Origin of the sequence: Paenibacillus sp. GM2, from assembly GCF_900069005.2 — a bacterium.
In the GTDB taxonomy this organism is placed as follows: domain Bacteria; phylum Bacillota; class Bacilli; order Paenibacillales; family Paenibacillaceae; genus Fontibacillus.
The window spans coordinates 18,940-76,610 of sequence record NZ_LN831276.1 but is presented as its reverse complement, the minus strand read 5'-3'; the positions used below and the strand labels follow the sequence as shown (position 1 = coordinate 76,610).

Below are 57,671 nucleotides of genomic sequence, written 5' to 3'. Positions count from 1 at the left end.
ATCAATTAAATTATGATAGTTATGTTTTTAAATAAATGCTGAAAAGGGGAGCTTCGATGTCAGTCATTCATATCCGTGATCTTCATGAAGTGATGGAGATTCATTTTTCGGAAGTGCGCAAATATCATGGCAGCGCTGCTTTGATGGCTTTGGCTGTAGGTTTTAGAGTTCTGCAGGCAGCATTTGCTGAATTATATCGGGACAAAGTTCCGGATCGTGAGGATATATCGATCTTATCGGGGCATGGCGGACCAGGCTTTCGCGATGTATATGAATTTGTCACCCGGGCGGTGACGCGTCAAGCCTACAGGGTGGACACGAACTATCCGCGTGGGCAGTACGATCCCTATCGTTCCCAATCATACTCTTTTGTGATATCGAGTCATAAAGGGGCTGCGGTAGAAGTAACGCTTAAGGAAGATTTTCTTCCGCCTGTTTTTTATGAGTACCTGAAAAAAGGGCGCGAAGGGACGATGACTGAATCCGACGCTGAGGCAAACCGACAATTAAAAGAGCAATGTTGTGAGCGTGCGTTGGCGTTACCGCAGCATGAGCTGCTGTACATAAGGAGGCTCCAATGAACGCTGGTGATTTGAAGAATCCGACTGATCTACTGCTGCTGAATTCCGGGACGTATTTTAGTACTCAGACTGCGACCGCGCTTCGGCAGGACCTGGGGATCTCGGTGCTGGATATGTACAGTTTGCCGGACTATGATTTATCCGCTCACAAGTTCCTGGTTATCGATAACTATGTGGATCAGGAGCTGATGAACCAGCATAGCGGGCTAATTGGGGAATTTCTGGATCAAGGTAATATATTGGTGTTCAGCGGGAATTTGTTTCTTCCCTGGCTTCCTGGAGGCTCGTTATTTGTGCCCAAGACGATCCGGGATCATCGAGACTATACCGTTACTCTGACCGGGCTGCATTCTATTTTTGAAGGGGTGAATCCCGATGATCTGACCTATAACAAAGGGGTATCCGGATTTTTTGCCCGCGGACATCATCCGATTCCACCTCATGCGGAAGTGCTGCTGACCTTGCCCGGCGGCGAACCTATCACCTATATTGACCGGCATAGTACGAAGGGAACGATCCTAGTCCATTCCGGCAATAATTTGCTTGGCTATACGCATTCGAGGAATACGTCCGGCCGGATCGGTGCTCAACTTATTAAATGGCTATATGAAGAGTATGAGCAAATGACAACAAGGAGTTCAGAGATATGAGGAAAATAGCGGTGCTGTACAGCGGGAGTTCTCACCAATACCGCACGTTCAAATCATCTGCGTTTAGTCGTTATATACATCAAGTCATTTATTTGCCCGAACTGCCGCAAACCTCTTTGCAGGGAATCGATGTGTTGATCGTTCCTTCGCAGCTCAATCAGCCCCAGGTTACGAGTTTTCTGGAATACATCATAAAATTTGTGGAGGGCGGAGGCACGGTTGTTGCTTTAGGAGCCCAGTCGCAGGAATGGTTCCCCAATCATAACTGGGAGTTCAGACCAACCAACTTCTGGTGGTGGCTGGAGCCGGGCGCGAAGAGCGGGCTTGTTGTGACGAAGCCGGAGCATGATCTGTTCCGGTATATCAGCTTGGAGGACGCCACCTGGCATTATCATGGCGTGTTTTTTCCACCGCAAGGTGTTCAGACGCTAATTGCTGTTGAGAATGACGGGGCTATTCTATATATCGATAAAGAAAGCACGGCGGGGACGCTCATCATGACCACATTAGATCCGGAGTATCACTATGGATCATATTTCATGCCGGCAACAGAGCGGTTTTTGAGCGGATTTTTGCCCTGGCTGACGGAAGGGAAAATCTAATGAAATCATTTGGGGGAAATCATAGAATGTTATCTCGAATCAAGACTTCGGTCCTCTTAAGTATAGTATGTTTTGCTTTGGTATTATCTGCTTGCGGTAATAGTAACGACAGTACTGCGTCACCTTCAGGAAATAAGGGAGACTCAGCGTCTCAGACAGCGGCTTCCAAGCCGGAAGCCGAGGCGGGTCAGACGGAGCTTGTTCGCATCGCCTGGAGCGATAGCGGTTATCCGTCCCCGTTTGCCTTTTCTCCAACCGGCCCTGGCGGTTTTCTTCACAACTCTTTTCTGTTTGATACGCTAACCTGGAAGGATGCATCCGGAATTATTCCGTGGCTGGCCAAATCCTGGAGCATTTCCGAAGACGGATTATCCTATACCTTCAAGCTGGAGTCGGGTGTGAAATGGCATGATGGACAATCGTTCACCGCAGAAGATGTAGTATTCAGCTTCAATTATTACAAGACGCATCCGTTTAACTGGACGGGAGACATTGAACAAATCGAATCCGTTACAAAAATGGGAGAGGACAGCGTCGTCTTTAAACTGAAAAATAAGTATGCGCCATTCTTGAGCGATCTGGTAGGGATTGTCCCGATTATTCCAAAACATGTATGGGAGCATGTGGACAAGCCTGTTGAATATCGTGCTTCGGATGCGTTAGTAGGTACAGGACCTTATACTTTGAAGGAATATGACGAGAAATCCGGGCAATATTTGTTTGAGGCTAATCCGGATTATTTCAAGGGGAAAGTGAAAGTAAAGGAAATTCAGTATTTGAACGCGGCTAACAAAGCGCTTGCTTTGCAAAACGATGAAATCGACGGCGGTCTTACGATGAGTTATCCGGAAGTAGAAGATTTGCAGAAGCAAGGCTTCGAGTCGATCAAGAGTGAGCCAACAGGTAGCGCGCTGCGCATTACCTTTAACTTGGAGCATCCGCAGCTGGGCGATAAGCGTCTGCGTCAAGCGATCACCTACGCCCTGGATCGCTCAGAGATGGCCAGTAAACTAACCGGCGGCGAACCTATGGTGGGAAATGCGGGGATTATTCCACCTGACTCGCCTTGGTATAACCCGTCTGTGAAGCAATATGAATACAATCCGGACAAGGCCAATCAGATGCTTGATGAACTGGGCTATGCTAAAAATGCCGCAGGGATCCGAGAGACACTGAAGCTGAATGTCATGGTATCTTCTACTTCTCAAGAGGCGTTGATTATGCAAGAAATGCTTAAAAAGGTTGGAGTTCAACTTAATATTCAGCAGGTCGATCCAGCTGCCTTTACCGCGGCTATGGGTGAGAATAAATACGATATGGCGATTACCGGGCATATTGGACTGAGTGGAGATCCCGATTATTTGCGGCTGTGGTTCCTTGGAGAAGCCAGCAATGCCTATGCGGCACGGGGGAAAACCTGGAACAATAGCGATTTCCAAAAGCTGGCCATCGAGCAAATGCAGGAGCTGGATCCAGATAAACGGAAAGAACTGGTTGGGAAAATGCAGGATATCCTGGCGGATGAATTGCCGACTTTAGTGTTGTATCATCGACCGTTCTACTACATGTATAACCCTAAAGTATATAATGGCTGGTCGAACACGTACGGAGGCATCGCTGATGGAATCCCGCTATGGGACAATAAGGTGTTCTTGATCGATGCCAAGAAGTAAACATCTCTATACCTACCTGGGAGTGCTTTTATTTGTCCTTTTGCTTAATTTCTGGCTTCCCCGACTGCTGCCAGGGGGGCCGGCGGATTTCCTGACCGGAGGCTCCGAGGACGGCGCAATTTTCGTCTCGGAAGCGCAAAGAGCAGCAATGCTTGAATATTACCATCTTAACGATTCATTAGGGGAACAATTTCTCTCCTATATGAAAGGTATGGTTACGCTGGATTTTGGATTGTCTATCACGTATAAGGCACCCGTATTTGACGTGATTCTTGTCCGTTTGCCATGGACACTGACGATTGTTGGGGCGGCCACGATCCTGTCGATTTTGATTGGGATGCTCTCCGGGTTGATATCGGCGTGGCGGTATCCTGGGAAAATAGACCGGGGTTTATTTTTATCCATGCTGGGTTTTAGTGCTATTCCGGAATTTATTATTGGGATGGTATTGCTGATTTTGTTTGCAGTGAACTTGAAATGGCTTCCTCTAGGCGGGGCGGAGACGGCCTTCTTAAGATCGGACCAGTGGCTTGATCACGCATTGGATCTGGTCAAGCATATGATCTTGCCGGTCATTACGCTTACGATAAGCAGTCTGGCCAGTATGTACCTGCTTATGCGCAATGAAGCCATACGGATTCGTAATGAGCCGTTCATCGAGTTTGCCGCGGCCAAAGGAATCGGCGGACGAGCGGTGCTGATGCGTCACATTGCTCGTAATAGCGCGCTACCACTGTTGACCATGATTGCCATCCGCATCGGTGGTTTGCTTGCCGGGTCGGTGCTCGTTGAGACGGTATTTTCCTATCCGGGCATAGGCAAGCTGCTTCAGGAGGCTATATTAGCGAGGGATTACCCATTACTTCACGGATTGTTCTTAATGCTAACCGTGGTTGTGCTGTTACTGAATATGCTTGCCGAGCTGATCTACCCATATCTTGATCCTCGTATTCGTGTGGAACAGAGGGGGGAGCATTCATGAGATTAGCGCAAAAAATGGCCCTATGTGGTCTAGGCCTGTTTATTATGGCTGCGGTATTTGGTCCGTTAATCGCCCATGATTCGCCCTTCTCTATTGATGGGGAGAGATTGATGGCTCCTTCGGCCTCACACTGGCTTGGGACCAATACCATCGGACAGGATTTGTTTACCCAATTTGTATATGGAGCACGGACGACCTTGTTGATCGGTGCGATGGTCACTTTGATAAGCACATTCCTGAGTACCAGTTTGGGGCTGATTGCGGGTTATTCTTCGCGGATGGATACCGTTTTGAATGCTGCTGCCAATATGCTGATGGTGCTTCCTTCCTTGCTGCTGATTCTGATTGTGGCTTCCTTTACGGGCGGAGGAACCTGGCAGTTGATTCTCACCCTGGGCCTGCTGACCTGGCCGGGATATATGAAGCTTATACGAGCTTCAGTTCTGTCGCTTAAGGAACGGGAGTTCGTAAAGGCGGCACAGCTGTATCAAGGAGGAAGCTTGTATATAATACGCAAGCATCTGCTTCCTTTTATCTGGCCGCTTATTCGAACCAAGTTTATCGTGTCTTTCAAAACGGCGGTGGCGATGGAGGCCAGCTTGTCTTTTCTGGGAATCGGCAATCCGAATGTTCCCTCATGGGGGAAGATGCTGCAGCATGCTTTTTCACAAAGCGAGACATTCATGACGGCTTCATGGCAGTGGACGGTGCTCCCTCCGGCACTGGCAATTTTAGTCGTGACGATTGCGCTGGCCTTGCTTGGGGAATCTGGCCAAGTTAAGTCTGGGGCAGCTGAAGTATCGTTGCGCAAGAAAAAGAGCATCGTGTTGGCAAGCGTGGAAACTGACGGCGAGGTTGAAAGGACTGCGGCTATTGATGTTCAGAATTTGAGCGTCTGTTATGGCAAGCGTACCGTGATTCATTCGCTCTCCTTTGAGGTGGCGTCAGGGGAAGTCACGGCTTTGATCGGCGAATCCGGATCAGGAAAAACCACATTGGCCCGCACCTTATATGGGTTAATGCCCCCGGAAGCTGTAACAGGAGAAATTGCCATTGCCGGCAAACCTGTGTATCAGGAACAAGGGACAGCCTTGCAGCGTTGGCTGGATGCCGCTTTTATATTTCAAGACCCGAGATCCAGCTTCGATCCGCTATTAACCATAGGTGCTCAGTTTTACGAAACGATGCTGCTTCACAAGACGATGGAAGAAAAACGATGCGCAGCGGCCAGCGTTCTGCGTGAAGTTCATCTGGATGAGCAGGTCCTGAAGCAATATCCGCATGAATTGAGCGGCGGTATGCTAAGCCGCGCATTGATCGCGCTCGCTCTGGTGAATCACCCGAAGGTGTTAATCGCCGATGAACCCACAGGGGCGCTTGATCCGATTACGAAGCGTGAAGTGCTGGAACTGTTGTCCCGGAAAGTACGGGAACACCAGATGACCCTATTGTTCATTACGCATGATATCTCCGCAGCTCTTCATATGGCGGATGAGATTATACTGCTGCGAGAGGGGCGGATTGCGGATGAAAGGGAGAAGCTTCAATATACGGAGCGGTATGGACAATCCGGCAAACCATCCGGGCAGGAGCGGACTGTATGGGTAGAGGAGTGGTGAGATGCTGAATATTGTGCAGATCAGCAAAGAGTTTGGTCGAGGGGATCAAGCCCAGACAGCAGTGCAAAATGTCTCACTGACATTGCAAAAGAATGAGATTTTTGCTCTGGTCGGAGAGAGTGGGTCGGGGAAATCAACATTGGCTGAAATCGTGATCGGCCTGCACCAGCCCACTAGCGGTTCGATTGTCTGGCAGGAGGAAGCTTGTCTTAATTGGGGGAAGGGGCGGAGCAGGACGAGGAAAAGGATGTCCCCTTGGAAAGTACAGATGATCTTCCAAAACCCCGATCGCTCGTTAAATCCTTATTGGAAGGTTAAAGATATCGTCAGTGAACCGCTCGTACTTCAGCAAGTCTCGCGTGCAGAGGCAGGAATAATGGCTGCGGAACTATTGGAACGGGTTAAGCTTCCACTTTCTCTGATGGAGAAAAGCCCTTCTGAATGCTCCGGCGGTCAGAAACAGCGGATTGCGATTGCCAGGGCCTTAATGATGGCGCCAAGTTTGCTTATTGCCGATGAGATTACCTCCGCGCTCGATCCTTCTACCGAAGAGGAAATACTCAATCTGCTCCGGTCTCTGAAAGATGAACACCAGATGGCGATACTGTATATTACGCATCGGTTGGAGAGTATAAGCGGCTTTGCCGACCGGATGGCCGTGATGAAGGCGGGGACAATCGTTGAGGAGGGGACTGTTGAGCGGGTTCTCAGCAACTCGCAAAACACCTATACCCGGGATTTGATTAAGGCATGCTTTTATGTATAGCGTATGGAAAACCGGCCTTTTATGGGCCGGTTTTTTTGCGTCGGGTACAGGTTTCATCGTACCAAACGTATCCATACTTCACAGAAACAACGCAAAGTGCCATGGAAAATATTTCAACCCGTATTTACAAATGTTTAATAATGGTTTAAAATTAAAGAAAAGTTTCGTCAAGGAAAAATAATTGTACAACTGCAAAAATGATTATCATTCTCAATTACATGCTGCTCCGGGATCTTCCCGGAGCAGCATGTGCCATTTTAAGGGCATTAACAATAGTATTCATTCTCAATTAGCTTTTGATTTAAGGAGGAGAAAAACATGCAAGCCATACAAAAATCTAACTCTGCGGTTAGTTCTGCTAATCAGCCGACCCCGCACCAAAAGCCGCGCATGAATTTGATACATCTGCTTAAACACAAGGAAATGGTGTTTGCCATCAGCAGCGGGGCGCTGATGTTGCTGGCCTGGGGAATTGGAAACTGGTCACATGTGCTGTCGATCATTCTGTACATTGCTGCTTATGCCGTTGGAGGCTATATTAAGGCGCGGGAGGGAATAGAGACGCTTGTTAAGGAGCGCGACCTTGATGTGAATCTGCTGATGATCGCGGCTGCGCTTGGAGCGGCTTCCATCGGCTATTGGAACGAAGGGGCGATGCTCATCTTCATCTTTGCGCTTAGCGGTGCATTAGAGTCATTCGCAAGCGAGCGGAGCATGAAGGATATCTCGGCCTTGATCGCCTTAAGACCGGAGACCGCGCTAAAGGTGGATGGAGATGGCATCTCCATAGTAGCGGTTGGGGAACTGGTTGTGGGTGATCTGTTGCTAGTGAAGCCGGGGGAGGTAATTCCTGCGGATGGGGTCGTACAGAGCGGCGGCTCCTCCGTGAACCAATCAACGATCACAGGAGAATCGATTCCAGTGGATAAGGGGATGGGCGATGAGGTGTATGCGGGTACTCTAAACGGTCAGGGCGCATTGTATGTTGAAGTGACTAGCCCGGCAGAAGGCACTTTATTCTCGAAGATTATTGCGATGGTGGAGCAGGCCCAGCATGAAACTCCCGCTTCCCAGCGCTTTATCAAGAAGCTGGAAGGGATATACGCCAAATCGGTTGTAGCTATTACGATATTGCTGATTGTGTTCACTCCAATGATATTGGGGTGGACCTGGTCCCAGGCCTTCTATAAGGCGATGGTATTCCTTGTTGTCGCTTCCCCATGTGCGGTCGTCGCTTCTGTGATGCCCGCCACATTATCGGCGATGTCCAAGAGCGCCAGGAAGGGCGTTCTGTTCAAGGGGGCCGCGCATATGGATTTGCTTAGCGAAGCGAAGGTCGTTGCTTTTGATAAGACAGGAACATTAACCTCAGGCTCGCCAGAGGTCACGGACCTGGTCGTCTTGGAGGGCTATGACCGCTTGACCGTGCTGGCGGCATGTGCGGCGGCAGAGAGTCTGTCCCAGCATCCGCTTGCCCGTGCTATCGTACGCAAGGCCATGGATGAGGGGGTTGCGCTTAGAGCTGCAGACGAGCTTCAGGACTTGCCCGGCTGGGGGATCGAGGCTCTGGTTGAAGGCCATAAATGGAGGATCGGCAAGGCCGAAGCGGATGCGGAGGGGTTGCCAGCTGAGCTTCGTTATCAGATGCAAGCTTTAACGGAAACGGGGAATACGGTATCGATGGTTCAATGCGACGGGGAATATATTGCACTGATTGCCTTGCGCGATAATATCCGTCCGCAGGCGAAGGAGACAATCCGCAAGCTGCGGGAGCTGGGTATTGCCACCGCAATGTTAACCGGGGACCGGAGTGCAACCGCCCAAGCCATTGCCAATGAAGCCGGCGTTGATTATATCTCCGGTGATCTTTTGCCTCAAGATAAGGTATCTCATGTCTCCGAGCTTAGAAAAAAATATGGCCATGTCGTTATGGTTGGCGATGGAGTCAACGATGCCCCTGCGCTGGCTGCAGCTACAGTCGGGATCGCGATGGGGGGAGGAGGCAGCGGCGCAGCGCTGGAAATCGCAGACGTTGTGCTGATGAATGATAATCTTGAGCGCATTGCCGATACGTTCTCCCTGGCACGCCGCACCAAGCGGATTGTCAGACAAAATCTGGTGTTTGCGGCCTGTGTGATTCTTACCTTGGTCGTGAGCAATTTTGTGCAAGGTATCGCTCTTCCACTTGGCGTCGTGGGTCATGAGGGAAGTACGATTCTGGTTATTCTGAATGGGTTGCGTCTGCTGCGATAACAGGAGGGAGGACACAGGAAATGAACGCCATTCATCATTTCTTCATTTGAACTTCACTGAACCTGGCTGTTACGAACATTGACTTTCCCTAACCTTTAATAAGATAATGATGAATATATAGTAGTTTTGATGAGTTGTGTGTATCTTGCGTTTAAGGAGGAATTATTTATGTATAAGACGATTATAATCGGTACAGGTCCTGCAGGACTGACGGCAGCGATTTATTTAGCAAGAGCCAATATGAAGCCATTGGTTATAGAGGGACCGCAACCTGGTGGTCAATTGACGACAACAACGGATGTTGAGAACTTCCCGGGATTTCCGGATGGAATTATGGGGCCGGAATTGATGGATAATATGCGTAAGCAAGCGGAGCGCTTCGGTGCAGAATTCCGCACAGGCTGGGTGAACAGCGTTGATATGAGCCGCCGTCCATTCAAGCTGGATGTCGATGGATTGGGTGAATTGGAGGCCGAGACATTGGTGCTGTCCACAGGCGCATCGGCAAAATATCTCGGAATTCCGGGCGAACAGGATAATGTGGGCCGCGGCGTCAGCACCTGCGCTACCTGCGACGGATTCTTCTTCCGCAACAGAGAGATTATCGTTATCGGTGGCGGGGACTCCGCGCTTGAAGAGGCTGGCTTCCTCACCCGCTTTGCCTCCAAAGTAACGGTCGTTCATCGCCGCGACGAACTGCGCGCCTCGAAAATTATGCAGGATCGCGTTCGGTCTAATGAGAAAGTGGAATGGGCACTGGATCGTACACCGCTTGAAGTTCTTACGAATGATATGGGCGTAACCGGGCTGAAGGTTCGCAACAATGCCACCGGGGAGGAAGAAGTCATCAACGCGACCGGCGTGTTCGTTGCAATTGGACATACGCCGAATACCGGCTTCTTAGGCGGTCAGATCGATACCGATGTGAACGGATATATCATCGTCAAACCAGGCACCTCGGAGACAAATGTGCCCGGCGTGTTCGCCTGTGGCGATGTTCAGGATACGCGTTATCGTCAAGCGATTACCGCAGCTGGCAGCGGCTGTATGGCAGCGCTCGATTGCGAGAAGTATATCGAAGCTCTGGAGCATGAACAGAAAGAGCTTGCCGCGAAGTAACGGGGATGATCCGGTCATGAAGCGGTGAAAATAGAGAGGACGGATCGTTATTGATCCGTCCTCTTTTTCATACACAAAAATCGAGCCCATTTATATAATTGTGTTTTCACACAAATTTTGCTATTTTCTGAGCAGAACCCTCTTTTATTACGTATATCCTGAAATCAAAGAAGATGCCGTTCAGCATAGTTATGAACTGACATCCTCTATATGGGTATCAATTAAGCAATATCATGATGAGCTGAAATACTAAATAGACAACAACTCCGCCACCGATCAGACTAAGTCCGACCTTTTTCTTGCCCTGAAACAGACGTAATATGCCGAGACTGACAAGTGGAGCAATGAAAAGCAGAAAGAGCATGACGGTGACGAACATTTCGACGGATATATCCGAAAGGTCCACGATGGTCATAGTTAGAGTGTCTCCCCATTCTACTACGCGTATGATTTGCAGTGATATATATCACAGTTATAAGCTTTTTTATTATATCAAAACTTCAGGTAGATGAGGTAGAAAAATCCGTGAAATTCATGTCATATTATTGAAATTATTGCCATGTTCCTCTTTTAATTCATTCGTTATTGCTCGACAAAACTAGAAAACCTTTGCAGTACAGGCTATGTTACAATGGGCTTACATAGGGGTTGGCCAACACTTGTGTCATAAACTTTTTGTGAAGGGGGCATGAAGAGGCATGAGACGAAGCATGGTTAGACGCTGGCTGGCGGCAGGATTGTTGGGTGCAGTGATGCTGGGAGTGATTCCGCCCCATTGGGGAGTTCCCCATGTGCACGCTGCGTCGGATTCGGTCTATGTTACATCGTCTACGGACTTGCAGTTGAAGCTTGCTGAAGGATTAGGAGCAAGAGAAGCCTCTATCACCTTAAAGTACAAAGGGCCGACCAAGGAACTGGAGCAATTGCTCAAACAGGCGATCAATGAGGCGCTGGACAGCGACCCATACACTAAATATATTGTGGACCGGTACACATATTCCTGGAAAGGAACATCCGGCTACGCAAAAATAAATTTGCAAGTAAGCTACCGAGAGACAGCGGAACAATCCGCTTATGTTAAGCGGCGCGTACAGGAGATTTTGCGGGAGATTCTAACCCCCGAGATGAATGTCCACCAGAAGGTTAAGGCGATCCACGATTATGTCGTGCTGCATCTTAAATATGACCGCGATTTGCAGAAATATACGGCCTACGAAGGTCTGCTTACAGGTAAGGCGGTATGTCAGGGGTATTCACTGCTGACCTACCAATTATTAAAAGAGGCTGGATTCAACAATCTGATCGTAGAAGGTACTGCGGGGGGGCAGCTTCATGCGTGGAACCTCGTTAGTCTGGGCAACTTGTGGTATCACCTGGATACGACCTGGGATGATCCTTCGCCGGATAATCCGGAGCGGGTCAGGTACAACTATTATTTGCTTACCGATGAACAAATGAGGCAGGACCACCAGTGGACCAAACTTTATCCTGCAGCGTCTACGCTGTACCGTGACAGCCTGCGTTCTTTAGCTGTACTGAGCGAGGACAAGAGGGATATGTATCATGCGCTTGAGGAGCAGCTTGGCTATAACCTGTATTACCCGAACGCCGCGATAACCGATTCAGCCGCCATGCAAAAAAAAGTGAAGCAAAGTCTCAAAACCGGGAGAACGACCATTACGGTACGTTATGGCGGCTCTGAGAGACAATTGCTTCAGGATCTGGTTAGTTTATATGATCTGTCGATCGATAATATTAGCTATCTATCGTCTCCGCTCTACGGAACCGATGATCTCCAGGTGGAGATTCATTGGGAATAGACCGCCTATTGCTTGCCGCGAGTAGGGGAGGAGAGATCACATTCCTTGAGAGGGACAAGCTTAATATGATGTTTCCATTTATACCCGAGCCAGACGATCAGGAAGACCGGGATCGTAATATAGGCGGCGATTAAGCCTTGCCAATCGAAGCCATGCTCCGTAATCAGGGACATGCTCTGTCCGATAATAACGATCATACACAGAAGGAACGCAAAGATAGGACCGAATGGGAACCATTTGGCTCTATACGGCAGTTCATTCAAATCATGGCCTTGAGCCATAAAGGCACGGCGGAACCGATAATGACTGATGGCGATGCCAAGCCAAGTGATGAAGCCGCACATTCCGGATGCGTTCAGCAGCCAGGTATAGACGACGCCATCGCCAAACAGCGAAGCCAAGAAGGCGATCATGCCAACCGCTGTCGTCAGCAGCAGAGCATTCATCGGGATGCCGTGACGGTTCAGCCTGCCCAGGGACCGAGGGGCCTTGCCGCGTTTGGCCAGGGAGTAAAGAACGCGTGAAGAGGCGTACATTCCCGAGTTGCCAGCGGAGAGCACCGAAGTTAAGATGACCGCATTCATTGCTGAAGCAGCGAAGGCCAGACCCGCTCGCTCAAATACGAGGGTGAACGGACTGACGCCGATACTATCGATTCCGCTCTTGAGCAGGTTTGGATTCGTGTATGGAATTAGCAGTCCGATCACTAGGATCGCGAAAATATAGAACAGCAGGATACGCCAGAATACTTGTCGGATCGCCCGTGGGACATGCTCCCGCGGGTTATTGCTTTCTCCGGCAGCAACCCCGATCATCTCGGTGCCCTGGAAGGAGAAGCCGGCGGCCATAAATACGCCAAGGAAGGTGAAGAACCCGCCGTGAAACGGCGCATCCCCGATCGTGAAGTTCTTGAAGCCGACAGCTTCGCCGCCTAATATGCCCAAGATCATGGCAACGCCGACGATCAGGAACACGATAACAACCACAATCTTAATAATAGCGAACCAATACTCAGATTCTCCATAGCCTTTAACAGACAATACGTTCAGCCCGAAGATCAGAGCCAGGAACAGGAAGCTCCAGACAAACGAGGAGCTGTTCGGGAACCAGTATTTCATAATAAGCGTGGCAGCTGATAGCTCGGCTGCAATCGTGATGGCCCAGTTGTACCAGAAGTTCCAGCCCATGGCGAAGCCCAGGGAAGGGTCAACGAAGCGGGAGGCATAGGTCTCGAAGGACCCGGAGTCCGGTATATAAGTGGCCAGTTCTCCCAGACTGGTCATGAGGAAGTAGACCATGATGCCGACCGCGGCATAAGCCAGCAGGGCACCGCCCGGACCTGCGGAGGCAATGGCTCCGCCGCTGGCGAGGAACAGGCCCGTTCCGATCGAACCGCCGAGGGCGATCATCGTCATATGTCTCGCTTTGAGTCCCGGTTTAAGAGACGACGAATTCGACTTGCTAGGTTGTTTGCTCATTGAACAGCACTCCTTAAGATGAATGTTCCATAAAAGATTGAATTACATTCGGGTGCAAAGAATTTTGTACCCACTCTCAGAGGCCGCAGCTGTTGGAAAAATAAAAAAGGACCACGGAAGAATATCCGCGGTCCTGTTATGGACATGTAATATATACACGAAATCTCCGCACCATTCCTTCATGAAGATAGCTCAACACAATTCCCCATATGGCATAAAGAAATTGTGACAGTTCTGTCTCTTTCGACGACAGCCCCAGCGGCTCAATCGGATTGAAGCTGATTGAACGCTTCGGCAACGGTGCCTTTCCTCCGGATTCATAGGCGGCTTCATACGCCTCCTCCGGTATACTCTTCACAGTTGCGACCTCTACCTCACCCGCAATGATGAGGCTCAAATATTCAGTTACCTTACAACATTAGCAAGTATAGCCTATGCCATCTGGTAGGGCAACCACTAAAAATTAACTGCCGTTATCTTTCGCGCTGCGCCATTTGCTGCCAGACGGTACCCGCGGCCTGTTCTCCGGATTCGATTCGCTCTACGGCCATTCTGGCTTGCAGGCTAACCTCGAATTCCGCATCGTCCGCTGCGGCACGCAATGCTTCAAGCGCATCGTCGGTGCCCGCCTCGTAGAGGAAGCGCGCCGCGCGCCAGCGAACCAGCTTGCTCTTGTCCTGCAGCGCCTCGATCATCGGTCCCGTCGCAGCCGGGTCGCCGATATCGGACAACGTATCGCCAGCGGTGCGGCGAACGGCTGCGGAAGCGTCACGCAGCGCCTCATAGAGAAGCTCCATTGCTTCTGGCGTACGGATGTCGCCAAGGTAGACGACAACCAGACGACGGATCTGCATCTGTTTGTCACGCAGCGCCTCAATAAGCAGAGGCATCGCCTCTGGTCCAGGCTGCTGCAGCGCTTCAAGCCCGGCATATCGCACATGCCAGTCGCTATCTTGCATCTGTTGCTCAACGTCAGCTAAGCTGAGCACGCGGCGATGCTCGACGAATTCGGCCTGGTTATGGCCATGGGCAATCGCCTGGCTTACGATTTCCTGCAGCCGTTCAGCCGGATAAGCAGCTTCAAGCTCCTGTTCTACTTCGCGGGCGATATCCGCCAGCTCACCATAACGCACACCGTAGTCAACAAGTTTACGCTCCTTAATTAACGTGGCGCTGGCGACCTCAGTGACGGCATCAACAAAACGGGAGGACAGACCAATGCGCTCCTCCTGATTGCCGGATTTAACACGGATCTGCATCGGGATACCGCGGAAGAACTGTACGAATACTTGCGCTTCGCCGAAGCCATGGGCTTCTCCATCCTCCGGATTCCAGGCGGATTCCACATGGTCCTGGCCGAATTGTTCCTGGACGGCGGCCAGAATAGCAGCCCAGTCTGCTCCACCCTTACGATCCAATGCTACGAAATCCGCGGTGTGGAAGACGCTTTTTACCCCCGGGATGTTCAGCATCTGTCTGATCCAGGCCGGAGCGGAGCGTTCATTGTCCAAGGTGTATGTTCTGCGAATTCCCGGCTCCAGGCTTTCGTCCAGATGCAGCTTCATAGAGTTGGGGCTAGGAGTAGGTTCTATAAAAATAATTTTCATAATTTGTTCACATTTCTCCCTTCACAAAGAAAATTAAAAAATTTGAATTTTTGAATTCGTGCTATTATTTTTATTTTACCTTAAGCAACCGCTAATCCCAAGCCTGTTAAAGGAATTAGCAATTTTAACTGCAAAAATACGTGAGCATCCGTTCAATGGTATTTTTACATAATTTCTACATATTGCATTTTTAACAGCTTGATTGATTTACCGCGGTGCTGAGGTAGTTTAATATAATCCAAAGAAATCATGTTGAAATGTGTAAAATTTATTAATATATTGTAGGTAGCACGAATCTAGCATTTCATTTGTGCATACATTTATAGGAGGGTTGTCCTTAATGAAAAAAGGGGTCATAGCTTTATTAAGTGTGGTGTTATCGGTCGCCATGTTGGCAGGATGCGGAGATAAATCGGCATCGGAATCCAGCGGCAACGATGGAGGAAACGCGCCTAAAGCGAACTTCAAGGTTGGGATGGTTACGGACTCAGGCACTATCGATGACAAGTCTTTTAACCAAGGTACCTATGAAGGTATTGTAAAGGCGAACAAGGATTTCAAGATGGATTACAAATACTTGAAACCAGCCGGAACAACGGAAGCGGATTACACAAAAGAGGTAGGTAATCTGTTCGACGCTGGCTACAAATTCATCGTAACGCCAGGCTTCAAATTTGAAACCGCTATTTTTAAAGCTCAAGACAAATATACCGATGCTAAATTCGTCCTGATTGACGGAGCACCAAACTCAGGGGAGCCAGATGCTCAGCCGGTTGTAAAAGAAAATACCGTCTCCATCTTCTTCGCAGAGCATGAAGCAGGATTTTTGGCTGGTATAGCGGCGGCCCTGCACGTGAAGGACGGGCAAGCCGGATTCATCGGCGGCATGGAAATTCCTCCTGTACAGAAGTTCAACTGGGGCTTCCAACAAGGTGTTAAATATGCAAATGAGAACCTCGGAACGAATCTTGTAATTAACAAAGAGAACGTAGTATACCAAGGTTCTTTTGATGATTCTGCGGCAGGCAGCCAGTTGGCTGCACAAATGTATGACCGCGGCGTTAACGTTATTTTTGCAGCTGCAGGCGGCGTAGGCGTAGGTGCGATCAACGAAGCGAAGACTCGCGTTAAGAACGGGGCCGATGTATGGGTCGTTGGCGTTGACTCCGACCAATACCAAGACGGCGTGTATGAAGGAGATAAGTCGGTTATTCTGACTTCCGCAATCAAGAGAGTTGACCAAGCCGCTTACGATATGATCAAAGCGGAATTGGACGGCAAATTCCCAGGCGGACAAACACTTACACTGGATGCAAAAAGCGATGGCGTAGGTCTTCCGGATGAGAACCCTAACCTTAGCGATGACATTATTAAACAAGTAGGCGAAGTGTTTGACAAGATTAAATCCGGAGAAATTACTGTAGCTGGTGAGCAAGGCGACCTGATCAAGTAATCCCTAATACGGATCTATATGAATCGACGTAATCATAGTAGCAAGCGACATCGAGTTTAATAAAAAAGACGGAGTCTCCTCCGTCTTTTTTTAAGGTAACGAAGAGCATGAGCAGCAGGAGCTATACATCCTGATATCGCAAGCAAATTGACCATTTGCCGAGGTCTTTCTCGTTGAGGTGCGTCGATTGGCGTTTTTCTGGTTAACTTCCAAACCACACAAAACTTACTATTGAAGAAGGAGAGATACCTAAACCATGGACTATGTTGTCGAGATGGTGGGCATCCGCAAGGAATTTCCGGGTATCGTAGCCAATGATGACATTACGATCAGACTGGAGAAGGGCGAGATTCATGCCCTGCTGGGGGAGAACGGGGCAGGCAAATCAACGTTGATGAGCATCCTGTTTGGCATGTACCAGCCTGACCGCGGAATCATTAAGGTGAAAGGCCAGGAAGTGCGGATTTCGAATCCGAATGTGGCTAACAAGCTTGGCATCGGGATGGTGCACCAGCATTTCAAGCTGGTTGAACCGTTTACCGTTACCGAGAATATTATTCTGGGCAGTGAGACTCGCAAATTTTTCTTCGGCCTGGACGTGAGAACCGCTGCCAAGCGGGTTGAGGAACTGTCCAAGAAATACGGCCTCAATGTAGACCCCTATGCCAAAATCGAGGATATTTCGGTGGGCATGCAGCAGAGGGTTGAGATTCTTAAGATGTTATACCGCGATGCGGAAGTACTCATCTTTGATGAGCCAACCGCTGTGTTGACCCCACAGGAGATCACGGATCTGCAGGATATCATGAGAAATCTGGTTAAAGAAGGCAAGTCTATTATTTTGATTACCCACAAGCTGAAGGAGATCAAAGCAGTAGCAGACCGATGTACCGTTATTCGCCGCGGCAAGACGATCGGAACTGTGAATGTTGCCGACACAAGCCGTGAAGAAATGGCTGAAATGATGGTAGGCCGCAGCGTCTCCTTCAAGGTAGACAAGGAGGAGAGCAAGCCGGGCAGAACCGTGCTTGAAGTCCAGTCGCTCACAGTGAAGAACAGCAAGAAGGTCGAAGCGCTTAAATCCTTCAGTCTTAGTCTGCAAGCTGGCGAGATACTAGGGATCGCCGGGGTAGACGGCAACGGGCAGTCCGAGCTGATCGAAGCCATTACGGGGCTGCGTTCGATAGAGAGCGGTACTGTAACCTTGAACGGGCAGGCACTTAATGATTTGTCTATTCGCCAGCGTAATGACAGCGGGATTGGACATATTCCCGAGGACCGTCAGAAACGGGGACTGGTGCTGGATTACACCCTTGAGGAGAATCTAATTCTTGAAGTGTATAATCGGCAGCCATACTCCAAGTCAGGGCTGCTTCAGCCGGCGGCGATCAGCAAGCATGCGGAGCATATTATTCAAAGCTTTGATGTGCGGTCAGGAACTGGCGGAAGTTCAATCGTTCGCTCGATGTCCGGCGGCAACCAGCAGAAGGCGATTATCGGTCGCGAGATAGAACGCGATCCTGATCTTCTGATTGCGGTTCAACCGACCCGGGGGCTTGATGTGGGCTCAATCGAATATATTCACAAACGTCTTGTAGAGCAGCGAGACAAAGGCAAAGCCGTTCTGCTCGTCTCGTTGGAGCTGGACGAAGTAATGAATTTGGCAGATCGTATTGCAGTTATTAATAATGGCGAACTGGTAGGGATCGTCAATGCCTCCGAAACGAACGAAAGAGAACTCGGGCTGATGATGGCCGGGTATCATAAGGAGGAGGGCACCGCATGAATAACAGCGTTAAATCGTTGCTTGCCGTTGTATTCGGACTTATCGCAGGGGCATTGCTTATGGTGCTGACCGGTCATAATCCGGTAGAAGGATATATGTATCTCATCCAGGGCGGACTGAAAAACCCGGAAAGAATCGGAAATACGCTGGCTACAGCAACTCCGCTTATTCTGACCGGACTTTCGGTTGCGTTTGCATTCCGTACCGGATTGTTTAATATCGGAGCGGCTGGACAGATGCTTATCGGCGGCTTCGCTGCAACAGCTATAGGTCTCTCGCTGAATCTGCCTAGCCTGATTCTCCTGCCGTTAATGGTAATTATCGGATTTATCGGCGGTGCTCTGTGGGCTGTGATCCCGGGCTTCTTGAAGGCCAGATATAATGTGCATGAAGTTGTATCCACGATCATGATGAACTGGACCGCTTATTGGACGGTATATTATGTTATTCCGGCTTATTTCAAAGGGACTAGCCTGGAGACAGAATCGCGCCAGCTTCCGCCGGAAGCGATGCTGCATCAGCAGTGGCTCAGTGACTTATTCCAAGGCTCCTACATCAATTTGGGCTTTTTTATCGCGGTAATCACCGTACTGTTGGTTGCATTCCTGATTAACAAGACGACGCTTGGTTATGAGCTGAAGGCGGTCGGATTCAACCGTCACGCAGCTGAATACGCAGGTATTGCCGTTAAACGGAGCATTGTACTATCCATGTTCATTTCCGGCGGTATCGCCGGCCTGGCAGGGGTGGCCCAATACACAGGGAATGCCTCCAGCATCCAGATCGGTATTTTGCCGACCCAAGGCTTTGATGGCATTGCCGTTGCTCTGCTTGGCAGCAATACACCATTGGGCGTATTAATGTCAGCCCTGTTCTTCGGCCTGTTATATTCGGGTAGAGGTTTCATGAATGCCATGACCGAAATCCCGCCAGAGATAGCAGATACCATCATCGCCATCATTATCTATTTCGCCGCGACAAGCATTCTTATCGAACGATTGCTTCACAAGCTGAAGGTGCGTCGTGCAGCAAATAAAAAGCAGGGGGAACAAGACCATGTGGACAACGCTTGAACAGATTTTTCCGTATGCTATCGTGTTCACCATCCCGCTTTTGATTACCGCCTTGGGCGCACTGTTTAGTGAGCGAAGCGGGGTCGTGAATATCGGTCTCGACGGATTGATGATTGTCGGCTCCTTTACAGGCGCTTTTGTCGTATCGAAGCTGCAGGAATATTATTTGGGCTCATGGTGGGTTCTGTGGGTAGGACTGCTGGCTGCTGCTGTGGTTAGCGCATTGTTCTCCATGTTGCACGCCTTCGCGAGCATCAATCTGAGCGCCAACCAGATCATTAGCGGCACGGCGATCAATATGATTGCCGGTGCTTTGACCATCTTCCTGGCGCGCAATATTACCGGTAGCGGGAATATTCGAATCAAACAAGGATTTATGCCCTTTAATTTCCCTGGGTTATCGAAGATTCCGATCATCGGGGACTTATTCTTTACCAAAATGTATGCTTCGACCCTGTTTATCATAATCATCCTGTTGCTTAGTGCATTTCTGTTGTACAAGACGCCTTTTGGCCTCCGTCTTCGTTCCTGCGGTGAGCATCCGCATGCTGCCGAAGCAGCTGGGATCCACGTGAGATCAATGCGTTATATCGGTGTTATGGTCTCCGGGGCATTTGCCGGTCTGGGCGGCGCGATCATTCTGTTAACCTATTCCGGTGAATTTACCGGAAATGTGGCAGGACTCGGCTTCCTTGCCTTGGCTTCGCTTATCTTCGGCCAATGGAGGCCGCTGGGCATCTTGCTGGCAACGTTCTTCTTTGGATTTGCTAGCACTATTGCTAACGTATCGCAGGTTATTCCGTCGCTGGCGGTATTCCCGCCGGTGATTCTGAAGATTTTCCCGTATGTGGTGACCCTGATCGCCCTGGTTATTTTCTCGAAATCGTCCAATGCACCGAAAGCCGTCGGAGAGCCTTTTGATTCCGGAAAACGGTAAAATCGGCATAGGAATGTGGATAGTAGCATTTTAGACATCCAAGACGATCATACAATAGCATGAAGACCCTCTTACACTAGTTCAGTCTCTAGAAGGCAAGAACCCGGTAAGAGGGTCTTTTTACGCTATAAGGTTGTTCAAAAAGGAGAGGACGAGTACCAAGGTTCACGGATCTTGCTATCGTTATTCAAACGTCCTAGATCGATCTCAGTGGCGGACCCTTTTGAACGACCACAACTCACTTTGAAAGGGGGACAATTTATATAACGACAATAACATTGCAATGATACGATTGCGCGGTCAATCTGGCGGTCTTTTTACACAAAACATACTATCAGTTACTTCTGCTATAACAATGCTGGCATATATTGAAAGTGAGTCTATAAAATTTTGATAGAGGAGTGAATCATGAGAATGGGCTTGCGATTTAAAAGCTTCTGTAAGCAGATGAGCTTAGCGTTGGCTGTTGTTATGTTCCTGAGTACGATCGTTCCTTTTGGTTCTGAGCAAAGGGTACAAGCTTCACCGCAAAATGATCAAATTGTAGTCAGCCAGGTTTATGGGGGCGGCGGGAATAGTGGAGCTGAGTATAGCAACGACTTCATCGAATTGTTTAACCCTACAAGTCAAGCAGTCGATCTTACAGGCTGGAAAGTTCGTTATGCCAGTGCAACAGGTAATTTTAGTGATAGTAATAATATAACTTCCTTGAACGGTATTATCGAACCTTATTCCTATTTATTGATTCAGGAGAAGAAGGGGGCTGGTGGTGCACTAGCTCTGCCAACGCCTGATATTCAAGGGCAAATAGATTTAAGCGGTACAAATGGTAAAGTTGATCTGGTAGATGCCAACGGTGATCGCATTGATCTAATCGGGTATGGCAATGCCTCATTATCAGAGGGCAAACCTACGCAAGCGTTATCAAATTCAACGGCTGCGATTCGCAAACAATTAACCAATGGTCAATCAGATGATCGCGGTCTGGATACGGATCATAACGACAGTGATTTTCGAATCGATACACCCGATCCGCGCAACAGTTCATCTCCTCGCACGCCAGTAGATCCGAACAGCGGGCTGGGACGTGTAACGGCGAATCCAGAGGCTAATGCTTGGCCGCAAGGGACGGAAATTACGTTAAGCCCTCCTTCAGTCACGGCCTCGGTCTATGCCGATATTTATCGGTCAGGCGGAAACGGAACAGGATTCCAGCCTGTAAATGGCCCCATTGTGCTTGATAAGCCGATGCGCATAGAGGCTTATGCGGCCATGGATGGAGTTGCAGATGGCCCAATCGCCTCCTACGAATACGATATTCTAACGGAGACATCTGTTGCTGAAGCGCGCCTCAAGGCAAAGGGCGAGCATGTCTGGACATCAGGTATCATCACGCATATCGAAGGTAATGAGATTTATATGCAGGATGATACGGCTGGCATTGTACTCTACGATTATCCGCAAACCGCGGGTGTCGGAGATCGGATCAGTGTGGCCGGGGTTATGGAGATTTATAACAATCTTCAGGAGCTTAAACCGCATCCTCTGCTGCCGTATCAAGTAACCGACAAAGATATCGGATCGCCGCAAGCTATTCAAATCCAAGGAGCAGATCTCTCTGCCAACCAAGGGGAAGCCTATGAAGCCAGGCTCGTCTACCTGGAGGATATCTCTATTAAGTCCGAGAATCGACCGAACGAGTACACGGCTGTACAAGGCGGAGCCGAATTTACAATCTATTCCGGCCTCTCCAAGCTGAAGGCGGGTAAGACCTTTAGTCGTATAACGGGCGTGGTGAAGCAGTATGGCAGTATATATGAGCTGATCCCGCTGAATGATGCGGCCCTGATTGAAGATATGTTCTCTGTCATTGCAAGTCCGGGGGCAGGTCTAATTATTACCGGGAGTACGGTTGCACTATCCAGTCCGACCCCGAATGCAAATATTTATTATACCGTCGATGGAAGTGAGCCAACAACGGCAAGCCTGCCTTACAGCACGCCGATTCAAGTCGACCATGATATGACCATCAAGGCGATCGTTGAGTCCGGCGGGAGTGTAAGTAAAGTGTTCGAATTCGCCTATGTGGCGACAGAGCAGCCGCGCATCGCGAATATTCAGGGAGAGGACCATTCCTCGCCATATAATGGACAGACGGTCAAAAACGTCGAGGGAATCGTTACGCAATATGGATATACCTTCTCTAACGGAAATATCAAAGGTTTCTATATTCAAGATGCCGCACCGGATTCCAATCCGAACACCTCGGATGCCATTTTTGTATACACTACAAGCATAAATCGGCCTAAAGTAGGCGATCTGGTATCCGTTAGCGGCAAAGTTGCTGAATATAACGAAGGAAGCTCCAGCAATTTGACGACAACCCAGATCGAGCTTCAGTCTTACCAGACGATCAAGGAGAATCAGCCGCTGCCGGAGGCGGTTACCTTAGGCAAAGGCGGGCGTCCGATCCCTGCATCGATTATTGATAATGACGGATTGCAGAGCTTCGATCCGGATGAAGATGCGATTGACTTCTATGAATCATTGGAAGGGATGCGAATCAGACTCGCCGAACCGACGATCATCAGCCCATACTGGACAAGCAGTGGGACATACAATATTGCCACTCGCGTTGAGAATGATGAGCCGGACGTAATTACGCCGGCTGGAGGGCTGGTGCTGAAGGAGCAAGGCAACTTCAATCCGCAGCGCCTCATTATTGCTTACGGTAATCCTGGTCAGGAAGTAAGCACGGGCGATACATTCGCAGGCGATGTCATCGGGGTAATCGGCTATAACAACGGTAATTTTAAAGTGATTCCGGAGCTGGGAGGGCTGCCAGCCATCAACAGCAGTCCTTTCCAACAAGAGGTATCCACTATTGACGTTAAGGACGACCAGTTAACAGTAGCGACCTATAATATTGAGAACTATTATCCTGGCGTGGGCTCCGCCAAAATGAACAAGCTGGCAGAGTCGATCGTCATGAATATGAAATCGCCGGATATTATCAGTCTGGTTGAGGTTCAGGACAACAATGGGGAGAAGAACGATGGAACAACAGCGGCGGATCAGAGCTATCAAGCCTTGGTCGATGCAATTCGGGCTGCTGGTGGACCAGCTTACAGCTATACGGACATTGAGCCGGTCAATAACAACGATGGCGGGGCGCCTGGGGCAAATATCCGGGTAGGCTTCCTCTACAATCCAGGCCGCGTTCAATTGTCGGATAGCGTACTCGGCAAGAAGGGATCATCTACGGATGCGGTTGCTTATGATGCAGACAAGGATCAGTTGACTCTTAATCCAGGCCGGATTGAGCCGACCCATAGCGCATTTAATGCTTCGCGTAAACCGCTGGCGGCCCAGTTCGAGTTCCGTGGTGAGAAAGTGATTGTTATCGCCAATCATTTCAATTCGAAGTCCGGCGACCAGGGGCCTTTTGGCAGCACGCAGCCGCCAGTACTCTCCAGCGAAGCTCAGCGCCATGAGATTGCCGCTGTCGTGAACGGATTTATCCAAGAGGTTCTGAAGGGAAATCCGAAGTCGAACATCATCGTGATGGGTGACCTGAATGATTTTCAATTTACCGAAACGGCTAAAATCTTGAAAGGAAATGCATTGGACAGTCTGATCGAAACATTGCCGCTAGAAGAGCAGTACACATACACCTATGACGGCAACTCCCAGGTACTGGACCATATTCTGGTCAGCAAGAACCTGACTCGGTCCGCAGAGGTGGATGTTGTTCATCTCAATGCAGATTTCCCGGCCTCCAGGGGCCGTGTGTCCGATCATGATCCGGTCGTGGCCCAGATCGATCTGCAAAAACAGACGATCGACGGATTCCCGCTGACGATTTTGCATACGAATGATACGCATGCCAACCTGGATACCGTGAGCTCACCGGATAACATTGCCCGTCGGGTTGCCGCTATTCGGGAACAGAAGGTGAGCTCGGTCAATCCGCTGCTTCTGGATGCAGGGGATGTATTTTCCGGTACGCTGTACTTCAACAAGTACTTTGGCCTGGCAGATCTGGAGTTTATGAATCTGGTTCAATATGATGGCATGACCTTCGGCAACCATGAGTTCGATAAAGGCTCAGAGGTGTTGAACGCATTTATAGAACATGCAGATTTCCCGTTCATATCCTCGAACGTTAATTTCTCAGCCGATCCTGTGTTAAAAGGGAAATTCAAGAATGAGATCTCGCGGAATACAGAAGCTGGCACGATCTATCCGGCGATAATTATGGAGGTGGATGGCCAACAGGTTGGTGTGTTTGGTCTGACTACGGAGGATACAGCCAATATTGCATCGCCAGGGTTAGTTACGTTTGATGATGCGGTGCAGAAGGCTAAAGATACCGTCGCCATGCTGCAGCGTGAAGGGGTTAACAAAATTATTGCCTTAACACATCTCGGGTATGATGTTGATGTGAATCTTGCTAAAGCGGTTGATGGGATTGATATTGTCGTCGGTGGACACAGCCATACCAAGCTTGATCAAGCGGTCGTGGACCGTACTGGAAGTGAGCCGAAGCTGATCGTGCAGACAGGTGAGAAAGGCCAATTCCTCGGCAAGCTCGAAGTGGTCTTCAATGACGAAGGAGTGCTCCAGGATTGGGACAGCCGTCTTATCTCCATTGATGAGAAGGATGCGAACGGGCAGTATGTCATCCAGCCCGATCAGGAAGCACTGGATCTATTAAATACCAAATATAAACCGGGCATCGAGGAACTGAAGCAGATCGAAGTGGGTCAGACTGAAGTGGTGCTGAACGGGGTGCGCGCTGATGTGCGGACGAAGGAGACCAACCTTGGCAACCTGATTGCCGACGGGATGCTCGATGCGGCCCAGGCAGCGGGGACAAATGCCGTGATTGCCTTGCAGAATGGAGGGGGCATCCGGGAGTCCATTGCCGCCGGTAAAATAACAATGGGTGACGTTATGACGGTTCTGCCGTTCAATAATGATCTGGTCACCATTACGCTGACAGGCCGGGAAATCAAGGAAGCGATGGAGAATGGCGTATCCAAAGTTCCTGGTCAGGACGGGCGATTCCCGCATATTGCCGGAATGAAATTCTACTATGATTCCACGAAGCCGGAAGGCGAACGTGTGATGCGTATTGAGGTAAAGGGCAAGAACGGCTATGAGCTGCTGAACCCGAATAGGTCGTATGAGGTAGCTACGAACGTGTTCACCGCAAAAGGCGGCGACTTCTATGCTTCGCTTGAAAAGGCGTATCTGGAGGGACGTGTAAATCTTCTCTACCTACCGGATTACGAGGTCTTCTCAGACTATGTGAAGAAAGTAGGCACCATTACGGATAAAACCTCGGCGGTAGAAGGGCGAATTATTGATTTGAAGGGGGCACCGCTTCCTGAAGGACCAGGACAGCCTGGAGAAGGAGGAGGGACTCCGGGTACACCGGGTACTTCCGGTTCATCAGGATCAACGGGTTCGACAACTCCTGCAAGCCCGGGAACAGTACCGTCGGTAGAGCCTGGGAAGGTGAAGGTACAGCTTCAAATCAAGCAAGGCGAGGCAACCGGTACGATGAGTGCTGAGGAAATGAAGGAAGCCTTGAAGCGGCCAACCGGCGGCAAGGTCACCGTCGAGGCGGCAAGCGAAGAGCCGTTCCAGTCCGTTGCTATTACCGTAAATCACGGAGCGCTTCAAGCCTGGCTTGCTCAAGCAGATGCTTCGGTATTAAGTTTCGTAACGCCATTCGGAAGCTATGATCTGCCTCAGAAGGAAGTTGATCTTGATGGATTAGCGAGGCAGATAGGTTCCGATGCTGCCAATGATATTGGACTGGTGGTTAAGCTCGCCGTAGATGCCAATGCAGTAAAAACAGCAGCGGCCCAAGGGTACCAGGCTCTGCAAGCGATAAGCTACAATGTAGCTGCGCAGACCGGCGATGGCAAGACGATTGCTTTGAACGAATATGCTTCCTATGTGAAGAGATCGGTTGTCTTGGAACAGCAGCCAAACCAGGCGGCGATTGCGGTGCTTCGTCAGGTTGGCAGCAGCTATATCCCTGTTCCCTTCAAAGTGAACGGAAATCAGATCGATATCTACAGCCAGGCGAACGGAACTTATCTGGTGATCCAGAACTCCGTCACCTTTGCGGATATTGCCGATCACTGGTCCAAAGTCGATGTGGAGTCTCTTGCCGCTAAAATGATTGTTGCCGGGCGCACGCCAACGACTTATGTACCGGATGCTCCGGTAACACGGGCCGAATTTGCATCGCTGATCGTGAGGGCGTTGGGATTGTCCGTTTCATCTGAGGCAGAAGGCTTCCGCGATGTAGCAGCAACTGATTGGCATGCCGATCAGGTACAAGCCGCTGTGAATGCGGGGATCGTTAATGGTTATGCTGACGGCACATTCCGGCCGGATCGGACGATTACGCGTGAAGAGATGGCCATAATGGTGTCCAGGGCGCTTCAGTACGCTGGATTCCAGCGCGCTGATATCTCTCCAACGGAGTTCGCCGATGGTGCCCAGGTTAGCATTTGGGCCAAGGAGGCGGTGCAGCTGCTGAACGGGCTTCGTATTATGAACGGCGACCATCGCAATCAATTCGTGCCGAAGTCGAATGCAACGAGAGCGGAGAGTGCCGCTGTGCTGAATCGGATGATGGAGAAGCTGACATACGAGAAGTAAGGCTATGTTTGACATATGACAATTTTAGGGCTGTCCCGTTTGAACTGCACCCCGTCAAGTAGACAGTACAAATAAGTAAAATATTTAGGCGGTCTTAGTCCTGTATTCCATGGGACTGAGACCGTTTAATTTTGCTTGTAAACGTTCATAGTTGTAGAAGTGGATGTAGTCGTTAATGTCCTTCTCTAGTTCCTCAAAGGTACTGTATGTATTCAGATAATACCTCTCGCATTTTAAGGTTCCCCAGAATGCCTCCATCGGTCCGTTGTCGATACACCGGCTAATACGTGACATACTCTGTGTCATGTTGGCTTTGTCCAGTTTTCGTTTGAATTCTAGCGAAGTATATTGAAAACCTCGATCACTATGTAGCATGGGAGTAGCGCCCGGAACAGCATCAAGAGCCCTATCCAGCGTTTCAAATACGAGTTTGTTGTTGTTTGAATGTCCAATCACACTGGAAATAATCGTGTTGCTGTGGAGATCCAGAATAGCGCTGAGATAAGCCTTCTGGCCGTTTCCGCACTTAAATTCCGTAACATCAGTTAGCCACTTTTCGTTGGGCTTTTCAGCCTGAAACTTGCGGTTCAGCAGGTTCTCTGCAACATGCTGAGGTGTAGAGCACATGTATTTCTTTTTCTTCCTGCGAATGACCGACTGTATACTTGCTAGCTTCATAAGCCGCTGGATTCGTTTGTGGTTAATAGGTTTGTTCGTGTCTCGAGTAAGCTGGACGGTATGTCTTCGGTAGCCGTAAATGCCTCGCACCTGCTCATGAAGGGCTAGTATGGCTTCTGTCAACTGTTTGTTCTCCTGCTCACGCTGGCTGGGCTTATGGTTAATCCATTTGTAATAGCTAGATCTTGACACCCGAGCTATCTCACATAGTAGCCGCAGGCTAATCTGCGACTCTTCGTGAACGGCTCGAATGGCCAAGTAAACATGCGCTTGTCTATGCCCGCTTAAACTCATCTCCCTTGCAATTCCCGTAACTTTTTTAAGAATGCGTTCTCCGCTCTTAACCGTTCATTTTCATATTCCAGTTGTTTCATTGCAAGTCTCTGCCGATCGGTTTCAGTCAGTTCCTCGGGTGCTTTCTTTTGACCTCGCCCATCCTTTAGCGCATCCGGCCCGCCACTCTCATATTTCTTCACCCACTGGTACACTTGATTGTAGGAAACCTCAAACTGGTCTACCGTCTTTAGGTAGTCACGCTCATGTGCAATACAATAAAGCGCGATATTCATTCGTTCCTGCCAAGTGGTAGTCCGACTTTTTGTCATAGCCCTTGCGCCCCCGTTATACGTTTTCAAGTTGCTATGACCATTATACTTGTTGATCCACCGTTTGAGTTGAGTACGGCTTGCAATTTTATATTTAACGATTATTTCGTATTGCGAGTATTGTCCCGAAAGATAATCCTGGACCGCCTGGGTTTTCAGTTCTGATGAATAACTGCGGTTACGAGTTCGGATTTCCAATCCATCCATTCCATAAAGCTCGTAACGTTTACGCCATTTCACCAATGTATTAATACTGATTTTATGTTGGCGAGCGACTTCAGCCCGAGTGCCCTCCCCCGTACTTAACTCTTCTAAAATTGCTAATTTTTCTATTGCTGTGAATGTGTCTGGTTTTGACAAAAGAAATGCCCCCCTCTGGGTAGTCGGTTTATTTTTTAAACCTGTCTACTCAGAGGGGAGCATATCAGTTGGGGGCAGCCCTTTGCGTTGTATTCAGGAATAAAAAGGAACATGAAAGACACAATAAGCTTATGGAAATTTAAGGGGGCAGGATCATGAGTTCTAGAAGACAGGAGAAGAGGCTGGCGCTGGTCAGCCTTGTGATAGCAATTATTATGCTGTATGCCTTCATCAAGAGCCTGCTGAGATTTCTGAATTACTATTGATATAAGCAGGTCCATCCTGCAGACCACTATGTTCAACTAGAGAGGAAGATCGTCATGTCTTACGATCCGGTTACGCTCAGTCGTATTCTTACCGGACTTACCCTGTTTGTGCATATCGTGTTTGCTTCGCTTGGCGTTGGTGTGCCGTTAATGATTGCATTGGCGGAGTGGAGAGGGATTCAGACCCGCGATCCTCATTATTCCTTGCTGGCCCGAAGATGGGCGCGAGGTTTCGTGATCTCCGTCGCCGTTGGTGTTGTGACCGGAACCTCAATCGGGCTGCAGCTTAGTCTGCTCTGGCCGACCTTTATGCGCGTAGCAGGACATGCCATCGCTCTGCCGCTCTTTATGGAGACCTTCGCTTTTTTCATCGAAGCGATTTTCCTCGGCATTTATTTGTATACCTGGGATCGCTTCAAGCGTCCGATGCTGCACTTGCTCCTATTGATACCGGTAGCGATCGGATCGTCCGCCTCAGCCTTCTTCATTACGACTTTGAACGCTTTTATGAACACGCCGCAGGGCTTTACGCTCAAGAATGGAGTATTTACCGATGTGCATCCGCTCATCGCCATGTTCAATCCGGCTACGCCCACCAAGGTATCTCACGTACTCGCTTCTTCCTATACGGTGAGCGCTTGTCTCTTGGCGGGGATTGCTGCGTACAGCCTGCTGATGGGGCGGAAGGAAGCCTATTTCAAAAAAGCGTTGAAGCTAACGGTCATGTCCGCCTTTATATTCGCTTTGGCTACAGCGATCATCGGGGATTTCTCGGGCAAGTTCCTGGCCAAATATCAGCCGGAGAAGCTGGCCGCCGCCGAATGGCATTTCGAGACGAGGCGAGAAGCGCCTTTGGTCTTTGGCGGCGTGCTGGATGAGAACAATAAAGTCAGGTACGGGCTTGAGATCCCTTATGCACTCAGCATTCTGGCCGGTAATAAGCCGAATACGAAGGTGATCGGGTTGAATGAATTCCCGGAGGATGAACGCCCGCCGTTGTTCATTCACTATATGTTCGATTTGAAAGTGACGATCGGTATACTGCTTGTTCTGATCCCTTTTCTATATATGATCAGGCGCTTGCTGCCTGGGAACCGGCATGGTGGATATCCGAAATGGCTGCTGCTTGGGATCCTGCTGCTTGGACCATTGGCCATCGTGGCGATCGAGTTAGGCTGGCTGTTTGCCGAATTCGGCCGCCAGCCCTGGATTGTGCGCGGATATATGAAGGTGGGGGAAGCGGCGACAACTTCGAATCATGTAGGCTCCATGCTATTGTTGTTCGCTGCGCTGTACATCGTGCTGTGCGGCTCCTGCGTCATCGTATTAGCCCGCTTGTTCCGCAGCAAGGATGTCGTTGAAGAAATGCGTGAGCTTGGGATTGAGGGAGGGACGGTAAAATGAGCTATGAATTGGTTGGTATCACGGTACTGTGGACGTTTCTGTTCGGATATTTAATTGTTGCCTCTGTCGATTTCGGAGCGGGATTTTTCAGCTATTACAGCGTAATTACGGGGCATAAGAACAAAGTGCACAGCATTATCCAGCGCTATTTGTCCCCGGTATGGGAAGTCACTAACGTATTTCTGATCTTTTTCGTGGTTGGCCTTGTTGGCTTCTTTCCCGACTCCGCTTATTTTTACGGGACAGCGCTGCTCATTCCAGGCAGCCTGGTGACCGTGCTGCTTGCCCTTCGGGGTGCCTACTATGCCTATAACACCTATGGCAGCAGTAAAGAAGACAATAAAATATATATGGCGATCTATGGTGCAACCGGCCTTCTGATCCCCGCGGCTCTCTCCACGATCCTGGCCATTTCCGAAGGCGGCATCATTACAGAGATAAATAACAAAGTGCATCTGAACTGGGGCTCCTTCTTCAGCAATCCGTACACCTGGTCGGTCATCATCCTGGCGCTCGTATCCGTACTCTACATCTCCGCGATGTTCCTGACCTACTATGCGGACAAAGCGGGGGATCGTGCTGCCTTTGAAGTACTGCGCGGTTATGCGCTCTGGTGGAGCGGCCCGACTATTCTTGCCTGCGTGTTTGCCTTTTTCCAGATCAACCGGCAAAATCCCGAGCATTTCAGCAATATGCTAAGCATCGCCTGGGTGTTCATTCTCTCACTGATCTGCTACCTGGCTGCAGTCTATCTGGTATGGAGACGGAGGAACCTTGGCTGGACCTTCATCCTTGTTATGCTGCAGTTCGGGTTCGCCTGGTATGGCTATGGCCATTCGCATCTGCCGTATATTCTGTATAAGCAGGTTAGCATTCATGAGAGCTTCACCAATGAGTCGATGGCGGTGGCCCTAATTACCGTTTTTATCGCCGGGCTGTGCGTGCTCATTCCTTCGCTGATCATTTTGCTCCGATTGTTCCTGTTTGATGCCAAATACGTGCGCGGCAGTTCGCCAAAGAAAGGATAGGAGAGTATGGAAAAATTTATTATTTTTATAGCTCCTGAGCTGGTGGTCGTGATCGCCGTCGCTTTTCTGTTCCTGTATTCGTTCCGGTATAAAGATCCCTCGGATTGAAATTGAAATTTGGAATGACGGGATAGTTGTTTTACAATGGGGGTAAGTCGTACAGGCGGAATTTTAATGGCTCTCATAGGATGAAGGGGACTGGAAGGAGGAGCCAATACAAGATGGCAAGGAAGCGTTACAACAATTTGGACAATATCGGGACGGACCGGACACTGAAGCAGTTTAAGCAGTGGCGGGATGAACGCCGTAGAAAGCGTAAGGATTATTCGTACGTCATTCCTAATTTCCCCCCGGATCTGAATTTTCTACAGGGGAACCGCTCTGAACTATCTGTCACCTGGATTGGGCATGCAACCTTCCTGATTCAGTATGCGGGTTTGAATCTGGTTACCGACCCGGTGTGGGCTAAGCGGATGGGATTCCAGCGGAGGCTGGGCACGCCGGGAATACCGCTGCAGGACATTCCGGAGATTGACGTAATTCTTATATCTCATTCTCATTATGATCATATGCATTTAGCTTCGATCCGCAAATTATATGGGAGCAAGACAAAGCTCGTCGTCCCCAGCGGGTTAAAGCGTAAAATGGTCCGTAAAGGTTTCGAGCGCACTTATGAGCTTGGCTGGTGGGAGGAGCTGCAGCTTGACAATGTGAAGATCACATTTGTCCCTACGCAGCACTGGACACGCCGGACGCCGTGGGATACGAATACGTCGCATTGGGGCGGATTCGTCCTGGAGTTATGCGGTGAGACGGTAGAGGCAAAATTACAGAAGCATCCTATCGTGTATTTTGCTGGCGATAGCGGATATTTCAGAGGGTTCGCCGAGATCGGCGAGCGTTTTGAAATCGATATCGCTTTGTTGCCAATCGGTGCTTATGAGCCGGAATGGTTCATGACCTCTCAGCATACGACACCGGAGGAGGCGCTGCAGGCGTTCGAGGACGTTCGGGCCAAACTGATGGTGCCGATGCATTATGGCACATTCAGACTGGCGGATGATACGGCGCGCGAGGCGCTGGATCGACTTGAAGCGGATCGGCTTCGCCGCGGCATTCCGGAGGAACAGATTCGCGTATTGCACCATGGTGAGACCTTAAGGTGGCCGTAAAAGAAACGGTTGCCTTATTTTTTTGCAGAGTCGTTCCTGATTGCTGTGCAGTACTCAACTTATATCTGGAACTATGTTATAATGTTGAACCAGTAGTGTCATTATTTAAAAAGGATGGTAATGCCTAAATGATAAGTACTAGCGGTGTAACGCTCCGTTATGGAAAACGAGCACTTTTTGAGGATGTAAATATAAAATTTACGGCAGGTAACTGCTACGGCCTGATCGGAGCAAACGGAGCGGGTAAATCGACGTTCCTGAAGATTCTGTCCGGCGAAATTGAACCGAATCAAGGCGAAGTATTCATGACGCCGAATGAGCGCATGGCAGTCCTCAAGCAGAACCATTATGAATATGATGAGTTCCCTGTGTTGGAGACGGTAATTATGGGTCATGAACGCCTGTATTCAATTATGAAAGAGAAGGATGCCTTGTATGCCAAGGCGGATTTCTCCGAGGAAGACGGCATGCGTGCCGGCGAACTGGAGGGCGAATTTGCCGAGCTGAACGGCTGGGATGCTGAACCGGATGCAGCCGCATTGCTGATTGGTCTGGGCATTCCGCGCGAAATGCATGATAAGAAAATGTCGGAGCTCAGCGGGAATGAGAAGGTCCGCGTCCTCCTGGCCCAAGCATTGTTCGGACGTCCGAACAATTTGCTGCTTGACGAGCCTACTAACCATTTGGACCTGGAATCGATTCAGTGGCTTGAGAACTTCCTGATGGATTATGAAGGCACGGTTATCGTCGTATCCCATGACCGTCACTTCCTGAATAAAGTATGTACCCATATCGCTGACATCGACTTTGGTAAAATCCAGCTCTATGTTGGCAACTATGATTTCTGGTATGAATCCAGTCAGCTTGCACAGCAGTTGCAGCGCGATGCGAACAAGAAGAAGGAAGAGAAGATCAAAGAGCTGCAAGCCTTTATTCAGCGCTTCTCGGCGAATGCCTCGAAATCGAAGCAGGCAACTTCCCGTAAGAAGCAGCTTGATAAAATTACACTCGATGACATCCGTCCTTCGAACCGTAAATATCCGTTCCTGCATTTCAAGGGTGAACGCGAGGCGGGCAAGCAGTTGCTGACCGTAGACAGCGTTACGAAGATTGTGGAGAACGAGAAAATACTGGATAATGTCAGCTTTGTGGTGAACAAGGGCGATAAGATCGCTTTTGTCGGACCAAACGGGCTGCCGAAGACGACGTTGTTCCAAGTGCTGATGGGCGAGCTTGAGGCGGATTCCGGTGAATACAGTTGGGGCGTAACGACCTCCCAAGCCTATTTCCCTAAGGATAATTCCAGCTATTTCGATGGGGTGGAGCTGAATCTCGTGGATTGGCTGCGCCAATATTCCAATGATCAGGATGAGACATTCTTGCGTGGCTTCCTCGGCCGGATGCTGTTCTCTGGTGAAGAGGCGCTCAAGAAGGCTTCAGTGCTGTCCGGGGGCGAGAAGGTGCGCTGTATGCTGGCGAAGATGATGCTGAACGGCGCTAACGTGCTGCTGTTCGATGAGCCGACCAACCACCTTGATTTGGAATCGATCACGGCGCTGAATAATGGATTAATCGATTTTGATGGAACGATTCTGTTCACTTCGCATGACCATCAATTTATTCAGACGATCGCTAACCGCATTATCGAGATTACGCCAAGCGGAATCATCGATCGTATTATGAGCTATGATGAGTACCTGGAGAGCGAAGAGATTCAGGCTTTGCGCAAGAGCATGTATCCTGAAGAAGCTTAATATCCCTTCGAAAATTTGCTTTCACCGCTTGAATATCGGAAGACAATATATTAAAAGAGCCGGGAACTGTCTAAATCGACGGTTTCTCGGCTCTTTGTCTTTGTACTTACTGTAAGGGTTGCCTATGATCCGCCAGTACGGCGGCGCTGATTGTTCGGCTTTTTGTTGTTTTGGCTTTTGAGTGCTTTTATTTGATTGGCATTTTTGGCTCCAGGCTTGTTGGCCGCTTGCTGCTCCTTTTTTTGCTGAAGTTTCTGGCGCATTGCTTCGGCCAAGCCAATCTTACGAGGCTCATTATTTTCTGTCATCGATATCATCCCCCTCTGGTTCAAGAACAAGCTTGACCTTATTGTATACGTTTTTAAAAAGGGGAACAACGGGAATGATGATTTAAATTGAAAAGTACACGAAATGGGGAGTTTCGGGCGGTCTTAGCTGACTTTTCCTTGGTGCAACACTGTTTCTGTAGACCCACACGATTTTTATCTGGTACGATGTAGTAACGCTTTTGATATTAAAGGTAATTTATAGACGCGCACTAGTAACTGGTAGTGTTGCAATTTGTCAGGCAAGTGTGGAGGTGTGGGGCTTGAATGTATACGAGGATATACGCAAAGGTGAACGAGGGGCTTGGTTAAGCATCGCAGCCTATGTCATATTGTCTGCTTTTAAGCTGATTAGTGGTTATTTATTCGCTTCGAGCGCGCTGCTCGCGGACGGATTCAACAATTTAACGGATATTGTCGCTTCGCTCGCTGTATTGATCGGGTTGCGAATTTCCCAGAAACCGCCCGACTCCGATCATGCTTACGGGCATTTTCGTGCGGAGACTGTGGCCGCGCTTATCGCTTCTTTTATTATGGCGATGGTTGGCATTCAGGTCATTATCGGGGCGATCCGCTCGCTGTTTGCGGGGAATGAGACGAAGCCTGATTTATGGTCAGCGGGGATAGCCATCATCTGTGCCGTCGTGATGGGCGGCGTATACTTATATAATCGTGGACTGGCCCAGCAGATTAACAATCAGGCGCTAATGGCTGCGGCTAAGGACAATTTCTCGGATGCTCTGGTCAGTGTAGGGGCGGCGGTGGGAATCATCGGGGCGCAATTTGGCATGCCATGGCTTGATATCGTAGCTGCTCTGGCTGTAGGGGTATTGATATGCAAGACCGCTTGGGACATATTCAGGGACTCGACATATCGGTTAACGGACGGCTTTGATGAGGAACAGCTTGGGGACCTGCGCGGGACGATCTCACGGATACCCGGAGTGGAGAAAATTAAGGATTTGAAGGCTCGCGTCCATGGCAACCACGTGCTCGTCGATGTGGTGATCGAGGTCGATCCACATTTAACGGTGCTTGAGGGCCACGAAATCTGTGATACGGTGGAAGAGCGGATGAGGCGGATCAAGAATGTGATGCATGTCCATGTCCATGTGGAGCCTAGAGAAGAAGGGTTAGAACAAGAGGAATAGAAGTCCAAAAGCCTGGGTGTTACAAAATAGTAGATTGCCCTAAGCGAAGTCGGTGGAGAGAGCTCTGCCGGCTTTTTTTATGGAGTTTTATAGTCTAAGTGCAGAACACGTAATCCCCTTGAAATAGTCGCAAAAAGATCTTTTTGGCAAAATGGCTGTTGGTTAATATTGGGTTTGTGGGTAATATGTCCTTCTTTTTAGGGTGTAATTTAGGCATTTTGTCGCGAAGGCCATACATAACACGAAAATCGACGCATTTAGACAAAATTCGATAAGGGATATAATGGGGACGAGTCCAGAGAAAGGCGACTTATATAATATTCGTCTAATCAGACCAATATCATCCATAAGGAGGCAACTATGAAACGCAGCACGACAATCCTGATATTAAGCGCAATTCTACTAACTACCTCTTACACGGCTGTACAGGACAGAGCATCCGCAGCTTCAGCTGCGACGCAGACGTCGACGACGGGACAAATTGTAAGCAGCGTCAATCTCCGTGAACAACCTTCCACTTCCGGGAAAATTATCGGCCTGGTGAAGAAGGGGACTACGGTAACTATTTTGGACAATAGCAACAGTTACTTCTATAAAGTGAAGACCTCGGACGGGCAGACCGGCTATGTCAGCTCGTCCAGCAAATATATCACTATTGGCGGCGGAAATTCGGCGCCTGCGGCACCTGAGCAAACAAGCGCAACGGTCATCTATGGGGTGAATTTGCGAACCGCTCCGTCTACCACCTCGGGCAAGGTAATTACGATGCTCAAGAAGGGAACGGCAGTTACAATTCTGGAGAAGAGCAATGACAGCTTCTATAAGGTGAAGACCTCGGACGGGCAGACCGGGTATGTGAGCAGTCTAAGCAAATACTTGCAGATCAAAGGAGCCGCTCCGGGTTCTAATGATGGAGTATCGGAATCCAATCAGGCGAAGATTGCCAAAGTTATTAGCACAGGCAAGAAATATTTAGGGACTCCCTATGAATTCGGATCGGACCGCAATTCAACGACGACATTTGATTGCTCTGCTTTTGTAAGACAGGCCTATAAAGAGGCGCTTGGGATCGTGCTGCCAGCAGATTCGCGGAAGCAAGGGGCATGGGTGAAGGACAACGGCACGGCGGTATCGAGCATTAGCAAGCTGAAAGCAGGCGATCTGGTCTTTTTCATGAGCTACAAGGGCTCCTCTGCGGCAGCGTATAAGAATGTCGACAAGAGCAAGGAGACGATTACCCATGTGGCTATGTATTTGGGTGATGGTAAAATGATCCACACCTATTCGAAGGAGTCGGGTGGAGTGCGGATCGATCAGCTTGATGGTTCGTGGGAATATCGTTTCCTGTATGGAGGAAGCGTATTGAAATAGATCAATTTAACTAGAGCTATAAATTAAGAAGAAGACTCTCCGATTTGGAGAGCCTTCTTCTTTTGTCACATAACCTACAGAGAATGATAGTCTCAGGTCCTTATTGATTAATAACTCGGAATGTATCCTGGGATATTGATCCAGGCATCTCCGAACCAGGTGTAAATCTGCACCCAGTCACCGAGGATATTACCGGTTGGACGGACTACCTGGGGTTCCAGAGAGCCCAATGATTTGCCTCCCGGTGCAGCGTAGAACACAGTAATGGCGGACAATTCGATGGGAGTTGGCTCTGCAACCGATATATACGGGGACCATTCATCGGTTTGCTGCACAGGATGAAGTGAATAGTCCGCTGATGCGCTGCCTGCAACTAAGGCCGAGAAAATAATAGAAGTTAATATGACTGTAAATTTCTTCATAATTTAAATCCTCCCTGGTTTATCAATTTTGAAATGCTTGTATCCATGTATTAAACTTTAGGGAGGCGTTAGAATCAGGAAAGCCAAAATTACATCAGAAAATGAGGTTCTTTTGAATGAAAAAAGGCAGGCTTATCATAGGCAGCATCATTATTTTGCTCGTTGTTATAATGACCGCTATCGTGCTTTATATCCGGCCATCACAAACATTAAATATGAATTATTCAGAGTTGAATTGGAAGAACAAGCTCGTAGAAATGGCAGAAAATCGGCACACCACATTAACCTTAACGGAGAGCGATGTAAACAATTTATTGAAGAAGGGGTTAGCGGAATATGCGGCAGAGAATGAACTGCCATTTCAAATAACAGGAGCAGATTTCAAGCTGAATGGAAATCAGATTATCGCTAATGTAAATGGGGCCTGGGGGCTTATGGACGTTGGGGCTGCTATAAAATATAGGGTGGAATATGCGGGGGGAACCCTGCTGCTTCACCCCAGCTCGCTGGAGGTAAGAAATTTATCGGTTTCGCCGGAGAAATTTGGACTTGAAGCGATGACAATATATTTAAGCGACTATATTCCAAAAGTGGTTACGATTAATGATGTGAAGTTTCCAGGTAAGACGATTCAAATAAAGTTTACACTTGATTTACCTGAATTAATTCATTTTCTTCAATCTTCATAAAGCGATAAGCAGGCCCGCCTGATTTTAGGCGGGCCTGCTTGGCGTATTGCTATCTAATAGAGTTCCTCCGATTTCCTGTAATTAGCGAAATGATGAATAGGACCAGGAAGATGAAGAATAACACCTTGGCGATGGAAGTGGCGGCGGCGACGATATTAAAGAAACCGAATATACCGGCGACCAAAGCTATAATCAGAAAAATTAATGACCATTTTAACATGAGAATTACCTTCCTTTCATTGAAAATTATTGTATAGTGTTAAGTAAGTCTTAAGTGAACAGAAATACATAATTACCGCACAATCAGGAATAAGCTGATGTTCACTTGCTTTACCATTAAACCAGGAGACTTAAGAATGAAACATTAGCCGGAACCTATGATCCGGTGCGTTACCGAACCATAAGATGGTTTTTGCAATTGTTTCGTCAATAATCTCCAAGGGTAACAAGGAGTAATGACATAGGCAGAAGGTGAGGGAGAGCTATGATTTGGCAAATTAGCGTTGCAGTGATTGCCGTTGCATTTTCAGTTCTTGTCGTATTTTTGGTCAAAACTCTGGTGTCGGCACAGCAATCATTGAACAAGACAACTGAAACATTGCAAGAAATCAAAGAGACGATTGATGAGCTAAGTACAGAGGTTCAAGGGGTGGTCAGGCAAGCCAATACGATCACAAGCGACCTGCAGCATAAAATGGAGCAGATAGACCCGGTTATGGAATCTGTCAAAAATGTAGGTGAAGTGTTAAATGAAGTTACGGTAGCTGCCAGGCAGGTGTCGACTGCTCTGATCGGCAGGATGAAGAAGCCAAAAGCATCCCGATCAGAACGAACAGAACAGGTGACTGCAGTTAAAGCGGAAGCCCCGGCGGATCAACATATCCATGAATCTTCAGGTGGGCAGCAGCAGCGTTGGGTAAAATGGGTAGATATTGCAGCCACGGTGTGGCAGAAATATCGCGCTTGAGATCTTGGCACTTTTATATCGACTAAAGATAACTCCGCATTCATCCTTCCAGGGTGAGTACGGAGTTGTTTTTATATTGCTTTGTAATCTCCGAGATTTAATGGAATAGATGTTTCATAGCAAATAAGCGAGGGTAAATACAATTAAGCCGGTAGTAGTCCTGGTGAAAGAAACAACCATCTTCATGGAAAAGGAGCGATTACAATGAGTACATTCGATAATAAAGCATATGCTAGAGTGGTTGAGAACGGTATCCAAGCTGTGGAGGCAGTGCAAGAACTCCGTAATGCCGGTTACCTTTCCGAAAATATTTACGTTATAGATCATAATGAAGCCACAACTGACAAGATTGCTGAAGTAGCAAGGGCGAACAAGGTAGGGATTGAAGAGGAAGGTGCCTTGTCGGCAATTGCCAATATATTTCGATCCCGAGGCGATGAACTTAGAGCGAAAATCGTTTCTCTCGGCTTTACCCAATCCGAGGCGGAATTTTATGAAAGAGAGCTGGATCTTGGCAAAGTATTGGTAATTGTCAGCCGTGTCTAAGATTCGTGCATATAGGTCAACAAATTTGAAATCAGGGATAAGGAATGGGCGGGAAGCGCCCATTCCTTATCTTGGTTTTTAAATTAGCGATATGTTCACTTTGCAAGTGGTTGTTCAAAAGGTTCAGAATCCGAAAACCCATCGAGGCCCATTCAAGGGCTGAGCAACCGGAATTCTCTATATACTTATAGCTGTTTATTTCAAAAATGAACGAAGGGAACAATTGGGAAAATGCTATAGTTATACATAGGTAGAATTATATGATGATCTACAAGTAGAGATCGTAAGGAGATTAATATGCGGATATTAATTGTGGATGACAATCCAACCAATATATTGGTGGTTCGAGAGATTCTTAAGAGAGAGAACTATCAGGACATCGTTGATGCAGCTTCTGCTTTCGGAATGTTTCAAAGGCTGGGCATTAAGGGCAACGAGGAGGATACGAATCTGATAACATCGGACATCGATCTGATTTTGCTGGATATGATGATGCCAGAAATAGATGGAATCGAAGCCTGCCGTATATTACAGCGGTATGAGAAATTGAAGGATATTCCGGTCATCATGGTAACGGCTATTGGGGATTCACGCAAGTTGGCCGAGGCATTGGACGCCGGTGCGGTGGATTATGTAACCAAGCCGATTAATAAGGTGGAACTCATGGCGCGGATTCGCCTAGCTATACGCCTTAAAGAAGAGAAAGACTGGCACAAAGAAAGAGACCAGCGAATTCAGGCCGAGCTGCAGCTGGCTGCCTTAGTGCAGAATGCTGTATTAAGCTCACCGCTTCAGGAGTCGGGGATTGCGATTGATGCCATATACAAGCCCTCCTTCGAGCTCGCGGGTGATTTATACTCCTGGTATCCGCTTGGAGAGGGGAAATATGGAGTCATTTTGCTCGATATTATGGGACATGGTATTTCCTCATCGTTATTTTGCATGTTCATTGCTTCATTATTGAAGGGCATCATGAGTTCCTTTGTTCAGCCGGATCAGGTTATATCGGAATTAAACCGGCGCTTTAACCAATTGCATATTGATAATCAGCTGATTCAGTACTATTTCACAGCCATCTATCTATTGGTGGATACGAAGAATCAAAGAATAGATTATGTCAACGCGGGACATCCCCCGGGCTTGTTCTATCAGGATGGAACAGTCACTCGCTTGGAGACCGTTTGTCCGCCCGTTGGATTGCTAGATAAGCTGGAGGCAGAAACTCAAACCCTCTACTATGAGGGGGAGGGGCGAGTTGTGTTGTATACGGATGGGTTAGTGGAAGGATTAGCAGGAACATCAGAACAACAATTTGAATTTCTGGAAAAGACGCTTTTGGATCGGCCCCACTATGACCGTGAGGAAGTGGAAAGTTTATTGTTTACTGATGATTCATCCGGAGAACGTGAAGATGATAAATGCCTGGTATGGATTTCGCTTATAGGAGGAGAGATGTGATTTGAAGATTAGAAGCAAGCTTCTGTTGGGCTTTAGCCTGCTGTTGATGATTATCCTGGTGCTTGGTTTTATCCATTTGGATCGTCTTAAGTATATGAACTCGCAATTAGATCGCATTTACACGGAAAGATATCTGATGATCAAGAATTCAACCGGGATGCATGGTGATATTAATGATTTGGCGCGGATCTCGACGAATTTAGTGCAGCTACAGGATGAAGCAAAAATTACGGCAGGAAGAAAGATGATTGAGAGTAAGCAGGAGTCCGCAATGCAATACCTGTCTGCAATTCAGAGTATGGTGGATACAGCAGAGGAACGTAGGTTAATCAACATCAATGAGACATTCTTTAATGAGTTCATAAGTTATGAGGAAAATCTGCTTGATTTGCTTGATAAAGGCCAGTATGAGAGCGCACAATCCTATCGCATATCTAATGGTCAGGGACTGCAGGATGAGCTGTTGAACGCTCTGAGCGATACCAGGGATTATTTCGATGCTCAGATTGAGACGGAAATCGCAAACACGAAGCAGGAATACAACCGCTCCATCAATATTATGGTCATTACTATGGCGCTAGGTTTGCTCGTAGGCATCGGGGTTGTCTTATGGGTACTCCCAAGTATTGCCCGGGGGCTTTTTACCGTCAGCGGGATGATACGACATTTCGCCCAGGGAAATCTTGAAGCCATCATGTCAACGCCTGTTCCGATGAAAGACGAGATTGGTGAGGTGGCCACTACCTTCAAGGAGATGACCGAGGATCTGATCGAGAAGCAAGAAATCGAGGGCAGGTACATGAAGCATCAGGAGGATCAATCCTGGCTTAACAAAAATTTAGCGCGGATTAACGAAATGCTGCATGGTATAGATTCATTGGATGAGGTCGCGCAAATGTTTATCAGTGAGTTTACCCCTGTGCTTGGAGCGAGATATGGAACCCTTTATATCAGACGGATGGAAGAGAATCCGAATGAGCTTCAATTATGCGGGTCCTATTCCAGGGATGATGCAATCGAGTCTCGGAATGTGTTTAATGTTGGCGAGGGTTTGATCGGACAAGCCGCCATGGACAAAAAACCGATTATTTTGCTGGAGGCTCCTGTCGATTATGTCTCGGTTCGTTCTGGCCTGGGTGGTGCGACACCACCGCATATTTTAATCTACCCTGTAATGTTTGAAGAGGAAGTGCTAGGGGTAGTAGAATTAGCGAAATTTAATTCATTCACTCCATTGGAAGAGCAACTGCTATCGAAATTATCCGATAACCTAGGGATTATACTAAATAATATTATGGGACGGATTCGTGTGGAGGAATTGCTGCGGGAATCTCAAGCTATGACTGAAGAACTCCAGGTACAATCCGAAGAACTTCAGACTCATCAGGAAGAACTGCGCAGATCGAATGAGAACCTTGGCAAACAGACAGAGGCTCTAAAAAGATCCGAAGAGCTGCTGCAGCGACAGCAGGAAGAGCTTGAGCATTACAACACAGAGTTGATTGCAAAGACGCGCGCTTTGGAAGAGCAGGTTCACCGTGTAGAGGAGAAGAATAACGAAATTGAGAAAACGAAGCGTGAGTTGGAGCAGCACGCGTCACAGCTGGCGGTAACCAGTAAATATAAATCTGAGTTTCTGGCCAATATGTCGCATGAGCTGCGAACACCGCTGAACAGCTTGTTAATTCTTTCGCAGCTTCTCTATGAGAACAAAGAGAATAATTTGTCCCCTAAGCAGGTGGAATATGCGCAAACGATTCATCATTCAGGATCTGACCTGCTTAAGATGATCGATGAGATCCTTGATTTGTCCAAGGTTGATGCAGGCAAGATGGAGATTCATGAAGAGCTGTATACCCTACATGATCTCACAGAGTACGTTAAGCAAAATTATGGGCCGGTAGCTATGGATAACAATATTGGTCTGCAAATTGAAGTGGCCGACTCCGTTCCCGATCAACTGCGTACGGATGGGCATCGCGTGAAGCAAATAATACGCAACCTGCTGTCCAACGCCTTGAAATTTACTAATCGGGGTTATGTATCACTCATGATTGATTTGGCAGAGTCGGAGGAAGTCCCATATTTCCTGGATAGCAGCAGTGAATATATAGCTTTGAAGGTGAAAGATACCGGCATCGGCATACCTGAGGATAAGCTCGAGTTGATCTTTGGGGCCTTCCAGCAGGTTGACGGCACTACAAGCCGGAATTACGGTGGAACGGGACTAGGACTATCTATAAGCCGAGGTCTGGCTGAATTGCTTGGCGGCGGTATTACGGTAGAGTCTGTAGAAGGAAAGGGGAGTCAGTTTACTTTATTTTTGCCAAAGGAACCTTCGCCTGAATTATTTATTTCAGACAAGGAGGTGGCGGTGGCACATCAGCTGCCGGCCCTATTTGGCCAGACTGAACCGTATCCTCATCATCCTGCCGGAACGGAGCTGGAGTTGTCAGAGTCCAGCAAGCCTGCTGATGATCGAGACGATTTGTCTGCGGATGATAAAATACTGCTGATTATTGAGGATGATGTTCATTTCGCTCAAATATTGCAGGATATGTCACATGAGCACGGATTTAAATCACTCGTTGCCGTACAGGGGGATGAGGGCCTGGAAATGGCCCGTAAATATTTGCCTGAAGCCATTATTCTCGATATTCAGCTGCCAGTCATGGATGGTTGGGCTATTTTGAATGAATTGAAGAGTAATGCGGCTACAAGACATATTCCGGTACATGTGATTTCTGTTGTTGATGACGTTAAACAAGGGCTTATGATGGGAGCTATCGCTTATTTGAAGAAACCGTCCTCCAGGGAACAGCTGGAAAAGGCTTTTAACTATATTGAATCGTATACGGAGAAGGATCTTAAGTATCTACTAGTCGTTGAGGACGACGCTATCCAGCGACAATCCATTACGGCGTTAATCGGACATGATGACGTAGTTATAAAGGCCGTGTCAACCGGCAGAGAGGCTATCCAAGAATTGATTAACAGACACTATGACTGTATGGTGCTTGATTTAATGCTGACGGATATGACAGGGTTTCAGCTGCTGGACAAGATTCGCGATAATGAGAGCTTGACCAATCTGCCGATCATCATCTATACAGGCAAGGATCTGGATGGGAAGGAGGAAATGAAGCTAAGAAAGTATGCGGAATCTATCATCATTAAAGATGTGAAGTCTCCTGAGCGCTTGCTGGATGAGACCACGTTATTCCTTCATCGGGTGGAGGCTGATCTGCCTGAGGACAAACGAAAGATTCTGCAGAAGCTGCACAATAAGGAAGAGTTGTTTGAGAAGAAGAAAATCCTTCTAGTCGATGATGATGTTCGCAATGTCTTTGCGCTGTCCAGCGTGCTTGAAGGTTATCGTATGAACGTAGTCTTTGCCGAGAATGGCCGGGAGGCGCTGGATATTTTGCAGAAGCATAAAGACTTTGACCTGGTACTGATGGATATGATGATGCCGGAGATGGACGGGTACGAGGCGATGCGGAGGATTCGCGAAATGCCGGAGTATAAGAAGCTGCCTATCATTGCTCTTACAGCCAAGGCTATGAAAGAGGATCGTTCCAAGTGTATTGAGGCCGGGGCGTCCGACTATGTGAAAAAACCGATCCAGACCGATCAGTTGCTGTCGTTGATGCGTGTGTGGCTGTATTCATAATGAGCCCGATATAAACACGGTATAAATAAGTTCAGAGAAATCGGAGTTGGTGTTATGACATCAAGTGGGTATACGCAATTAGAGGAGTATAAAGCGATTGACGATGAGCATCAAAGCGAGCGTGAGCTGATCGAGATGGAATTGCTGCTGGAGGGAATTCATCGATTATACGGCTATGACTTTCGCAATTATGCCCTTCCTTCCCTGCGCAGAAGGATATGGCATCATGTTCATGTGGAACAGCTGCAGAGTATTTCCGGGCTGCAGGAAAAGGTGCTGCATGATCGCTCCTGCTTTGAAAGGCTGGTGTACGCCCTTTCTATTCCAGTCACAGAAATGTTCCGGGACCCTTCCTTGTTCCGGACTTTTCGCGAGAAGGTGGTACCGATACTTCGCACCTATCCTTATATCCGCATCTGGCATGCCGGCTGCTCAACGGGGGAAGAGGTCTATTCCATGGCGATATTGCTGCATGAAGAAGGATTGTATGACAAGTCTCGAATCTATGCTACGGATATGAATGACAGATCGCTGCAAGCCGCAAAAAATGGAGTTTTTGATATTCAAAGAATGAAGAAATACACCAAGAATTATATCGACGCCGGAGGGATGCATTCCTTTTCCGAGTACTATACGGCACAGTATAACTCCGTTATTTTCCAACCCTTTTTGAAAAAGAACATTATTTTTGCAGAGCACAATTTGGCTACGGATCGTTCTTTTAATGAGTTCAATGTTATTTTCTGCAGAAATGTGATGATCTACTTCAACGAGACGCTTCGTAATAGGGTGCATGCCCTGTTTCATGAAAGCTTGGGCCATTTTGGCGTGCTTGTATTGGGAGCTAAGGAATCGGTCAATTTTTCGAATTACCAGAGCTGTTATGAACCATTGGATCGGAATGAGAAGATCTATCGTAAAATCAAATGATTATGAGATAACGGAGGATTTGAAATAGCTATGGATAGTGGGAGTAAGCCCATTCGCATCATGTTGGTCGACGACCGCCCCGAGAATCTGCTAGCCTTGGAAGCCGTTTTAAAGAGTGATCAATATAGCTTGGTTAAGGCCACTTCAGGAGTAGAAGCTTTAAGGTACCTGCTGCGGGATGAGTATGCCGTCATCGTACTGGATGTACAAATGCCCGGGATGGACGGTATTGAAACAGCCAAGCTGATTAAGGCGCGGGACAAAACCAAGGATATACCGATTATTTTTATATCGGCCAATAGTAAGGATGCTGAGCATTTGTTTGAGGGGTACTCCGTTGGGGCCATTGATTATATGGTAAAGCCGTTCATTCCGCAAATATTAAAATCAAAAATCGAGGGTTTTATCGACATGTATTTAGCGAACCAGCGTCTGAAAACCCAGAGCATGCTGCTCAAGCAAAAGACGCAGGAGCTGGAGCGAACGAATCAGGAACTGGTCAAAGCGAAGGAAGCTGTCGAGCTGGCTGCTAATGCGAAGACAGAATTTCTGGCGATGATGAGTCATGAAATCCGTACCCCTATGAATGGGGTAATCGGGATGATTGATCTGTTGCTGGATACCGAACTTAAGGATGAGCAGAAACAATACGCTGAGATTATTCGCCGGAGCGCGGATACCTTGGTAGCGGTAATTAATGATATTCTCGATTTTACAAAGATGGAGTCGGGGAAAATGGAGCTGGAGGAAATTCCGTTCGAAATCAAAGCGGTCGTTCAAGAGGTGATCAGCTTGTTTGCCGTCGATGCGAGCCGTAAGGGGCTGAAGCTGACTTATGACATCCATGAAGCAATCCCCCCGATGATCTATGGGGATATGAACCGACTGCGACAGGTGTTGATTAATTTAATTGCTAACGCAGTGAAGTTCACGGATGAAGGCGAGATTTTCCTTGAGGTTGTACCCGAGCCTGAGGCGGCTGCTTCAGATCGTTATCTGCTTGAGTTTTCGGTTAAGGATACGGGGATCGGCATATCTGGCGATCAAATGGATCGCCTGTTTAAGCCCTTCTCTCAGCTGGACTCGTCGATGACCAGAAAATATGGAGGGACAGGTCTTGGCTTGGCTATCTGCCAAACCCTGGTGCAAATGATGGGCGGAGAGATTCGCGTAGAGACCGGTCAGGAGAGGGGAGCCAAATTTATTTTTACAATATCCGCAGCTCCTTATAAAGTTTATGTTTCAAATGAGGATCCAGCGGGTTATATATAGTGTGTGTTCAAAAAGGCCGGTTTTCAATACCGAAGCTATACCTCTGATGTGTATTTCTTTGAAAGGCCTCAGATTGGATAAAGCTAGGGACTGAGGAGCGGAGCTGCACGTTTTCGTAAAAACCGTTGGATATTATTTTTCAGGAGTGAATGCTATGGTAACCAATAAAAATGATAAATTTGCCGTAAATACGATTTGCGAGAATGGCTCTTGTACCATTTATATGCATGGTGAGTTGGACTTATCCGTTGCTCCTGATTTTCGCAAAATGATAGAGCCGTTTGTGACGGATCAGAATACCGAGTTGATCCTTAATCTTAAGGAGCTTGAGTATATTGATAGTACGGGAATTGGAATCCTGCTCTCTATTCTAAAAGCAAGAAATGGGATGAGTGCTGGATTTTATATTGAGGAAGTGCCGGGACAAATTCAAAAGCTGTTTGATATGACAGGGATAACCAAGTTTTTCACTGTACAGGAGAATTCCTAAGGGAAAGGATAGAGTAAGAATGATAGAGGAAGTACAAACCGTTGTAATTAGTTTGCCGGCCACTGCGGAGTATGTAGACATTGTAAGATTAAACCTGTATGGTATAGCCTCCAAAATGGGATTCTCCTATGAGGAGATTGAGGATATGAAGGTCGCTATATCTGAGGCATGCAACAACGCGGTTCTGTATGCTTACAAGCATGGGAACGGTGTAATGGAGGTAACCTTTGAAGTATCTTCTGAGGCCTTGATCATGACAGTCAGAGACGAAGGGGAGAGCTTTGACATGTGGAACATGGCGGATGAGGCAGCTTCGCTTCACGACAAAGAGTTAAGTGACATACAAGTTGGCGGTCTGGGGTTCTATTTGATGCAGACGCTGATGGATGATGTGGATGTCGTGAGCGAAGCTGGTAAAGGCACAAAGGTCGTTATGACTAAGCGGCTGAATATAACCAGGGAGCTTGTATGAAGGGAAATACGACTCCCCAAGAGTCCTGGAAAGAATCAACCCGTATGATCATGGAATATCAACAGAGCCAAAGTAAGGAATTAGCAACTCAATTGATACAGAAATATGAGCCTATCGTTAAAATGGCCGCTGGTAAAATTTCGCGCAATCGTCCGGATCTGTATGAAGATCTGAATCAAGTAGGCCAAATGGCTATGATCCGCCTGCTGCAGCAGTACGATGCCCAGCTGGGTATACCTTTTGAGCCCTATGCGATGAAAAGTATTATAGGCCATATGAAGAATTTCCTGCGGGATAAATCGTGGTATCTGCAGGTGCCGAGACGGATTAAGGAAAAGGGAGCGACGGTCCAGCTTGCGATCGATGAGTTGACCGTGAAGCTGGAGCGATCGCCTCGCGTGGAGGAAATTGCCAATCACTTGGAGCTTTCGGAGGAAGAGACATTAGAGATCCTTGCCGGCAGGGAGTGTTACCATTACATCTCATTGGATTCTCCAATATCTCAAGAGGAAAGCGCTGCCACGCTTGGCGAAATGATCAGCTCGGAGGCGGATGATTACGATACGCTTGAGAAAAGAATGGACTTGCTGCAGGCGCTGGACGAGCTTCAGGAACAAGAGAAACAGGTGCTGTTGTTAGCTTTTGAGGAAGGCCAGTCCCAGCGTGCGATCGCACAAAAATTGGGCGTCTCGCAAATGAGCATATCCCGTATTCAGAGAAGAGCGACGGAGAAGCTAAGGCAAATGATGTCTGGCAATAATCAAGTTGATTATATATAGATTTAAAAAACACACCGTATTTTGCATACGGTGTGTTTTAGTTTTATGAGAAAGCCTGTTTATTGTTCCGGATCAGACTTTAGGCCGTTCTCATGATCTTCACTGTTAGTTTTCATTTGCTCCATATCTTCTCCGAGCTGGACCAAATCCTCCATATCGTTAATCATGGATCCGTTCTCGGCCTCCTCCACCTTTTTATGTTTCGGATAATCCCCCTGCTGGGTCTTATTGATCTGCTGTCTGACATAATCCTCTTGTGCTTGCTCCGGAGTTTTAAAAGCCATGTTTAACAATCCCCTTTCTGAAATGATATTTTGTTACGGCTGTAACTGAATATAATCCTGCAGTTCTTTAATGTAGTCCCCGATCATCGGCAGATTAACGAACAGACTGAGAATCCAGCCAAGCAAGCCCAGAACAATAAAGGTTCCAATACTGAGTCCTAGTCCGCGCGATAAACCCGCCATAAAATTGCTAAGGATTAATCGTTTGGGATTTGTGTAATTCTCAATAATATCTTTTATCTTTGCTTTTTCCAGCTTTGCGGCTATGAAATCAAGCCGTTGATTTAAGCGTCCGACTTCGTGTTGCAACTCGGTAGAGGTGCTTGATTCTTTAAGATAGGGTTCAGCCATTTAGATTTCCTCCTAACCTACCTTTTTATACAAGAAATCAGCCAGTGGACTGAACTGGCTGATTTATGAATTTCATAAACTTATGAAGAAGCCGGCGTTAGCTTTTTAGATCTCGTTTGGCATTGGCAGCCGTTTTCTCTACTTCGTCAGCAGCTTCATGAGAGAGCTGCTTTGTCTTATCGAAGACTTTAGTGGATTCTTCAGAAATTGTACCGGAGACATCAGCCGCTGCTTCCTTCACGCTGGACATCACTTGACTTGCACCGGATCCCACTGAATCGGCAAGATCCGAAGTCTTTTCTGAGACGGTCTTGGCCAAGTCTGTGACCTTGTCTTTAGCAATATTTGCGATTTCCTTTGACTTATCCGCTGTTGCACTGATTTTCTCCGACAGATTGCTGCGCAGCTCTCGTCCTGATTTAGGAGCGAACAAGAGGGCTGCTGCTGCTCCAAGCAGAGCTCCGATGACGATTCCTTTTGTCAAGTTTGAACTTCCTTGTATTTGAGCGTTAGTCTCTTCTGTATTCATGTAAATCACTCCTTAATACGTTGATAAAGTTAACTTAATTTACTGCTGAGTTCCTATGCTTAGTTAATATATAACCTGCTTGCATGCTAATGAAACAACGCTGATCCAGGAGGAGAACAGATTTCAACAGTGACGCTTGCTTGTATTTGCTGTTTTGCGGTTCATTTAGCGGTGCGGTACAATCATGGTAACCTGATAAGCATGAGGGGGGTGGAGAATGGTTCTTAATGATTCGTGTGAAATGTCAAACTTGGGAATGGAACGAAAAAGAATAGTGGGCAGTGAGCTGGCAGTTTTTTTCAAAGAAGTTCGCAGGAAGCATGAAAGGGAGGACATTACCTTTCTATGTATCGGGACGGATCGTTCAACTGGGGATGCGCTGGGCCCACTGGTTGGTGCCAGACTTGAGGAACAGGGCATGGCTAATGTAGTTGGCACCTTGCAGCATCCTTGTGATGCGGACAATCTGGAGCAGCGAATCGCGTCTATTCCTAAAGAGCATATTATTGTCGCCATTGATGCAAGTTTAGGTTCTCCAGCCTCAGTAGGCTGTTATCTTGTTTCTGCACAGCCTTTATACCCCGCCCAATCAGTTGGACAACAGCTTCCAGCAGCAGGTCATTATAGCGTAGCAGCGGTTGTTAATGTGAAGGGACCCAAGCCGTATTGGACGCTGCAAATGACCTCGTTATATAAGGTTATGCGGATGGCGGATGAGATTACGGGAGCGATTGTTAAGGTATTTAAGTCATGATTCAATAATTATAAATAATGGAGAGGGGATTTGTTATGACAAGCCTATTAGCCAATGGAATATCTGTAGCCTACCAGGAGCAAGGGCAAGGGCCAACAATTGTATTGCTGCATGGATTCTGCGGAAGCTCTGCCTATTGGGAGAAGCTTGCCCCTCTATTATCTGGGGAATATCGCGTTGTGATGCCAGATCTGCGCGGGCATGGCGCAACCGGAGCTCCTGCGGGCCCCTATACAATAGACCAGATGGCTGATGATATCGCCGCGTTGATGGAGCAGATGGGTGTCCCGAAGTATACACTTTTGGGTCATTCCCTTGGAGGTTACATCACCTTGTCCTTGTCAGAACGTTATTCATCCCGCTTGAACGGCTTCGGGTTGATTCATTCGACTCCTTATCCTGATAGTGAGGAAGCGAAGGAGAAGCGGCTTAAAGCGGTGGAGAAAATAGAGGACGCAGGAATCAATGCTTTCGTAGATGGCCTGGTACCGGGATTGTTTGCACAGGAACATCTGCAGACGATGGAGCCGGAGGTGAATCGGGCTAAGGAGATCGGGTATCTTACCCCGCCGCAAGGGGCTCAAGGCGCAGCTCTGGCTATGCGGGAGCGTGTGGATCGGCGCGAGGTGTTGAGCGAGTCCGATTTGCCGATTCTGCTTGTGGCCGGGGAGAACGATGCAGTTATTCCTTTGGAACGCACATTTACGGTCGAAGGCGATCGGGTGATCAAAGCGGTTATTAAGGGCGCCGGTCATATGGGCATGTACGAAGCACCGGATCAGCTTGCCGCTGTCATCAGTGATTTTATGAGGAATATCAAGTAGCATCGCGGCCAGAAATGCCGCATGTGCGCGATATTTTCGGATATAATGTTCGGTGAAGGGGCTGGGTATCATGCTGAGAAAGGATTATCTGGTCCGCATGATTGAAGAAATGGTGGACGTCATCGGCCAAGTTTTCGGACTTAAGCAACAGAACAAGCTGATAGAAGCGCTGTGGAAGCTGGACGATCTATATAAAGAACAGTTCAGGCTAAATTCACGGATGATCGGTTCTTTGTCAGCTCGTGATATTGTGGAAATATTCCGCACTGGTGGAAAAGTAGAGGCCGATAAGCTTCAGAGCTTGGCAAGGCTGCTGCAGGAGGAGGGGGATATCTATATCGCCCAGGGACGGCAAGATGAGGGGCTGTTTCGGCTCATGAAGTCGCTCCATCTCTATCTGGCGGCAGACCTGCACGGTGCCGATTCTTCGTTATGGAATTTACAGACGGAGACGGCCAAGCTGATGTCGCGCCTGAAGGATTATCGACTGCCCTTGGATACTGAGCGCTTGCTGCTCGATTATGAAGAAGCTCATGAGCGATTTGATCAAGCGGAGAACGTATTGTATCGTCTGCTTGATGCCGGGGCGATCACCAAGCAGCAGGCGTTAGCCTTCTATGAACGTCTGCTGTTGTACGAGCCCGAGCGGCTTAGTAAGGGAGGGCTCCCCTTGCATGAAGTTCGTGAAGGCCTTGCGGAAGTAGAGAAACGGGAGTATACCCAAGAGGTATGACTCTAGCAAATCGGAAGCGAACGATTTTGCGTTGCCAATTTCAGTTTGTGGCAGCAGGAGTTAACAATATGTATATTTGGAATGAAAGTGAGCTGTTATGGATTCATGGAAGCACTAAGACATCTTATACAACAAATAGCTCAGGAGGGCAGCTTGATTACCGCAACGCTCAGCCAGCGGCGCAAGCCCGGGGAGACGGAATACAGCAAGGTAACGGTGAAGCCTGCCCTGTTGAAGCAGCGGCTGCATTATCAGTTCACTTATTATTACAGCAACAAAGTGACGCATGAGAATATACCGGCTGAGCAGTTGGCCGAGTATTTGATAGAGCAGTTCGAGGAGACTTTCCGGCAAGGCCTGCTTTGCACGGAGGCAGCGGATTATCAGGTGCTGATCAGCAAGAAATACAAGGTGTCGATTCTGACGAAGTCGCCGAGCAAGCAGCCGGGCTCCTTGCATCATAACCGGCGTAAGGAATATATTCTGGAGGATGGCCGAGCTGTTCCTTTTCTGGTTGAGCTCGGTATTATGAATCGGGATGGGAAGGTACTGGCCAAGAAATACGATAAATTCCGTCAGATCAACCGCTTCCTTGAAATGGTTCAGGACGTCATGCCTCATCTGCCTGCGGATCGACCGCTTACGATTGTGGATTTCGGCTGCGGCAAATCTTATCTGACATTCGCTCTCTATCATTATTTATCGGTGGAGCAGCGCAGGGAGCTGAAGGTCGTTGGCCTCGATTTGAAGGCAGATGTAATTGAGCATTGCAGTGCACTGGCGGAGAAACTGAATTACAACAACCTGCGCTTCCTTGTCGGCGATATTGCGGACTATGACGAGCTGAGCAAGGTGGATATGGTTGTTACCCTGCATGCCTGTGACACCGCAACCGATGCTGCGTTGGAGAAAGCGGTACGCTGGGATGCTGCGGTAATTCTGTCTGTGCCTTGCTGCCAGCATGAATTGTTCGCACAGGTTCGTAATGAAGTGATGGAGCCGCTGCTTAGTCATGGCATTTTGAAGGAACGCTTCTCCGCTCTGGCAACAGACGGAATCCGGGCCAAGCTGCTCGATATTCTCGGCTACAAGACGCAGCTGCTTGAATTTATCGATATGGAGCATACGCCGAAAAATATTCTCATCCGGGCGGTAAAATCTCCCGCCGGAAATACCGCTGCCCTATGGCGCGAATATACCGCCTTCCGCGATTTCCTCGGCGCTTCTCCCTATCTGGAAAAAGCCTGTCGCGATCTTCTGCCGACAGAAGCATAATGCATCGGCAGAAATGTGCCTAGGTGCGAACGAGCCTTGCTGCGCTGCTCTGTTGCATAGCGAAAGGCGATATAGCAGTCCGCTACTGTTCGGGGATAGGCCATAACTGCGATGCACTACTATTCAGCCAGCGATACTGGCGCGGTTCCACTGCAAAGCGATAAGTGATCGTGCGCAGCTACTCTCTATTGTTAGCGAAAAGTGAACATACGGTGGGTTCTATTGCTTAGCGAAATGCGGTGTTCTCTGTGGCTCTCCGGAAAGTGAACATACGGTGGGCTCTATTGCTTAGCGAAATGCGGTGTTCTCTGTGGCTCTACGATAAGTGAGCATGCAGTGGGCTCTATTGCTTAGCGAAATGCGGTGTTTTCTGTGGCTCTACGATAAGTGAGCATACGGTGGGCTCTATTGCTTAGCGAAATGCGCTGCTCTCAGTGTCTCTATGAAAAGTGAGCATGCAGTGGGTTCTATCGTTTAGCGATCAGTGATGATGTTTTCAACTGCTCCTTATTACTCAACGAACATGCGCCGCGCTTTATTGCTCACGATCATGGAGGAAAAAGGCTAATCGCGATTTGAAAACTTATAGCCACAGCGAGTATTTGAGTATTCGTAGTACAGAACAAATTCAACACTCACATACAATACGAGTTGAATATTTAGCCATAGTGAGATTTGAATATTTGTAGTATAGAATAATGTTAATATTCATAGTACAGCTCGATTTGTATACTCTTAGCACAACGCAACGGTTTGCAGCCGTAATTTCAGGTCAACACTATATGTGTTGGCCTTTTTATATTGGAAACTGCTTCTTCCGTCTGCCCTTTAGTCTCTAACGAACCTACGAATCGCTATTTCCTCAAAAACGCCGGCAAATAAAATCTAACGAAACACCATAACGCTATTCGGGGAGAAAACGGCGCTTTACCGCCTAAACTGCCACAATAACGATACCCAGTTTCGTTAGAATTGGAAGAGGCTCATTTTGGTCTAAATAGCGATATCCAGTTTCGTTAGAGCTAAGTGAGAGAAAACTATCGCTGTCTCGACTGTCCGGTAGGAGGTGGGGAATCAAATGGAAGATCCATCGGTTTAAATACACGTCCGCCCTTTGGATCCTCTAACGAACCTACGAATCGTTATTTCCCCAAAAACGCCGGCAAATAAAATCTAACGAAACACCATAACGCTATTCGGGGAGAAAACGGCGCTTTACCGCCTAAACTGCCACAATAACGATACCCAGTTTCGTTAGAATTGGAAGAGGCTCATTTTGGTCTAAATAGCGATATCCAGTTTCGTTAGAGCTAAGAGAGAAAACTATCGCTGTCTCGAAAGTCCGGTAGGAGGTGGGGGATCAAATGGAAGATCCACCGGTTTAAATACACGTCCGCCCTTTGGATCCTCTAACGAACCTACGAATCGTTATTTCCCCAAAAACGCCGGCAAATAAAATCTAACGAAACACCATATCGCTATTCGGGGAGAAAACGGCGCTTTATCGCCTAAATTGCCACAATAACGATACCCAGTTTCGTTAGAATTGGAAGAGGCTCATTTTGGTCTAAATAGCGATATCCACTTTCGTTAGAGCTAAGAGAAAACTATCGCTGTCTCGAAAGTCCGGTAGGAGGTGGGGGATCAAATGGAAGATCCACCGGTTTAAATACACGTCCGCCCTTTGGATCCTCTAACGAACCTACGAATCGTTATTTCCCCAAAAACGCCGGTAAGTAAAATCTAACGAAACACCATATCGCAATTCGGGGAGAAAACGGCGCTTTACCGCCTAAACTGCCACAATAACGATACCCAGTTTCGTTAGAATTGGAAGAGGCTCATTTTGGTCTAAATAGCGATATCCAGTTTCGTTAGAGCTAAGTGAGAGAAGACTATCGCTGTCTCGACTGTCTGGTAGGAGGGCGAGTGAGTCGATATTTCGACTTGTCTTACAGAGGCCCTTTTTGTGTAACCATTATGTGGCGCCCTATATTGTTATTGGTCAAATTACTGGGCAGGTTTGATCGTTAGCATCCAGTCTTGGGTATGTGGTTTCGTTATTAAGAGAGAGGTTCGCGAAAAAACGCATTTTTTTGCTTTAATAGGTCAAAGTGTCCTTTAATAGGGCGCAGTTACTTTTCTTGCTCTAGCAGTTGCTTTTGAGCGCTTGATATGTTCGATCACATAATGCTGCATTCATGTAGTTTTATATTTACAGAACTCCTCTTTATTGCGCTTGCGGCCTAGCGAAATTGGAGGAAGGGATGGATTTTACCTATGAGAGGGGGGATAACGGTGTGGAGATGGAGGGATGAACCAATTAGGGATAAGATTTCGTTTGGACGGTGGCGGGATACTTTTATTAGCTTGATCAAGCCGTTGGGGGCCACAGGGGGATTAGGCGCATTTGTATGGATTACTATGGTAGCCATTTGTCTGAACAGTGGAATGTTCTTCACGGACAGCATTTCATCCCTGGTTCTGATGGGCTTGTGGTTTGTTTGTGTATTTCTTCTTATGGTTGGATACCTGGTAATAGGGATGATCAGGAGACTTGGCCACAAAAAAATCATGCTCCCGCTCTCCAATCCATCCTCTAACCGACAGAGCCTTCGTTTGTATGTATGGATTTGTAGCGGGCCATTCGTTATCGCAGGGATTTATAGCTTGCATCTAGTGATTCCGTCTGTACGGCTATCGGTGTATGCGACGATGATCTCTGCTCTCGAATGGCTATTTTATGCTTTGCTTGGGTTAGCAATGCTTAGACTGAGTATGAGTGACCGGGAGAGGGGGAGGAAGCTAATCCGGCAGGGCTTGTCCTGGACCTCCTGGTTATTCAGCTTGTCCGCAGTTGGAGCTGTTCTCGGTATTGTTTCCATACCTTATGCAATACTGCGTACAGGCGACTGCGAGGTTAGCTTTACAGGCGCAAGGTTAGGCGGATTGCTGCAATATCCGAATACTTTTGGAGCAGTTGCCGCGGCCCTGCTGTTGGNCTAACGAAACACCATAACGCTATTCGGGGAGAAAACGGCGCTTTACCGCCTAAACTGCCACAATAACGATACCCAGTTTCGTTAGAATTGGAAGAGGCTCATTTTGGTCTAAATAGCGATATCCAGTTTCGTTAGAGCTAAGAGAGAAAACTATCGCTGTCTCGAAAGTCCGGTAGGAGGTGGGGGATCAAATGGAAGATCCACCGGTTTAAATACACGTCCGCCCTTTGGATCCTCTAACGAACCTACGAATCGTTATTTCCCCAAAAACGCCGGCAAATAAAATCTAACGAAACACCATATCGCTATTCGGGGAGAAAACGGCGCTTTATCGCCTAAATTGCCACAATAACGATACCCAGTTTCGTTAGAATTGGAAGAGGCTCATTTTGGTCTAAATAGCGATATCCACTTTCGTTAGAGCTANTCGCTGACGGGCCTTTGCCTGCTCCTGGCGCTCGCCCCGCTGCTTGCGCGCGGATTGAGGGTCGCTACGCTCTCCGCGCGCTGGGATATGTATGCCGACGCATGGAAGCTGTTCCTGCGCTCGCCTTGGATCGGGCGTGGCGGGGATACATGGCGGCTGTCGTTTCGCAGCATACAGAGCCGCCCTTATGTCGGCACCGAGGTGCATAGCGGCTTCATTGATATGACGCTTGATCTGGGTTTGGCCGGGCTGCTGGTCGTGCTGCTCTGGCTGGGAGCTATCGCTTGGCAGATGCTCCGAGAGCATAGGGGACGCAGCGGCTTATTTCCCTCTTGGATCGTGTTATGTTTGCACAGCATGATCGATTTTGATATGAGCTATGGTCTGTATTGGGCACTGCTCTTGATGTTTGCCGTGGCAGCGCTTGTCCCCACGGTTTCATCGCCTGAAGTGCCAATCGCATCGAAGCCGCGAGGCAGGGGGGCTTCGGCTGTCCATAGCGCTGTAATGCCGGAGATGATTGCCGCCATCGTTCCGGATCGAACAGCAACAATGGCTGCAGCCGCGCTGCGCTTTGCGGCCGCCGGGCTGCTTGC

At 48.2% G+C, this 57,671-nt stretch carries 47 protein-coding genes, 1 pseudogene and 1 riboswitch; of the genes and pseudogenes, 37 read left to right on the top strand and 11 right to left on the bottom strand.

From position 1 onward, the window contains the following. The first annotated feature begins 56 nt into the window (after window positions 1–56). From BN1360_RS02820 to trxB, 9 genes are all read left to right on the top strand, one after another. The gene (locus BN1360_RS02820) at window positions 57–581 is read left to right on the top strand and encodes a hypothetical protein (RefSeq protein WP_068778396.1); all 525 of its coding nucleotides are present in this window, start codon (window positions 57–59) and stop codon (window positions 579–581) included. After that, entirely contained in the window at window positions 578–1,231 is a 654-nt protein-coding gene (locus tag BN1360_RS02815; protein WP_068778395.1) for a phosphate starvation-inducible protein PhoH, read from the top strand. Before BN1360_RS02820 ends, BN1360_RS02815 begins: the two co-directional genes overlap by 4 nt. Continuing rightward, window positions 1,228–1,833 (top strand): hypothetical protein, encoded by a 606-nt coding sequence (locus BN1360_RS02810; RefSeq protein ID WP_068778394.1) that lies wholly within the window; start codon window positions 1,228–1,230, stop codon window positions 1,831–1,833. The genes BN1360_RS02815 and BN1360_RS02810 overlap by 4 nt, the downstream gene beginning before the upstream one ends. Window positions 1,834–1,859: 26 nt before the next feature. Next, window positions 1,860–3,506, top strand: a complete 1,647-nt coding sequence (locus BN1360_RS02805; protein ID WP_068778393.1) for an ABC transporter substrate-binding protein — start codon at window positions 1,860–1,862, stop codon at window positions 3,504–3,506. After that, a complete protein-coding gene (locus BN1360_RS02800) occupies window positions 3,493–4,488 on the top strand; it encodes an ABC transporter permease (RefSeq protein WP_068778392.1) in 996 nt (331 codons plus the stop codon). The genes BN1360_RS02805 and BN1360_RS02800 overlap by 14 nt, the downstream gene beginning before the upstream one ends. Beyond that, window positions 4,485–6,107, top strand: coding sequence for an ATP-binding cassette domain-containing protein (locus tag BN1360_RS02795; RefSeq protein WP_069188273.1), 1,623 nt, complete (start codon window positions 4,485–4,487; stop codon window positions 6,105–6,107). Before BN1360_RS02800 ends, BN1360_RS02795 begins: the two co-directional genes overlap by 4 nt. Before the next feature lies 1 nt (window position 6,108). Next, window positions 6,109–6,873 (top strand): ABC transporter ATP-binding protein, encoded by a 765-nt coding sequence (locus tag BN1360_RS02790; RefSeq protein WP_068778391.1) that lies wholly within the window; start codon window positions 6,109–6,111, stop codon window positions 6,871–6,873. A 318-nt stretch (window positions 6,874–7,191) separates the two neighbouring features. Then, window positions 7,192–9,126: a heavy metal translocating P-type ATPase gene (locus tag BN1360_RS02785; protein WP_068778390.1), complete on the top strand. Its 1,935-nt coding sequence runs from the start codon at window positions 7,192–7,194 to the stop codon at window positions 9,124–9,126. A gap of 168 nt (window positions 9,127–9,294) precedes the next feature. Next, window positions 9,295–10,245: a thioredoxin-disulfide reductase gene (gene trxB / locus BN1360_RS02780; protein ID WP_068778389.1), complete on the top strand. Its 951-nt coding sequence runs from the start codon at window positions 9,295–9,297 to the stop codon at window positions 10,243–10,245. A gap of 217 nt (window positions 10,246–10,462) precedes the next feature. On the opposite strand, the gene BN1360_RS02775 is transcribed toward trxB, so the two are convergent. After that, window positions 10,463–10,660, bottom strand: coding sequence for a hypothetical protein (locus BN1360_RS02775; protein WP_068778388.1), 198 nt, complete (start codon window positions 10,658–10,660; stop codon window positions 10,463–10,465). 283 nt (window positions 10,661–10,943) lie between these two features. On the opposite strand from BN1360_RS02775, the gene BN1360_RS02770 reads away from it, so the two are divergent. After that, window positions 10,944–12,065 carry a transglutaminase domain-containing protein gene (locus tag BN1360_RS02770; RefSeq protein WP_068778387.1) on the top strand — a complete coding sequence of 374 codons (1,122 nt, stop codon included), beginning with the start codon at window positions 10,944–10,946 and terminating at the stop codon, window positions 12,063–12,065. 5 nt (window positions 12,066–12,070) lie between these two features. Here the strand turns inward: BN1360_RS02770 and BN1360_RS02765 are convergent, their stop codons facing one another. Then, on the bottom strand, window positions 12,071–13,543 hold the full coding sequence (locus BN1360_RS02765; protein ID WP_068778386.1) for an amino acid permease: 1,473 nt from the start codon (window positions 13,541–13,543) through the stop codon (window positions 12,071–12,073). A 180-nt stretch (window positions 13,544–13,723) separates the two neighbouring features. Beyond that, window positions 13,724–13,923, bottom strand: a riboswitch (Lysine riboswitch). A gap of 93 nt (window positions 13,924–14,016) precedes the next feature. Then, window positions 14,017–15,150 (bottom strand): virulence factor, encoded by a 1,134-nt coding sequence (locus BN1360_RS02755; protein WP_068778384.1) that lies wholly within the window; start codon window positions 15,148–15,150, stop codon window positions 14,017–14,019. 340 nt (window positions 15,151–15,490) lie between these two features. Between BN1360_RS02755 and BN1360_RS02750 the strand changes: the two genes are divergently transcribed. The 5 genes from BN1360_RS02750 to BN1360_RS02730 all read left to right on the top strand — a co-directional run bounded on the left by BN1360_RS02750 (window position 15,491) and on the right by BN1360_RS02730 (window position 27,083). Then, entirely contained in the window at window positions 15,491–16,603 is a 1,113-nt protein-coding gene (locus BN1360_RS02750) for a BMP family lipoprotein (protein WP_068778383.1), read from the top strand. A 256-nt stretch (window positions 16,604–16,859) separates the two neighbouring features. Further along, window positions 16,860–18,389, top strand: coding sequence for an ABC transporter ATP-binding protein (locus BN1360_RS02745; protein WP_068778382.1), 1,530 nt, complete (start codon window positions 16,860–16,862; stop codon window positions 18,387–18,389). After that, a complete protein-coding gene (locus tag BN1360_RS02740) occupies window positions 18,386–19,462 on the top strand; it encodes an ABC transporter permease (protein WP_068778381.1) in 1,077 nt (358 codons plus the stop codon). Before BN1360_RS02745 ends, BN1360_RS02740 begins: the two co-directional genes overlap by 4 nt. Then, window positions 19,446–20,399 (top strand): ABC transporter permease, encoded by a 954-nt coding sequence (locus BN1360_RS02735; protein ID WP_068778380.1) that lies wholly within the window; start codon window positions 19,446–19,448, stop codon window positions 20,397–20,399. The genes BN1360_RS02740 and BN1360_RS02735 overlap by 17 nt, the downstream gene beginning before the upstream one ends. 408 nt (window positions 20,400–20,807) lie before the next feature. After that, window positions 20,808–27,083: a 5'-nucleotidase C-terminal domain-containing protein gene (locus BN1360_RS02730; protein ID WP_229520773.1), complete on the top strand. Its 6,276-nt coding sequence runs from the start codon at window positions 20,808–20,810 to the stop codon at window positions 27,081–27,083. An 84-nt stretch (window positions 27,084–27,167) separates the two neighbouring features. Here BN1360_RS02730 and BN1360_RS02725 read toward each other — a convergent pair whose 3' ends face one another. Continuing rightward, window positions 27,168–28,055 carry an IS3 family transposase gene (locus tag BN1360_RS02725; RefSeq protein ID WP_082789909.1) on the bottom strand — a complete coding sequence of 296 codons (888 nt, stop codon included), beginning with the start codon at window positions 28,053–28,055 and terminating at the stop codon, window positions 27,168–27,170. Further along, the gene (locus BN1360_RS02720) at window positions 28,052–28,726 is read right to left on the bottom strand and encodes a helix-turn-helix domain-containing protein (protein ID WP_068778378.1); all 675 of its coding nucleotides are present in this window, start codon (window positions 28,724–28,726) and stop codon (window positions 28,052–28,054) included. The genes BN1360_RS02725 and BN1360_RS02720 overlap by 4 nt, the downstream gene beginning before the upstream one ends. A gap of 320 nt (window positions 28,727–29,046) precedes the next feature. On the opposite strand from BN1360_RS02720, the gene BN1360_RS02715 reads away from it, so the two are divergent. From BN1360_RS02715 to BN1360_RS02700, 5 genes are all read left to right on the top strand, one after another. Further along, on the top strand, window positions 29,047–30,396 hold the full coding sequence (locus BN1360_RS02715; RefSeq protein WP_068778377.1) for a cytochrome ubiquinol oxidase subunit I: 1,350 nt from the start codon (window positions 29,047–29,049) through the stop codon (window positions 30,394–30,396). Continuing rightward, window positions 30,393–31,424 (top strand): cytochrome d ubiquinol oxidase subunit II, encoded by a 1,032-nt coding sequence (locus BN1360_RS02710; RefSeq protein WP_068778376.1) that lies wholly within the window; start codon window positions 30,393–30,395, stop codon window positions 31,422–31,424. Before BN1360_RS02715 ends, BN1360_RS02710 begins: the two co-directional genes overlap by 4 nt. Before the next feature lie 6 nt (window positions 31,425–31,430). After that, complete coding sequence (gene cydS / locus BN1360_RS26355) at window positions 31,431–31,532, top strand: cytochrome bd oxidase small subunit CydS family protein (RefSeq protein ID WP_372776063.1); 102 nt, start codon at window positions 31,431–31,433, stop codon at window positions 31,530–31,532. A 113-nt stretch (window positions 31,533–31,645) separates the two neighbouring features. After that, window positions 31,646–32,596 carry an MBL fold metallo-hydrolase gene (locus BN1360_RS02705; RefSeq protein WP_068778375.1) on the top strand — a complete coding sequence of 317 codons (951 nt, stop codon included), beginning with the start codon at window positions 31,646–31,648 and terminating at the stop codon, window positions 32,594–32,596. Between the two features lie 128 nt (window positions 32,597–32,724). After that, on the top strand, window positions 32,725–34,350 hold the full coding sequence (locus BN1360_RS02700) for an ABC-F family ATP-binding cassette domain-containing protein (protein ID WP_068778374.1): 1,626 nt from the start codon (window positions 32,725–32,727) through the stop codon (window positions 34,348–34,350). 122 nt (window positions 34,351–34,472) lie between these two features. Here BN1360_RS02700 and BN1360_RS02695 read toward each other — a convergent pair whose 3' ends face one another. After that, entirely contained in the window at window positions 34,473–34,658 is a 186-nt protein-coding gene (locus tag BN1360_RS02695) for a hypothetical protein (RefSeq protein WP_068778373.1), read from the bottom strand. Window positions 34,659–34,939: 281 nt separating this feature from the next. Between BN1360_RS02695 and BN1360_RS02690 the strand changes: the two genes are divergently transcribed. Then, window positions 34,940–35,827 (top strand): cation diffusion facilitator family transporter, encoded by an 888-nt coding sequence (locus tag BN1360_RS02690; protein ID WP_068778372.1) that lies wholly within the window; start codon window positions 34,940–34,942, stop codon window positions 35,825–35,827. Window positions 35,828–36,187: 360 nt separating this feature from the next. Beyond that, entirely contained in the window at window positions 36,188–37,198 is a 1,011-nt protein-coding gene (locus tag BN1360_RS02685) for a C40 family peptidase (RefSeq protein ID WP_068778371.1), read from the top strand. A gap of 107 nt (window positions 37,199–37,305) precedes the next feature. On the opposite strand, the gene BN1360_RS02680 is transcribed toward BN1360_RS02685, so the two are convergent. Beyond that, on the bottom strand, window positions 37,306–37,620 hold the full coding sequence (locus BN1360_RS02680) for a hypothetical protein (protein WP_068778370.1): 315 nt from the start codon (window positions 37,618–37,620) through the stop codon (window positions 37,306–37,308). A 116-nt stretch (window positions 37,621–37,736) separates the two neighbouring features. Between BN1360_RS02680 and BN1360_RS02675 the strand changes: the two genes are divergently transcribed. Then, complete coding sequence (locus BN1360_RS02675) at window positions 37,737–38,309, top strand: hypothetical protein (protein WP_068778369.1); 573 nt, start codon at window positions 37,737–37,739, stop codon at window positions 38,307–38,309. 49 nt (window positions 38,310–38,358) lie between these two features. Here the strand turns inward: BN1360_RS02675 and BN1360_RS02670 are convergent, their stop codons facing one another. Beyond that, window positions 38,359–38,529 carry a DUF1328 domain-containing protein gene (locus tag BN1360_RS02670; RefSeq protein ID WP_082789908.1) on the bottom strand — a complete coding sequence of 57 codons (171 nt, stop codon included), beginning with the start codon at window positions 38,527–38,529 and terminating at the stop codon, window positions 38,359–38,361. A gap of 264 nt (window positions 38,530–38,793) precedes the next feature. Here BN1360_RS02670 and BN1360_RS02665 point away from each other — a divergent pair, with 264 nt between their 5' ends. The 9 genes and pseudogenes from BN1360_RS02665 to BN1360_RS02625 all read left to right on the top strand — a co-directional run bounded on the left by BN1360_RS02665 (window position 38,794) and on the right by BN1360_RS02625 (window position 48,896). Then, a complete protein-coding gene (locus BN1360_RS02665; protein ID WP_068778367.1) occupies window positions 38,794–39,276 on the top strand; it encodes a DUF948 domain-containing protein in 483 nt (160 codons plus the stop codon). A 204-nt stretch (window positions 39,277–39,480) separates the two neighbouring features. Continuing rightward, window positions 39,481–39,822 carry a YflT domain-containing protein gene (locus BN1360_RS02660; RefSeq protein ID WP_068778366.1) on the top strand — a complete coding sequence of 114 codons (342 nt, stop codon included), beginning with the start codon at window positions 39,481–39,483 and terminating at the stop codon, window positions 39,820–39,822. A 297-nt stretch (window positions 39,823–40,119) separates the two neighbouring features. Then, window positions 40,120–41,280, top strand: a complete 1,161-nt coding sequence (locus BN1360_RS02655) for a PP2C family protein-serine/threonine phosphatase (RefSeq protein ID WP_068778365.1) — start codon at window positions 40,120–40,122, stop codon at window positions 41,278–41,280. 1 nt (window position 41,281) lies between these two features. Then, window positions 41,282–44,953 carry a response regulator gene (locus BN1360_RS02650; RefSeq protein WP_068778364.1) on the top strand — a complete coding sequence of 1,224 codons (3,672 nt, stop codon included), beginning with the start codon at window positions 41,282–41,284 and terminating at the stop codon, window positions 44,951–44,953. A gap of 54 nt (window positions 44,954–45,007) precedes the next feature. Further along, window positions 45,008–45,883 (top strand): CheR family methyltransferase, encoded by an 876-nt coding sequence (locus BN1360_RS02645; RefSeq protein ID WP_068778363.1) that lies wholly within the window; start codon window positions 45,008–45,010, stop codon window positions 45,881–45,883. Between the two features lie 30 nt (window positions 45,884–45,913). Beyond that, window positions 45,914–47,098: pseudogene (locus tag BN1360_RS02640) on the top strand (response regulator); the annotation flags it as partial. A 211-nt stretch (window positions 47,099–47,309) separates the two neighbouring features. Further along, window positions 47,310–47,645 carry an STAS domain-containing protein gene (locus BN1360_RS02635; RefSeq protein ID WP_068778361.1) on the top strand — a complete coding sequence of 112 codons (336 nt, stop codon included), beginning with the start codon at window positions 47,310–47,312 and terminating at the stop codon, window positions 47,643–47,645. Window positions 47,646–47,664: 19 nt separating this feature from the next. Beyond that, window positions 47,665–48,117: an anti-sigma B factor RsbW gene (gene rsbW / locus BN1360_RS02630; RefSeq protein WP_068778360.1), complete on the top strand. Its 453-nt coding sequence runs from the start codon at window positions 47,665–47,667 to the stop codon at window positions 48,115–48,117. Next, window positions 48,114–48,896 (top strand): sigma-70 family RNA polymerase sigma factor, encoded by a 783-nt coding sequence (locus BN1360_RS02625; RefSeq protein ID WP_068778359.1) that lies wholly within the window; start codon window positions 48,114–48,116, stop codon window positions 48,894–48,896. The genes rsbW and BN1360_RS02625 overlap by 4 nt, the downstream gene beginning before the upstream one ends. A 59-nt stretch (window positions 48,897–48,955) precedes the next feature. On the opposite strand, the gene BN1360_RS02620 is transcribed toward BN1360_RS02625, so the two are convergent. The 3 genes from BN1360_RS02620 to BN1360_RS02610 form a co-directional block, all read right to left on the bottom strand. After that, window positions 48,956–49,180 carry a hypothetical protein gene (locus BN1360_RS02620; protein ID WP_068778358.1) on the bottom strand — a complete coding sequence of 75 codons (225 nt, stop codon included), beginning with the start codon at window positions 49,178–49,180 and terminating at the stop codon, window positions 48,956–48,958. Between the two features lie 33 nt (window positions 49,181–49,213). Continuing rightward, window positions 49,214–49,531 carry a DUF5665 domain-containing protein gene (locus BN1360_RS02615; protein WP_068778357.1) on the bottom strand — a complete coding sequence of 106 codons (318 nt, stop codon included), beginning with the start codon at window positions 49,529–49,531 and terminating at the stop codon, window positions 49,214–49,216. Window positions 49,532–49,628: 97 nt separating this feature from the next. Next, window positions 49,629–50,060 carry a YtxH domain-containing protein gene (locus tag BN1360_RS02610; protein WP_068778356.1) on the bottom strand — a complete coding sequence of 144 codons (432 nt, stop codon included), beginning with the start codon at window positions 50,058–50,060 and terminating at the stop codon, window positions 49,629–49,631. A gap of 217 nt (window positions 50,061–50,277) precedes the next feature. Between BN1360_RS02610 and yyaC the strand changes: the two genes are divergently transcribed. The 5 genes from yyaC to BN1360_RS02580 form a co-directional block, all read left to right on the top strand. Then, window positions 50,278–50,814, top strand: a complete 537-nt coding sequence (yyaC, locus tag BN1360_RS02605) for a spore protease YyaC (RefSeq protein ID WP_068778355.1) — start codon at window positions 50,278–50,280, stop codon at window positions 50,812–50,814. A 35-nt stretch (window positions 50,815–50,849) separates the two neighbouring features. After that, a complete protein-coding gene (locus BN1360_RS02600; RefSeq protein ID WP_068778354.1) occupies window positions 50,850–51,638 on the top strand; it encodes an alpha/beta fold hydrolase in 789 nt (262 codons plus the stop codon). A 70-nt stretch (window positions 51,639–51,708) separates the two neighbouring features. After that, a complete protein-coding gene (locus BN1360_RS02595) occupies window positions 51,709–52,371 on the top strand; it encodes a DUF6483 family protein (protein WP_068778353.1) in 663 nt (220 codons plus the stop codon). An 81-nt stretch (window positions 52,372–52,452) separates the two neighbouring features. Next, complete coding sequence (locus tag BN1360_RS02590) at window positions 52,453–53,646, top strand: class I SAM-dependent methyltransferase (RefSeq protein ID WP_068778352.1); 1,194 nt, start codon at window positions 52,453–52,455, stop codon at window positions 53,644–53,646. Window positions 53,647–57,129: 3,483 nt separating this feature from the next. Further along, the coding region (locus BN1360_RS02580) for an O-antigen ligase family protein (protein WP_229520771.1) at window positions 57,130–57,671 on the top strand (542 nt) is incomplete at its 3' end.

Coding starts and splice junctions, on each gene's coding strand:
- BN1360_RS02820 (WP_068778396.1), top strand. CDS start 57: ATGTCAGTCATTCATATCCGTGATCTTCATGAAGTGATGGAGATTCAT.
- BN1360_RS02815 (WP_068778395.1), top strand. CDS start 578: ATGAACGCTGGTGATTTGAAGAATCCGACTGATCTACTGCTGCTGAAT.
- BN1360_RS02810 (WP_068778394.1), top strand. CDS start 1,228: ATGAGGAAAATAGCGGTGCTGTACAGCGGGAGTTCTCACCAATACCGC.
- BN1360_RS02805 (WP_068778393.1), top strand. CDS start 1,860: ATGTTATCTCGAATCAAGACTTCGGTCCTCTTAAGTATAGTATGTTTT.
- BN1360_RS02800 (WP_068778392.1), top strand. CDS start 3,493: ATGCCAAGAAGTAAACATCTCTATACCTACCTGGGAGTGCTTTTATTT.
- BN1360_RS02795 (WP_069188273.1), top strand. CDS start 4,485: ATGAGATTAGCGCAAAAAATGGCCCTATGTGGTCTAGGCCTGTTTATT.
- BN1360_RS02790 (WP_068778391.1), top strand. CDS start 6,109: ATGCTGAATATTGTGCAGATCAGCAAAGAGTTTGGTCGAGGGGATCAA.
- BN1360_RS02785 (WP_068778390.1), top strand. CDS start 7,192: ATGCAAGCCATACAAAAATCTAACTCTGCGGTTAGTTCTGCTAATCAG.
- trxB (WP_068778389.1), top strand. CDS start 9,295: ATGTATAAGACGATTATAATCGGTACAGGTCCTGCAGGACTGACGGCA.
- BN1360_RS02775 (WP_068778388.1), bottom strand. CDS start 10,660: ATGACCATCGTGGACCTTTCGGATATATCCGTCGAAATGTTCGTCACC.
- BN1360_RS02770 (WP_068778387.1), top strand. CDS start 10,944: ATGAGACGAAGCATGGTTAGACGCTGGCTGGCGGCAGGATTGTTGGGT.
- BN1360_RS02765 (WP_068778386.1), bottom strand. CDS start 13,543: ATGAGCAAACAACCTAGCAAGTCGAATTCGTCGTCTCTTAAACCGGGA.
- BN1360_RS02755 (WP_068778384.1), bottom strand. CDS start 15,150: ATGAAAATTATTTTTATAGAACCTACTCCTAGCCCCAACTCTATGAAG.
- BN1360_RS02750 (WP_068778383.1), top strand. CDS start 15,491: ATGAAAAAAGGGGTCATAGCTTTATTAAGTGTGGTGTTATCGGTCGCC.
- BN1360_RS02745 (WP_068778382.1), top strand. CDS start 16,860: ATGGACTATGTTGTCGAGATGGTGGGCATCCGCAAGGAATTTCCGGGT.
- BN1360_RS02740 (WP_068778381.1), top strand. CDS start 18,386: ATGAATAACAGCGTTAAATCGTTGCTTGCCGTTGTATTCGGACTTATC.
- BN1360_RS02735 (WP_068778380.1), top strand. CDS start 19,446: ATGTGGACAACGCTTGAACAGATTTTTCCGTATGCTATCGTGTTCACC.
- BN1360_RS02730 (WP_229520773.1), top strand. CDS start 20,808: ATGAGAATGGGCTTGCGATTTAAAAGCTTCTGTAAGCAGATGAGCTTA.
- BN1360_RS02725 (WP_082789909.1), bottom strand. CDS start 28,055: ATGAGTTTAAGCGGGCATAGACAAGCGCATGTTTACTTGGCCATTCGA.
- BN1360_RS02715 (WP_068778377.1), top strand. CDS start 29,047: ATGTCTTACGATCCGGTTACGCTCAGTCGTATTCTTACCGGACTTACC.
- BN1360_RS02710 (WP_068778376.1), top strand. CDS start 30,393: ATGAGCTATGAATTGGTTGGTATCACGGTACTGTGGACGTTTCTGTTC.
- cydS (WP_372776063.1), top strand. CDS start 31,431: ATGGAAAAATTTATTATTTTTATAGCTCCTGAGCTGGTGGTCGTGATC.
- BN1360_RS02705 (WP_068778375.1), top strand. CDS start 31,646: ATGGCAAGGAAGCGTTACAACAATTTGGACAATATCGGGACGGACCGG.
- BN1360_RS02700 (WP_068778374.1), top strand. CDS start 32,725: ATGATAAGTACTAGCGGTGTAACGCTCCGTTATGGAAAACGAGCACTT.
- BN1360_RS02695 (WP_068778373.1), bottom strand. CDS start 34,658: ATGACAGAAAATAATGAGCCTCGTAAGATTGGCTTGGCCGAAGCAATG.
- BN1360_RS02685 (WP_068778371.1), top strand. CDS start 36,188: ATGAAACGCAGCACGACAATCCTGATATTAAGCGCAATTCTACTAACT.
- BN1360_RS02680 (WP_068778370.1), bottom strand. CDS start 37,620: ATGAAGAAATTTACAGTCATATTAACTTCTATTATTTTCTCGGCCTTA.
- BN1360_RS02675 (WP_068778369.1), top strand. CDS start 37,737: ATGAAAAAAGGCAGGCTTATCATAGGCAGCATCATTATTTTGCTCGTT.
- BN1360_RS02670 (WP_082789908.1), bottom strand. CDS start 38,529: ATGTTAAAATGGTCATTAATTTTTCTGATTATAGCTTTGGTCGCCGGT.
- BN1360_RS02665 (WP_068778367.1), top strand. CDS start 38,794: ATGATTTGGCAAATTAGCGTTGCAGTGATTGCCGTTGCATTTTCAGTT.
- BN1360_RS02660 (WP_068778366.1), top strand. CDS start 39,481: ATGAGTACATTCGATAATAAAGCATATGCTAGAGTGGTTGAGAACGGT.
- BN1360_RS02655 (WP_068778365.1), top strand. CDS start 40,120: ATGCGGATATTAATTGTGGATGACAATCCAACCAATATATTGGTGGTT.
- BN1360_RS02645 (WP_068778363.1), top strand. CDS start 45,008: ATGACATCAAGTGGGTATACGCAATTAGAGGAGTATAAAGCGATTGAC.
- BN1360_RS02635 (WP_068778361.1), top strand. CDS start 47,310: ATGGTAACCAATAAAAATGATAAATTTGCCGTAAATACGATTTGCGAG.
- rsbW (WP_068778360.1), top strand. CDS start 47,665: ATGATAGAGGAAGTACAAACCGTTGTAATTAGTTTGCCGGCCACTGCG.
- BN1360_RS02625 (WP_068778359.1), top strand. CDS start 48,114: ATGAAGGGAAATACGACTCCCCAAGAGTCCTGGAAAGAATCAACCCGT.
- BN1360_RS02620 (WP_068778358.1), bottom strand. CDS start 49,180: ATGGCTTTTAAAACTCCGGAGCAAGCACAAGAGGATTATGTCAGACAG.
- BN1360_RS02615 (WP_068778357.1), bottom strand. CDS start 49,531: ATGGCTGAACCCTATCTTAAAGAATCAAGCACCTCTACCGAGTTGCAA.
- BN1360_RS02610 (WP_068778356.1), bottom strand. CDS start 50,060: ATGAATACAGAAGAGACTAACGCTCAAATACAAGGAAGTTCAAACTTG.
- yyaC (WP_068778355.1), top strand. CDS start 50,278: ATGGTTCTTAATGATTCGTGTGAAATGTCAAACTTGGGAATGGAACGA.
- BN1360_RS02600 (WP_068778354.1), top strand. CDS start 50,850: ATGACAAGCCTATTAGCCAATGGAATATCTGTAGCCTACCAGGAGCAA.
- BN1360_RS02595 (WP_068778353.1), top strand. CDS start 51,709: ATGCTGAGAAAGGATTATCTGGTCCGCATGATTGAAGAAATGGTGGAC.
- BN1360_RS02590 (WP_068778352.1), top strand. CDS start 52,453: ATGAAAGTGAGCTGTTATGGATTCATGGAAGCACTAAGACATCTTATA.